Here is a 55,902-nt window from a genome sequence, read left to right as displayed (position 1 = left end):
CTGGCCGAGCCGCATCAGCACCGCATCGACGGGGAACTCGGCGTCCGCGAGCCGTGATTCCGCTTCGAGCAGGTCAATCGCCTCCGCGTACTCCCCGGCCTGCAGATGCGCTTCGGCTCGTCCGAGACGGGCCATGCGCGCGTAGATGCCATCGCCGGCGACCTCGATCAGGCGTTGGTACTGCGCGGCCGCTTCGGTGGTGCGGCCCAGGGCGCCGAGCGCAACCGCCGCCTGATAGCGGGCCACGATGCCCTGCTGCAGGCTCGGATACGCGTCAGCCGCCGCCAGCAGCCGGGGCACCGCGGTCTCGAGCTTGGCCGCCTCCGACGGGTACGCGTCCGCTCCGGCGGCCGCCTGTCCGTCCGCAGGAACGACCGGGGCATCCACCACCGCCATCGCGGACGCCAGCATCTCGCTGGCGCGCGAGGTGCGCCACTGCTGCCAACCGAATACCGACGCACCGGCAACCAGCACGCCGAGGACGCTAACCGCGCCGACGGCCCACCGGCCTCTCCGCATGGACTCCAGCAGGGGCTGCAGCCCGGCGGCCAGTGGGTCGGCCTTGAGATGGTGTCTCTCCGCTCTCTTCATGGTGTCATCATCGAGGGATCCTGGAATTCTAACAAAAGAGCACGCCCGCCGGGGCCGGCGGGGGCCTGACGCTGCGACCGATGTGGTAGAGTAGCGCGGCGTCGCGGTCGGGAAGCGCATCAGTCCCAGCGGTTGCGCTGAATCTCTCGACGCGCCGACGCGGGCACCTCGGCCCGGACTACCTGTTGACGTGATGAGTCACGACTCGCAAGAGCCGTCGAGACGCCAGTTCTTGCGTGCCGCGGGACTCGCGCTAGCCGGCCACGCGGCGCAGGCGCCTGCCCTGCTTCGCGGGCAGGAAGGCCCGACGCTGCTGCCGCCGTACGTCGCCGACGTCGACGGCAGCGGCACGATCAACGCCTCCGACCGGGAGATCGTCAGCACTGCCCTGTACGCGCAGCGGGGATTCGGTCTCACGCCGCGGCCGGGGTTCGACTACCGGGCCGACGTGTTCGGACGCGCAGTCGTCGAGCCCCTGGTCGTCGATTCCGTCACGCATACCATTCAACGCTACGGTGAATCGACCATGCCGACGTCCCGCCGGCCGATCACCATCGCCTGGCACTATGGCTGGTACAACACCCTCGACCGGCCTCCCGGCTCACAGACCGTCCGGTTCAAGGGGGGCAACTATCTTTCGGCCGATCCGGAAGTCGAAACGACCTTCCATGACTTGAAGAACGAGTTCGGCGTCACGGTGGACGCCTTGAGCTGGATCCCGCGGCGCTTGACGACCGGTAACAATCGCAACTACTTCCGTGGATTCCTGCAGGCGCCGAACGTCGCCACCCGCCATGTCTGCCTGCTCTACGAGGACACGCTGGTGCTGCCCACCACGGGTGGGCGCATCAGCTTTCTCGCGCCGACCGTGCAGTCCAGTTTCCGCGACGACTTCGTCGCGATGGCCCGCTTTCTGAAAGACGTGCTCCGCGTCAGTCCCGCGCGCATCTTCGCTCTGGACGGACGTCCGGTGGTCTTCATCTTCGGCACGCACACCTGGGGACAGTTGCCTCTGAGCCCGAACGAAGCGTCCGCGATGCAGACGACGATCGCGGGCGCAAGACAGGACTTCGCCGACGTCTACGGGGAGTTCCCATACCTCGTCGGCGAGGAGATACAACTGTCCTCGACCGGACAGTTCTCGGCCGACCGTCGCACGCGCAGCCATTTCTTCGACGCCCTCTATATCTATCACCACGCAGCCAACATCAAGCAGGGCAGCGAGCAGCGGCTGCGGCTGTCGCCCTTGTACGTCCAGAACCAGATCAACACCCTCCGCACCACGTATGCCGTCGCCGCAGGAATCCGCAACCACTTCACCGGGCGCCACCCTCTGGTCATCCCCAATCTGGCTCCCGGCTTCGCCAAACCAGGGCATCCGACGCTGGAGATCACGCGCGGCGAATACGCCGACTTCATGAAGCTCCTCAAAGGCTTGCACACGGAGGAGCACATCCGGCCGTACTGGTCCGACAAGCTCGGACTGGACGCGCTGCCGGCGCCGGTCTACATCGTCGGGTCCTGGAACGAGGAGTACGAAGGGCACTGCATATGGCCCTTCGATTTCAACCTGTCGGTGCCGGCCGAATCGGTCGAGCAGCACGGCTTCGACATCTCCATGGCGCTCAAGGAGGTCTTCGGCTGGAATCACTACGCGTTTCGGGACATAGGCCCCGCCACACCGGCCGGACCGGTCTTCTGACGCTATGGGACTCCACGTGCCGGAACCACGGGCCCGCGATGGAAGGCGCCGCGGGGCCCGCGGCTGGAGACTTCCGGGGTGACGTCGGAGGTCCCTCGTCTGCCGCCTTCATGTTCTAGGCGCTGAGCGACGAGCGATGCGCACACAAATCCTGGCGACGATCATCGTCGGCGTCACCGAGTGGCTGGCAGAGCGGTCCATCCGCGTCCGCCGACTGTTGACGGTCGTCTATGACCGGCTGTACGCCACGGAGTGGATGAACCGGCCGCCGGCCGCCCATTCGCGGTTCACGCCCGAACAGATCGTCGCCCGGACCGACATCTTCAACGCCGCCGCCGACCGCTACTTCGCCGAGCAGACGGATCAACGGTTCCTGCTGGGCAAGCCGTACACCGATGTCGACAACTTCGCGCGACGCTTCTTCGACATCGGCGTCGTCGCGCACTGGCTCCGCCTCGCGCCCGGCGACGTCGTGATGGAACTCGGCGCCGGCACCTGCTGGCTGCTGCATTTTCTGAACCGGTACGGCTGCCCCACCATCGCCGTCGACGTGTCCCCCGCGGCGCTGGAGATGGGGCGCCAACTGTTCGAGCGCGATCCGCTGACCAACTGGGATCTCGATCCGCAGTTCCTCCCTTATGACGGGCACCGGATCCCGTTGCCTGACGGGCACGTCGACAAGATCCTCCTGTACGATGCCTTTCATCACGTCCCGAATCAGGACGAGGTCCTGCGAGAGATGGCGCGCGTGCTCAGGACCGGCGGTGTGGTGGCGATGTGCGAACCGGCCCCGGGACACAGCCACACCCAGGCGAGCCTGGACGAAATGGACGACTGGGACGTGCTGGAGAACGACATCGACGTCGAGGCACTGGAGTCGCGCGCCCTCGCGTGCGGATTCGACCGGATGACGGTGGTCCCGATCGGTCTGCCGCTGTCGGTGGAGGTGCCGGTCAGCGGCCTGCGCGACTTCCTCCTGGGCCGCGAGCTGCGCCACTACTGGGAACTGCTCACCACGGCGATGCTCACATCGACCTATATCGTGCTCTACAAGGGGAGCTTCCTGGCGACGACGCGCAACCCCGACAACCTGCAGGCCCGCATCGAGCCGGCCGTTGACCGCGGCCGGGTGACCGCCGGCGCCCACATCAGACTCCACGTGCGCGTGAGCAACACCGGCGATACGCTCTGGCTGAGCGGCACTCCGGACCAGCGCGGCACGACCCAGCTCGCCGCCGATCTCTACCGCGTCGATCCGGACACCTGCATCGACGCCAGGTGGTCGCGAACCCTGCTGCCGCGCGATGTCCCGCCTGGCGACGACGTGTTGTTGCACGTCGAGCTGCCGACCATCGAGACGCCGGGCGAATACCGGATCGTGTTCGATGTTGTTGCCGAGCATGTCGGTGCGTTCGCCGAACGCGGATCTCCGACCACCGACCTGCCCATGACCATTATCTGAGCCGGGATCCGCCGGGATGGCGCGCGTGCCAGGATTCGAACCTGGGGCCTGCCGCTTAGGAGGCGGCCGCTCTATCCAACTGAGCTACACGCGCAATGGAGGCCACGGGCGCCGGGCCGAAGGCCGGCACCTTGCGCAGCTTACACCGTCGCCCGGTCAGGACGGGGTCTCGCCCCCCGACGCCCGTTCGCGGAGCGCCGCCAGTCCGTTGCCGATACGGACGTACTCCTCGTAGCGCTCCTGGTAGGCCTGCAGCTTCTCGTCGTCGAGCGCGGACAGCCGCGCCCGTACCCCGGCCGGGGTATCCCCCGCCGCCCGCAGCTCGGCCTCGAGCGCGTTCGCCCGCTGCTTGAAGTCGGCGTCGTGCCGGCGCTCCCACGCCAGCCATTCCGCCGTCCAGCGCGCGTGCGCGTCGTCCACTACCGCGTGTGGAAACGGGAACGCCTCGCCGGTCTGCCGCTCGATGGCGCCGACCGCTTCCGGAAACAGGCGCCGGGCGGTATCGGCGGCGCCGCGCCACGCCAGCAGGTCGCGCGGCTCGCCGCGCGCCGCGGCAGGGGACAGGCTCGTGAGCAGGATGGCGGCCAGACGCTCGCGATGCTGCCGTCCACGATCCCGGCGTGCGCGCTCCGCGACGAAGAGCACGACACAAATCAGTGCAACGATGAGAGCCTCGGTCATGCCGTCCCCACGAGGCCGCGTCCGGCGGGGAACTAGTAGTGCAGCGCCGCGAAGACGTCGTGGCCAGACAGCCGGTCGCGGCCGCGCAGGGCGTCGAGCTCGACGAGAAACGCAAGCGCGTGCACCTCGGCGCCGCGCCCGGCGACGAGGTCGGCCGCCGCGCGCGCCGTGCCGCCGGTCGCCAGTAGATCGTCGACGATCAGAACCCGCTGCCCGCTGCCCAGCGCGTCCTCGTGGAGCTCCAAGGTGTCGGTGCCGTACTCGAGAGCGTACTCGACACGGACCGTACGCGCCGGCAGCTTCCCCGGCTTGCGCGCCGGCACGAATCCCGCGCCGAGACGCTCCGCCACCGCCGCGCCGAAGATGAAGCCCCGACTCTCGATCCCCACCACCTTGTCGATTGCAGCTTCCTGAAACGGCTCGACGAGGCACGCGATGGCCCGGCGCAGTCCCCCGGGGTCGCCGAGAAGCGTCGTTATGTCCTTGAACAGGATGCCCGGCTTCGGAAAGTCCGGCACCTCGCGGATCAGGCTCTTCAGCTCTTGCATCTCTCGGGTCGCGGCTCCGTCAGGTGCGAACCACGAATCCTCCGGTCGCGTCCAGCGGCGCAACGTCTTCGACGGTGATGCCGAGCACCTTCGACAGCCGGGAACCCCGGTGCAGGGCGCGCTCGAACCGGTCCATCGCTTCGCGGTCGCCCTCGCCGACCGCCTCCACCCGCCCGTCGGCCAGATTGCGCACGAAGCCGCGCACGCCTTCCCGCCGAGCCGCCCCGGCTGCGAACGCACGGAACCCGACGCGCTGTACGCGGCCGCTCACGAGCAGACGTCTGGTCACCGTCATCGTCGGGATTGCCCGCCGGGCGCCGTGATTATAGCCGACCGGCGCGGTGTGCTTCGCCGCGGTCGGGAATCCGGTCGTCCGGGCCGGCGCATATGCTAACCTGCCGTGCTATGGAGGTTCCCATGAGATCCGTAATCTGTCTGTTGGCTGCCCTGTTGCTGGCCACTCCCGCCGGTGCGCAGTTCACCGAGGTCGGTTCGCTCGACTTCCCGACCTCCGCGCGTTCCGAAGAAGCGCAACGCCATTTCCTGCGGGGCGTGGCCATTCTCCACAGCTTCGGCTGGAAGCAGGCCATCGAGCAGTTCCAGGCGGCGCAGGCCATCGAGCCGGACTTCGCACTGGCCTACTGGGGCGAAACGCTGAGCTACAACCATCCGCTCTTCGGCGGCGGCCCCAACCTCGACGAGGCCAATCCCCGGGCGGTGCTCGCACGCCTGGGCCCGACCCGCGCGGCACGCGCCGCCAAGGCGCCGACCGACCGGGAGAAGGGCTTTCTCGAAGCGGTCGAGGTGTTGTGGAGCGATGAGGGCGCCTACAACGAGCGACGCGTCGGCTACATGGAGGCGATGGGCCGGCTCTACGACCGCCATCCCGACGACCACGAGGTGGCCACCTTCTACGCGCTGTCGATGCTGGCCGGTTCACGGGCGCTCGGCGATCAGTCGTTGCGGCTCGAGGTCCGGGCGGGCAACATCGCGATGAAGGTCTTCCACGCCAATCCGGACCATCCGGGAGCGCCGCACTACACGATTCACGCCTTCGACGACCCGATCCACGCGCCCCTGGCGCTCGACGCCGCACGCCGTTACGCCGAGATCGCGCCGGCCGTCTCGCACGCGCGCCACATGCCCACCCACATCTTCATCCAGCACGGCATGTGGGATCTCGTTTCGAACCACAACCAGTCGGCCCACGACGCGGCCCGCGCCCTGTGGGAGCCGGGCGACAGCGTCGGCGACGCCGTCCACTCGCTCGACTGGGGCCAGTACGGCGATCTGCAGCGCGGCGACTACGACAAGGCGCAAGTCTGGATCGAGCGCCTGGAGCAGCTCATCGACGAGAGCGAGGGACAGGCCCGCGCGGTCAGCACCCTGCCCCTGGTGAACGCCCGGTACGTGGTCGAGACCGAGCGGTGGCGCACCGAGCCGATCACCGAGGACTCGTCCATGCACGAGCTGCTGGCCACCGGACTCAGCGCCGTGCGCAAGGGTGATCTGACGCTGGCGCGCCAGGCCGAGGCGGCGCTCGCGGCGCGGGCCGCTGACGGCGGGACGCAGGACCGGATCGCCCACAAGGAAGTCGCGGCGTCGATTCTGGCAGCGGAAGGCGACCAGGACGGGGCGACGGCGCTGATGGACGAGGCGATTGCCGTCGTCGAAACGCTGCGACTGCCCAACGGCGCAGCCAGCCCGGTCAAGCCTCCCTACGAGCTGTACGGAGAGATCCTGCTTCAGCTCGGCCGCCCCGCTGACGCGCTGGCAAAGTTCGATACGTCGCTGCTGCGGATGCCGAATCGCATGCGCTCGCTGCTGGGAGCCGCCCGCTCGGCCGCCGCGAGTGGAGACCGGGTCACGGCCCGGGAGCGCTACGGCGCGCTTGTCGATTTCTGGGTGGGTGCGGCCGACGAGGCGGGCTACGCCGAGGCGCGCCAGTTCCTGGCGGCGACGAACGAGAACTGATGCAAGCGCCGTGGCCGACCGTTGCCGGTCCTGCGCACCCGATGCACACGGCCGGCAACGGGCGGCGGCGCATCTCGTTGCCGTCCGTCAGGCGGCGGCGTGACCTTGTCGCTACCGAAGATCAGCGCGAAAGCGGGAAGGAAGTGGTCGGGGCGAGAGGATTTGAACCTCCGACCCCTCGGTCCCGAACCGAGTGCTCTACCAGGCTGAGCCACGCCCCGACACAGAACGTCATTGTAACACCACTGGCATCAGCGCGTAGCGATGCCGTACGGCCGGGCGCGGTCCAGGCCCAGCGTGTCACCGGCCCGGCGGTGCTCGCAGACCACGATTCTCCGCCATGCCCTGGAACGCCTGTCCCTTCGATGCCGTGCTGCTGATCAGCTTCGGCGGGCCGCTGCGCCGCGCCGACATCCGGCCGTTCCTGCAGAACGTGCTCCGGGGACGAAGAGTACCGCCGGCCCGCCTCGAGGCGGTGGTGCAACACTACGAGCTGTTCGACGGCGTGTCGCCGCTCACCGCGATCACCCGGCGGCAGGCGGAGGGGTTGCGCGCACGTCTCGCCGCGACCGGCCCGAAGCTGCCGGTCTTCGTCGGCATGCGCAACTGGCACCCGTTTCTCGACGACACCCTGGAGGAGATGGCGGCGGCGGGAATCGAACGGGCGCTCGGCATCGTCCTGGCTGCGCACCACAGCTACTCGAGCTGCGGGCAGTACCGCCAGAACGTCGCGCAGGCCCGGCAGGAGCTGCGGGCGCGCGCGGCGGCCGACGTCGAGGTGCTGTTCGCGCCCGGCTGGCACACGCACCGCGGGTTCGTCGAAGCCAACGCCCGACGAATCGCTGCCGCCCGACGCCAGCTTCCCGACGCCGTGCGGCAGGCCGCCCGCATCGTCTTCACCGCACACAGCATCCCGACGGCGATGGCGGCGGCGTCTCGCTACGAGACGGACCTGCGGGAGACGGCCGAACGCGTGGCCGCCCGCCTGGAGACCGACGACTGGGTGTTGGCGTACCAGAGCCGGAGTGGACGGCCCGAGGACCCCTGGCTGGAGCCGGACGTCTGCGAGTATCTCCGCGCCGCGCACGACCGCGGCCTGCGGGCGGCGGTCATCGCTCCCATCGGGTTCGTGGCCGATCACATCGAGGTGCTGTACGACCTCGACACGGAAGCGGCCGAGGTCTGCCGCGACCTCGGCCTGCCGATGCGCCGCGCGGCCGCGGTCAACGACCACCCCGCCTTCATCGACACGCTGGCCGACGTGACGCAACGCGCCTGCGAGCAAGCCCGCTGCCGGCGGCCGTTGCCGATCGTGCCCGCGTCGCCGCCCGCCCGCCTCGAGCCTCCACCGCCGGCCCGCTGACGGAACGGGCAGCGCGGCCTCACCGTCGCTGCGCGGTCCGGTCTCTACGCGACGGCCGCCGGCGCACAGTGCTTGTCGAACGCGGCGGTCAGATCCCGGGCGATGACATCGGCCTCCCGGTTCTCGATCTGGTGCCGCTCCATCATGTAGATCAGCTTGCCGTCCCGCAGGAGGGCAACGGCGGGCGAGGACGGCGGATAACCGGTGAGGTACTCCCGCGCGCGCTGCGTCGCCTCGACGTCGGCGCCGGCGAACACGGTGGCGACCACGTCCGGCCGGGTCCCGTGCTGCAGCGCCAGCGCCACACCCGGGCGTGCCCTGCCGGCCGCGCAGCCGCAGACGGAGTTGACCACCAGCATCAGGGTGCCGGACTGTCCGGCCACCGCGTCGTCCACGTCCTTGGCGGTCCGCAGCTCCTTGACGCCGAGCCGGGTCAATTCCTCGCGCATCGGGGCGATGAAGAACTCTGGATACACGTTCGGTCTCCTTTCGCATTACGCGCGCCTGCAGGGGACGCGCGATTCGTCATCAACCCACAAGCGTAGCACGGTCCGCCGCGCTCCGCTCGGCGAGGCGGCGGTTGAACGCCCAGAGAACTGCCAGTGCGATGCCCCACTGCGCCACGCAGGTGCCGACGCTGTATACCCGCAGGGGATTCCACCAGCCCTCCGGGTCGTACACCGTCGCTGCCTGATACATCCACCAGCCGAACATCACCGCGAACTCCACCGGCACCAGATACTTCAGGATCCACGCCCAGACCGCACCGACCCGGCGCCCCGACGAATGGGTGTTGACGAGCTCGTCGCGGAAGCGGTCGACCCCGTAGCGCAGGGTCGCAATGGCGATGAACACGCCGCTGACCATCAGCGCCAGTCCCCAGACCCAGTCCTGGTTCTCGAAGACCGCGAGGCTGACCGCCGACGGCAGGCCGCAGACGACGGCCGCGCCGACCACGAGCGGCACGGCGCGAGACCGGGCGGCCCCCGCGTCGATGAGCACGCGCGTCCCGAGCTCCACCATCGCGATCAGCGACGAGAGTGCGGCGCAGAACATGGCCAGGAAGAAGAGCGGCAGGAACAGTCCGCCGGCCGGCATGCGGGCGAACACCTGCGGAATCCAGATGAACGTGAGTCCGGTGTTTCCCGCGGCCAGCGCCTCGCCCGCCTCGCCCGCCGGCAGGATGGCGAAGGCGGCCGGCAGGATCGCCATCGCGGCGAGCAGCGACGCCACGTTGTTGCCCAGACCGATCGTCGCGGCGTTGGTGACGACGTCGTCGCTCTCGCGCACGTATATGGCGTAGCAGAGAATGAGCCCCCACCCGGCGCCGGTCGACCACGCCGACTGGGTCAATGCCTCCAGCCAGGTCCGGTAATTCGTCAGGGCGCTCAGATCCGGCGTGAACAGATAGGCCAGTCCCTCGCCGGCCCCCGGCAGCGTGACCGCCCGCGCCACGGCGAACAGCAGCAGCACGAACAGTAGCGGGATGAGTATCCGGTTCGCCCGCTCGATGCCGCCGATCACGCCGCGCGCCACGACGAAACCCGCACCGGCCACCGCCAGCACGTGAAACAGCACCGGCTGCCACACCGACGTGCTGTACGCATCCCAGTAGGCCGCGGCGTCGACGCCGGCGAGTTCGCCCGTCGATGCCGCGACCGCGTACTTCAGCATCCACCCGGTGACGACCGAGTAGTAGAACATGATCATCACGCTCGTCACTGCGACGAAGCCGCCCATCCATGCGGTCCGCCCCCCGGTCAGCTTCGCGAACGCGCCGATCGGCCCCCGGCGCGCGCCCCGGCCGAGCCCGAACTCGGCGATCAGCAGCGGAATGGACCAGGTGAACAGGAACAGCAGCCACGGAATGAGGAACGCGCCGCCGCCGTTCTCGGCCGCGATACGCGGAAAGCGCCACAGGTTGCCGGTGCCGACGGCCATTCCGAGACCGGCCAGGATGATGCCCCAGCGCGAGGAGAAGAAATCGGACGTCTTCATCGAATGCTCCTGATGCGTTGCAGCTACAGTGTAGGCGGAACCGCCGCCGCCACGCCGGCGGTTCCGCATCCGGCTCGACTGTGGTATCTAGTGCACTCATGTCCACGCGAGACTGCGTGCGCTTGTTCGCACGGTTGCTCGCGTGCGCGGCGGCCGCGGGGATTCTCCACGCTGCATCCCCGCAGGCGCAGCCGCCGCGCGATCGCGTGCTCCGTTCGGCGGCCGAACGGGTCGCGATTCGCGGGCAGGTCATCGCGGCGGACACGGGCGCCCCGCTCACGCGGGCCCGGGTGAGGGCGTTCCCGCGTCCCGGCTCCCCCGGCGGCAACGCGACGACGGACGCGAGCGGCCGCTACGAGCTGCTCGTGCCGCCGGGGCTCTACACGATCCAGGCGAGCAAGCCGGCCTACATGACGCTCAGCTATGGCCAGCGGCGGGCCTTCGAGCGGGGCACCCTCGTCGAGGTCCGCGCCGGAGACGCGTTGGACGACGTCAGCTTCGTGCTGCCGCGCGGTGCCGTCATCACCGGCGCCATCTTCGAGCCGTTCGGGGAGCCCGCCGTCAACGTGGGCGTCCGGGTCCTGCGCTACGAGTTCAGGGACGGCGGCTGGCGTCTCGAGCAGGCCGGCGGCGGATTCGGCATGCGCACCGACGACCGCGGCACGTTCCGCGTCTACGGTCTCCCGCCCGGCGCCTACTATGTCGAGGCGTCGCCGTTCACGTTTTTCTCGGGTCGACTCGGCGAGCGCGAGTACGCACCGACGTTCTACCCGGGGACGACGAGCATCGAGGCCGCGCAACTCGTCGAGGTCGACGCCGGGGAGGAAGCCACCATCGACTTTCCTCTCACGACGGTGTTGACTGCCACGGTGTCGGGTCACGTCGTCGACGAGTACGGCCGGCCGGTGACCGGCGTGCCCTCGGTCAGCCTGATTCGGGACGGAACGTCCGGCGCGGCCGGCAGCCGCTCCTCCGGCCGCCTGGAGGCCGACGGCCGCTTCGTCATCGATACGGTAGCGCCCGGCCGCTACATCGCCTACGCCTCGGAGACCGGGGAGCCCGGCCGCACCCGCTTCGCCACCGCCGAGGTGTCGGTCTCCGGCGAGCGGGTCGACGGCGTCTGGTTGACGCTGACGTCCGGCGCCTCGGCCCGCGGACAGATCTTCTTCGAGTCGCAGGTTGCGCCGGACTTCACGCCGGATACGCTCCAGCCGTTCACCATGCCGCGCGGCAGCGGCCTGCAGCTTCCGGTAGGCCGCGGCATCGGCCACGTCAACGACGACTGGAGCTTCGAGATTCGCGGCATGGCGGGAGCGCAACTGGTCCGGCTGGCCGGACTGCCCCAAGGCTGGAGGTTGCGCACCGTGGCGCTCGCCGGCCGGGACATCACCGACACGCCGATCGTGTTCTCCCGGCAGATGCCGACGACGGGGCTGCAGATTCTGCTGACCGACCGGTCGAGCACGCTGACCGGCGTCGCTCTCGACGCCCTGGGGCGAGCCACCACGGACTACACGGTGGTAATCTTTCCCGAAGACATCAATCTCCGCGTTTTTCCTTCCCGCTTCGTACGCTCCGCGCGCCCGAACCAGGAGGGCGCGTTCGAGATTTCCGGCCTGCCGCCGTCCCGCTATCTCGCCTACGCGGCGCAGGCCATCCCGCGGAGCGCCTGGACGAACCTGGAGTATCTCGCCGGGATCGCACCGGCCGCGGAGCCCTTCTCGCTCGGCGACGGCGAGACCCGCCGCATCTCCCTCGCGTTGCGCGCGGCGCCGTAGCAGCCCGCGGCGACAGCCTGCCGCGGCGCGCCGGAACACCGCGCTAACTTTATACGTCTCATATCAATGTATATAGTCGAGGCGACGCATCATGAGCGAAATCCTCTTCATCAGCACCGCCTCGCGCCTGCTGGGCATGCATCCGCAGACGCTCCGCAAGTACGAGCGTCTGGGACTGGTGCGCCCCGACCGCACCGTCGGCAGCATGCGGCTCTACTCGACGGAACAGATCGAGCGCCTGCGCTTCATCAAGCATCTGGTCGACGAGCGCGGGATCAATCTCGCCGGCGTGCGGCATCTGCTCGCGGTGGCCGACGCGGTGCAGCGGCTCCGGCCGCTCGCCGGCGGCGATGCGCTGAGCAGACGCGGCGGGCATCGCCGCCTCCTGCGGGAGCTGCAGCATCTGAGCGAGCTGGTCGGGTTGCCGTGAGCGCGGAAGGACGCATGCGGTCGACGCCTCGAGGACCATTGCCATGAACATCAATCGATTGACCGAAAAAGCCCAGGAGGCCGTCGTCGCGGCCCAGCAGCTCGCCGAGCGGGCGGGCCATCCGCAAATCGAGCCGGAGCACCTGCTGCTGACCCTGATCGAGCAGCATGAAGGCGTCGTGCCCGCGCTGCTGCGGAAGCTGGCGGTCGATCCGGCGTCCCTGGCCGCCGCCGCCCGCGCCGGCCTGGATCGGCTGCCTGCGGCGACCGGCGGCGCGCCCCCGGCGCCCTCCGCCGGCCTCCGCAGCGTGCTGACCACCGCGAGCAGCGAGGCGGAGCGCCTGACCGACGAGTACGTCAGCACGGAGCACCTCTTCCTGGCCCTGGCGACCGAGCAGGGCGCCGCCCCGGCAGCCGGCCTGCTGTCCGAGCACGGGGTCGGCAAGGACCGGCTCTACGAGGCGCTGACCGCGGTCCGCGGCTCCCACCGGGTGACCGACCAGCATCCCGAAGGGAAGTACCAGGCGCTCGAACGCTACGCCCGCGATCTGACCGCGCTGGCCCGCGGCGCCAGGCTCGATCCCGTCATCGGCCGGGACGAGGAGATCCGGCGGGTCATCCAGGTGCTTTCGCGCCGGACCAAGAACAACCCGGTCCTCATCGGCGAGCCGGGCGTCGGCAAGACCGCGATCGTGGAAGGCCTGGCCCAGCGCATCGTGCGCGGAGACGTGCCCGAGGGACTCGACGACAAGCGTCTGGTCGCCCTCGACATGGGGGCCCTCATCGCCGGCGCCAAGTACCGCGGCGAGTTCGAGGAGCGCCTCAAGGCGGTGCTCAAGGAGATCACCGACGCCGACGGCCGCATCGTGCTCTTCATCGACGAGTTGCACACGGTGGTCGGCGCGGGCGCGTCCGAGGGCGCGATCGACGCCTCGAACATGCTCAAGCCGCTGCTCGCCCGGGGCGAGCTGCACACCATCGGGGCGACGACCCTCGACGAGTACCGCAAGTACATCGAGAAGGACGCGGCGCTCGAGCGTCGCTTCCAGCCCGTGCTCGTCGCCGAGCCGACGGTCGAGGACACCATCAGCGTGCTGCGCGGCCTGCGCGAGCGGTACGAGATCCACCACGGGGTGAAGTTCAAGGACGCCGCCCTGGTCGCCGCCGCGGTGCTCTCGAACCGCTACATCAGCGACCGCTTTCTGCCGGACAAGGCCATCGACCTGATCGACGAGGCGGCCTCGAAGCTGCGCACCGAGATCGACTCGCTGCCGGTGGAGCTCGACGAGGTCGAACGCCGCATCATGCAACTGGAGATCGAGCGCGAGGCGCTGCGCAAGGAGACCGACGACGCCTCGCGCGGCCGCCTCGGGCGCCTGGAGAAGGAGCTGGCCGATCTGCAGGAGGAACGCCATCGCCTGCGCACGCAGTGGGAGCACGAAAAGGCGGAGATTCAGGGCGCGCGCGGCATCCAGGGCGAGCTCGAGACCCTGCGGCACGAAGTGGAACGGGCGCAGCGAGAGGGCAACTACGCCCGCGCGTCCGAGTTGCAGTACGGACGGCTTCCGGAGCTCGAGCGGCAGTTGCAGCGGCGCCGCGACACGGCCGCATCCGGCTCACGCATGTTGAAGGAAGAGGTGGACGAGCAGGACATCGCCGCCGTCGTGAGCAAGTGGACGCACATTCCGGTCAGCCGGCTCGTGGAGGGCGAGATCGAGAAGCTCGTCCGGATGGAGGATCGGCTCCGGAAGCGCGTGATCGGCCAGGACGACGCCGTCACGGCGGTATCCAACGCGGTACGCCGCGCCCGCGCGGGCCTGCAGGACCCGGACCGCCCGCTCGGCAGCTTCATCTTCCTCGGGCCGACCGGCGTCGGAAAGACGGAGCTTGCGCGGGCCCTGGCCGAGTTCCTCTTCGACGACGAACGGTCCATGGTGCGCATCGACATGTCGGAGTATCAGGAGAAGCACTCCATTTCGCGGCTGGTCGGCGCCCCGCCCGGCTACGTCGGCCATGACGAGGCGGGCCAGCTCACCGAGGCCGTGCGGCGGCGTCCCTACTCGGTGGTGCTGTTCGACGAGATCGAGAAGGCCCACCCGGACGTGCTCAACGTCATGCTGCAGCTTCTGGACGACGGCCGCCTGACCGACGGCAAGGGGCGGACGGTCGATTTCCGGAACGTCGTCGTCATCATGACCTCGAACCTGGGCAGCGAGTTCATCGCCGCCCGCGCCACCGACGGCTCCGACCTGGACGAGGATACGCGGCGGCGGATCGACGACGTGGTGCGACGGCACTTCCGGCCCGAGTTTCTCAACCGCGTCGACGAGATCATCGTCTTTCACGCCCTCGCACGGGGCCATCTGGCGGACATCGCGGCCATCCAGCTCGCCCATCTCGGACGGCGGCTGGCCGAGCGCCGGATCACGATCGAGGCGACCGACGGCGCATTGCGTTGCTTGATCGACGAGGGATACGACCCCGCGTACGGGGCGCGGCCGTTGCGCCGGACGATCCAGCGCCGCGTGCTCGACCCGCTGGCGATGGACCTGCTCCGGGGCGACTTCGCGGACGGCGATACCGTGGTCGTCGACCACGGCGCGGACGGGCTGACGTTCACGCGCCCGCGCGGGTAGCCGCCTCGAAGCCCTCCCGGTTGTGGGAACCGTCGCAGAACGGCTTGTTCCCGGAGTGTCCGCAGCGGCACAGCGTAAACGGCCGGCGCGTGATCGGAAACTCGTTGCCGTCGGCGTCCACCACCCGCACGTCGTCGCCGTCGACCAGGCAGGGACCGTTGTCTCGAATTCGAATCGTCGCCATCGTCATCCCATCTTCTGCATCGACGCCAGGAAGTCGGCGTTCGATCGCGTCTTGCCCATCTTGTCCAGCAGCAGCTCCATCGCCTCCACCGACGACAGCGGATTGAGGACCTTCCGCAGGACCCATACGCGGTTGAGGTCCTCCTTGCCGAGCAGCAGCTCTTCCTTGCGGGTGCCGCTCTTCTGGATGTCGATGGCGGGAAAGACCCGCTTGTCCACCAGCTTCCGGTCGAGGTGGATCTCCATGTTGCCGGTGCCCTTGAACTCTTCGAAGATCACGTCGTCCATGCGCGACCCCGTGTCCACGAGCGCCGTCGCCATGATGGTCAGCGAACCGCCTTCCTCGATGTTGCGGGCCGCCCCGAAAAACCGCTTCGGCTTCTGCAGCGCATTCGAATCCAGACCGCCGGAGAGCACCTTGCCGGACGGCGGAATCACGGTGTTGTAGGCGCGTGCGAGACGGGTTATCGAGTCGAGGAGAATGAAGACGTCCTTGCGGTGCTCCACCAGGCGCTTGGCCTTTTCGATGACCATCTCCGCCACCTGCACGTGCCGCTGGGCCGGCTCGTCGAAGGTCGACGAAATGACTTCGCCGTCCACCGAACGCTGCATGTCGGTCACCTCTTCCGGGCGCTCGTCGATGAGCAGGACGATGAGGTAGACCTCGGCGTGGTTGCGCGCGATGGACTGCGCGATGTTCTGCAGGAGCATCGTCTTGCCCGTGCGCGGGGCCGCCACGATGAGACCGCGCTGGCCCTTGCCGATCGGCGTCATCAGATCCATGACGCGAGCCGACAGGTTGTCCGGCGCGGTCTCGAGCTGTGCCCGGTCCTGGGGGTACAAGGGCGTCAGGTTCTCGAAGAAGATCTTGTCGCGGGCCTGATCGGGCGACTCGAAGTTGACCGCCTCGACCTTGATGAGCGCGAAGTAGCGCTCCCCTTCCTTCGGCGGCCGGATCTGGCCGGACACCGTGTCGCCCGTCTGCAGGTCGAACTTGCGGATCTGCGACGGCGACACGTAGATGTCGTCGGGACCCGGCAGGTAGTTGTAGTCGGGCGCGCGCAGGAAGCCGAAACCGTCGGGCAGGACCTCGAGCACGCCTTCCGAGAAGATGAATCCGCTCTGCTCGGTCTGCGCCTTGAGGATCTGGAAGATCAGCTCCTGCTTGCGCATGCCGGTCGCGCCGGCGACGTTCAGGTCCTTCGCCACCTGGGTGAGCGCACCGATGCTCATTTCCTTCAGCTCGCCGATGTTGAGCGTGTCCTTGCCGCGGCGGGTGGGCCGGGACGCCTCGGCGGGCGCTGCTTCCGTGGCGGTGGCGCCCTGGGGGGGGCGCGAGGATGAGCGTTTGTTGTTGGTCGGCATGTCTTGGCTAGAACTCTCGGTTACGGGTTGACGTCGGGGCCGTGACGGCCAGGTTGAGGATGGGAGGGGCGGTTCTCCGGGACGCGTCCCGGAGCAGGGTCACAGGTTTCCGGTATCCGTTCTCGTCGCGTCCCGACTCGGGCTCGTCCCGTCCGGCTCGACCGGACGCAACGCTCTCATGGCAGATTGCTGAAACACCGGGCCGTCTGAATGCTCACGCGTCGACGAGATGCAACGGTCGGCTTGGAGGATGCGTTCAACGCCGTGCTGAGGAGTAGCATAGAAAGCTGGCTGGAAGCTGTCAACCCCGGCGGTGCCGTGGCACCCTCCCCCGTTGTGTCAGTAGAGCGCGGGCGACTCGTCGACGGCCAGGATGCTGCACTGCAGGCGGGTGTCGAGCCCGAGAGCCCTTGCCCGCACCAGCAGCGAGTCGCTCTCGGCGCCCGGGTTCACCCAGAGCTCGGCAATCCCCTTGGCGGCGATCTCCGGCAGCACCTCCTCGCCCACCGCCGGGTGGACGTAGAGCGTCGCCACGTCCAGGGGACCCGGTACGTCGGCCACCGAGCCGTACGCCGGCAAGCCTTCGATCCGGCGCGCGGCGCGGGCGCAACGGGGATTGATCGGCACCACCTCGTGTCCGGCGTGCCGGAGCGCCCGGACCGCCTTGTTCCCGAACTTGGCGCGATCCTCGGAGGCGCCGATGACTGCGACCCGCATGGTTTCAGTGTCGCAGGTCCCGTGCGCCGCGGCAACCCAGGCACGGATCGGCACCGGGCGGGATGTACAATCCGCCGCGGTGTCACGCCACGCGGTGATTCTCGCCGGCGTCTGCATCCTGACGTTCTTCGTCGGGCTCGGGCGGCCGGCCCTGACCGACTCCGACGAAGCCTTCTACGCCGAGAGCGCCCGCGAGATGATCGAGCGGGGCGACTGGCTCACGCCCTACTACAACGGCCAGCCGCGCTTCGAGAAGCCGGTGCTCTACTACTGGCTGGTTGCCGTTACCTACGTGGCGGCGGGACCCTCCCCCGGCGCGGCGCGGTTTCCCGCCGCGCTGGCCGGGGTCGGCCTGGTGCTGGTCACCTTCGCCTGCGCGCGGCGCTGGTACGACGCGCCGACCGCCCTGCTGGCCGGCCTCATCGGGGCGACCAGCGCGGGCATCGTCGCAATGGCCCGTCAGGCGCTGCCCGATCTGCCCCTCGCCTTCTTCGTGACGCTGTCCGTCTGGGCGGCGCTCGTCGCCCTGCTCGAGGATCCGCCAGGGTCGCCCGGACCTCGCCCGCGCCGCGCCTGGCTGCTCCTGGCCGCGCTGGCCGCAGGCGCCGCGTGTCTCGTGAAGGGCCCTGTCGGTCCGGCACTCGCCGCACTGGTCGTGCTACCCCTCGCCGCACTGGACTGGCGGCGCCACGGCCTGCCGTCCCGGGCGACGCGGATCGACTTGGCGCTTGCCGCCGCGCTCTTTCTGCTCGTGACCGCGCCCTGGTACGCCGCGATGGCGATCGAGCACGGCGCCGGGTATCTGGAGCGGTTCTTCCTTGCCGAGAATCTCGAGCGTTACGCCTCGGATCGCTACAACGCGCCGCGGCCGGCGTGGTACTACCTGCCCATAATCGCCGGCGGCCTGCTTCCGTGGTCCCCGTTCATGCTTCTGTGGGCGCCGGCGGCACGAGAGAGCTGGCGCCGCCGGATCCTCGACCAGCGCGTGCTGCGGCTGGCGGTCTGGGCGGCGGCGCCGCTGGCCTTCTACACGCTGTCCGTCGGCAAGCAGCCGCGTTACATCCTGCCGCTTCTGGCGCCCCTGGCCATCCTCCTCGCGCGCGCAGTGACGCGGTCCCTGGAGGGGACACCCGCCAGGCGGCGTGCTCTGGCAACTCTCGGCGCCGCGACGGGCGTCGTGGTCATGGTCATCGGCGGGCTCGTGTACCGCGCCCGGCCGCTTCTGGTCGAATGGAACGAACCGGCCACCCTGAGCGTGGCGCTCGCGGTCTTCCTGGCCGGCGGGGCCGTTGCCGCGTTCTCGGTGGGCGCGTGGCGGCAGGGGCCGGACGCAACGGCGCGGGCCGGGGTGATTCCGACGCTCGTCGCCGCCGCCGCGGTGGTCATGGCCGTCGGGGCGCACCTGGTCGTGCTGGCGTCCCCCGGTCCGTCCCCCGTCGAGCGCATGGCCGCCATGCTCGCGGTCGAGCGCAACGCCGGCGAGCCCTACGGGCGCCACCGGGTGTTCGACCGCAACCTCGTGTACTACATGCGCACGGCGCACGTGGAGCTGCCCGTGCTGCCGGCGGCGTACGATTTCCTGCGTTCACCCGGGCGGGTGCTGTGCGTGCTGCGGGCAGAGGATGCCGCGCGGCTCCGACAGGACGGCCTGCGGCTGCAGCGCCTGGGAGAGGTGCGCTATCTGAACACCGGCAACCTCAACCTGCGCACCCTGCTCGACCCCGACCCGCAACGCTACCTGCAGCGTGTGGTGCTGGTCGCCAACCGCCAGGAGTCTGCGCCGTAGGAAACGGTGCGGATTATCGGGCCACGAGTCAGACGTTCAGGCCCGGGGCGCGCGCGCCGGCCTTCTGGCGGAGGCGCGTCTCCACCACTTCCGGCACCAGTCCGTCCAACGAGCCCCCCAGGGCGAAGACTTCCTTGGCGAGTCGGGAGCTGAGATAGGTGTACCTCTCGTCCGGCATCATGAAGACCGTTTCTATCGACTGGCTGAGCCGCCGGTTCATGAGCGCCATCTGCATCTCGAATTCAAAGTCGGAGATCGCCCGCAGCCCGCGAACGATCACGTCCGCCCCGCGGCGCTCCGCATAGTGCACGAGCAGGCCGTTGAACACCTCCACCTCGACGTTGGCATCCTGCCGGAACACCTGGCGCGCGATCTCGACCCGCTCCTCCACCGAGAACAGCGGGGACTTGTCCATGTTGACCAGGATCGCGATGACGATCCGGTCGAACAGCAGCGCGCCGCGACGGATGATGTCGACGTGGCCGTTGGTCAACGGGTCGAACGACCCCGGATAGACGGCCAGCCTACTCCTTGGCTCTGACATGGAAATCGAGGACGCTGTCGCCGGCCCGCACCCGACGCGTATGCCGCAACGGTTCCACGGTCACCCTCCCGGCCCGCCGCGTCCGCTCCACGACTACCTGACCGCCGGCGGCGGTGTGCCGGCCGGCAGCGGACAGTATGGCACCTATCGCGCGGTCATCATACTCGTACGGCGGATCCAGCAGCACCAGATCGAAGGTGATGGCGGCGTCCAGCCTCTCCAGCGCGCCTGGCAGCGTGCCGCGCACCACCCGGCTCCGGGCGGCGACGCCGCAGCGTTCCAGATTGGTTTCGATCAGCGCGACGGCCCGCGCGTCGCGGTCGACGAACGTGACGCCGGCGGCGCCGCGGCTGAGTGCTTCCAACCCGAGCGCGCCGGTTCCCGCGCAGCCGTCCAGGACCAGCGCGCCGGCGACGTCGCCTGCGAGGATGTTGAACAGGGTCTCACGCAACCGGTCCGACGTCGGTCGCAGGCCGGACCAGGTCGGAGACGGCAGGCGACGCCCCTTCAGCTCCCCGCCGATGATGCGCATCCTGTCTCAGGCCACCCCGGCCAGCCCGAAGCGGCGGGTCCAGGCGCCGCGCACGGCGTCGAGTCGCGGACCGGTCGCTTCCGCGCCGCCGATCCACGCGGCCGCCGCGCGTCGAGCCTCCTCCATCAGCCGGTGATCGCGCAACAGATCGCCGACCCGGAACAACGGGACGCCGGACTGCCTGGTGCCGAAGAAGTCGCCCGGGCCGCGCAGCTCCAGATCGCGCTCCGCGATCTCGAATCCGTCGGTCGTCCCCGCCAGCGCCCGCAGCCGGGCCTCGGCCGCATCGGAGAGCCGCGCGGCGTGCATCAGGACGCAGCAGGCCCGGGCCGCGCCACGCCCCACGCGGCCGCGCAACTGGTGCAGCTGGGCCAGCCCGAAACGCTCGGCCTGCTCTATCACCATCACGGTCGCGTTCGGCACGTCGATGCCCACCTCGATCACCGTCGTCGCAACCAGCACATCGATCCGCCCGGCCGCGAACGCCGCCATCGTCCGCTCGCGCTCGCCGGTCGCAATGCGGCCGTGGACCAGGCCGACCCGGGCGTCCGGGAACACGCGCGCCTGCAGCTCCGCGGCCATCTCCGTCGCCGCTCTCAGGTCCAGTTTCTCCGATTCCTCGACGAGCGGGTAGACGACGAACGCCTGCCGTCCCGCGCGCAGCTCCGTGCGAACGAGGTCGTAGGTCTCGGTGCGGCGCGCCTCGCTGCGTATCAGCGTCTTCACCGGATGCCGGCCGGGAAGGCGCTCCCTGATCTCGGAAACGTCCAGGTCGCCGTACGCGGTCAGGGCCAGGGTCCGTGGAATCGGCGTGGCCGTCATCACGAGCACGTCCGGATCGAGGCCCTTGTCGCGCAGGATCGCACGCTGAACGACGCCGAAGCGGTGCTGCTCGTCGACGATCGCGAGGCCCAGGGCCCTGAACCGGACGTCGCCCTGCACGAGCGCGTGGGTGCCCACGACGAGCTGCGACGCGCCGTTGGCGATGCGGCTGCCGGCCTCGCGCCGCGTCCGCGCCGGGAGCGTGCCGGTCAGCAGAGCGGCGGCGAAACGCGACTGCGACAGCACGCGGCTGATGCTCGCGTAGTGCTGCTCGGCGAGGATCTCGGTCGGCGCCATGAACGCCACCTGCAGTCCGTTTTCCATGGCGACGAGCGCCGCGAGCAGCGCGACTATGGTCTTGCCCGAGCCGACGTCGCCCTGCAGCAGGCGGTTCATCGACCGCGGGCGCTGCAGGTCCTCGACGATCTCCTTCAGGGCCTGCCGCTGATGCCCCGTCAGGCGGAACGGGAGCAGGTCCCGGGCAGCCTGCCGGATCCGGTCGTCGACGACGATTCGCCGCGGCTTGACGCGGGTGTCCGACTCGCGCCGCCGCAACAGCAGGCCGACCTGGAAGAAGAAGAACTCCTCGAAGACCAGACGCTGCTGCGCGGGCGTCCCGAAGCGGTCGAGTGCCTCGATGGAGGTCCCGGGCGGCGGAAAGTGCGCATCGGCAAGCGCCTGCCGGCGCGGCGGCGCGCCGAGCGAGCGGCGGACGCCGTCGGGCAGCGGGTCGTCCACCTCCGCCGGCAGGCGCTGGAGTGCGTCGTGGACGACGCGACGAAGCGACTTCGGCGTCAGCGACCCGACCTTCTCGTAGACGGGCACGATGCGCCCGGTGTGGATCGGCTCGCCCCTTGCGTCGTCCTCCTCGTCGGACACGATTTCATGGTCCGGATTGGTGATCTGCAGGCCCCCGGTCGGACGCCGGTCGACCCGGCCGTGCAGCACGACCTGCTGCCGCGCCGCGAAGACGTCCTTGAGGAACGCCTGGTTCAGGAAGGCGACGCGCACGCGGCCGGATGCGTCCTGAACGAGCATCTCGAAGATGCGGAACCCCGGCCGGCGCGTCGTACGCAGACCGCAGCTCAGCACCGTGCCGCTGATCGTGGTCGCTTCGCCGGGGCGCAGGTCGCGGATCGATTGCAGGATCGCCCGGTCCTCGTAGCGGCGAGGCAGGGTCAGGAGCAGATCCTCGACGGTCTGCACGCCGACTGAAGCGAGGTCCGCGGCGCGCCGCGGACCGACGCCCTTCAGGTACTGGACAGGCGTCTGCAGCGCGTCAGCGGCGGCGGCAGACCGCATCGCTCACTGGACGACCACGGTCCGCCGCGACTCGACGCGCACGGCGTCGATGCCGCTCGGAAGCGGAATCGGTTCGCTCACGTCGATCCCGTCGGGATACTGATCCGACCGGGTGTAGACCTGCACCAGTTCGGCCACGAGGGTCGCCGGCACCGGAAGCGCTCCGACCCGCGCCGATTCGATCCGGATCGTCAGCGTACGGCGGGACGACTGCACGATGCCGATCGCCGTGACGGGCACGCTTCCGCTCAGGAAGCGGAGGGGATTGAGCGGCCCCGGCGACTGCTGCTCGCGCACCGCATCCAGATCGACGGTGGCGGTGACCGTCAGGCGTCCGCCCGCCTCCATGCGCAACTCCGGATCGGCCAGTCCCGGCGGCAGGCTGTCAGCGGCCTGAAATCGCAGAAAGCCGGCCACCGCCCGTTCGGTGATGATTACCTCGCGGGGCTCGCCGCGACGCGGCGTGGCGGCATTGAGCAGAATGCGGCCCAGCGCCGATTCGAACTCGCGGCCGTCGGCGGCGGTCGGAGGCCCGCCCTGCGGAGCCGGCGCCGCCGCCCCGAGCATCACCATCGCGGCAACTATCCAGTTCACCCCGAAACTGTAGCATGCGGCGCGGATCCCGCGGCGGCGCCGCCGCCTTGATGTTCGCCTTTTGTTTGCTGTAAAGTAGTGAGTCCGACGCCCGTGTCGACACGCCATGAGGAGGCACCGTGCAACCGCTCACGAGGCGACAGCGAGAGATCCTCGATTACCTCACCGAGTTCATCCAGCACCACGGCTACAGTCCGAGCCTGGAGGAGATCGGCCGGCGTTTCGGGCTCTCCTCGCTCGCCACCGTGCACAAGCACCTGACGAATCTGCAGGAGAAGGGTTTCATCAAGCGCGCCTGGAACCGCAGCCGCTCCGTGGAGCTGGTGCCGACGGGTATCGGCGGACGCGCGATCGAGCTCCCGTTGCAGGGCTACGTCGCCGCCGGCGATCCCATCGAGGCGGTGGTCTCTCCGGAGACCGTCGCGGTCCCCGAGAATCTCACGGGCATGCGCGCCACGTATGCGCTCCGGGTGCGTGGCCAGTCCATGATCGACGAGCAGATCCGCGACGGCGACATCGTGATCGTCGAAGATCGCCGGACCGCGGAGAACGGCGAGATGGTGATTGCCCTGCTCGACGCGTCCGAGGCGACGCTCAAGACCTTCTACCGGGAGGAAGGGCGCATCCGCCTGCAACCGGCGAATCCCGCCATGCAGCCGCTCGTGGTGGACGCCGGGCGGGTACAGATACAGGGCGTCGTCGTCGGCCTCATGAGAAGATACTGACCGCGCCCGCCGATCTCCGCGGGGCGTCATCGGCGCCCGGCCGGACGTCGAAGCGCATCAACCGAGGACGAGACAAATGCCCGAACGCAAGCAGATCAATTTCACGATAGTGCCGGACGAACCGAGCGACGTCGCACGCACGTACGCGAACTTCTGCGCCATCTCGCACACGCCCTTCGATTTCACCCTGACCTTCTGCGAGGTGCTGCCGCCCTCCGAAACCGAGGTGCGGGAGGCCGACGGCGACGAACGGCAGTCGGACGGGCCTCGTCAGCTCCGGGCGCCGGTCCGCGCCCGGATCGTCGTGCCGGCAGCGTTCATCCCGAGCCTGATCACCGCGCTGCAGGAGCACGCGCGCGCCTTCAGCGAGGCGCCTCCGAAGGTTGCCTCGCCGAGGGACGCGGTGCACTAGTCGAGGCCATGACCGACGAGCGGTTCGAGGAACTGGTGGCGGAAGCCTTCGAGCTGATTCCGCAACAGTTTCGCGAAGCGATGCGGAACGTCGCCCTGGTGATCGAGGACGAGCCCTCCCCGGAATTGCTCGCCGAACTGGGCATGGCCCCCCCGGAAACGCTGTACGGGCTCTATCAGGGGGTTTCCCTGGTGGAACGCGAGTGGGGTCAGTTGGCCGAGCTTCCAGACCAGGTCATCATCTTCCGCGATCCGATCCTGGAAGACGCCGAGGACGAGGACGATGTAGTACGCGCCGTCGGCGAGACGGTCATTCACGAGTTCGGCCACCATTTCGGGCTCAGCGAGGAGGAGATCGACGAGGCCGAAGCGATCTGGGCCGAAGAGACGTTCGGCGACCAGCGATGACCCGACGGGCATGGCGCGGCAACTCAAGCCTCGGCGACGGCTGGGGCAACACTTCCTGGAGCCGGCCTGGGTACGGAAGGTCGTGGACGTCGTCGCGCCGACGACGGAACAGGTCCTCCTCGAGATCGGGCCGGGCCGCGGAGCGCTCACCTTCGCGCTCGCGAACCGTGCAGGCCGGCTGCTGGCGGTCGAGCTGGACGAGAATCTCGTACAGCGGCTGAAGACCGGCGCTCCCGCCAACGTCGAAATCCGTCACGCCGACTTCCTGCAACTGGACCTGCACGAGGCGACGGCGAGCTTGCGCCGCGGCGCCGGCGGGCGGCCGGCGGACTCGGTGCGAGTCGTCGGGAATCTGCCGTACGGGGTCTCAGCCCCGATTCTGCTGCGTCTGCTCCACGACGCGCTCGCGGCGGGAATACGCGACGCGGTGGTCATGCTGCAGCGCGAGGTGGCCGAACGTGTCGTTGCCGGCGTCGGATCGCGGGCGTACGGTCCGCTGGCGGTCATGGCGTCCCTGCACGCCGACACCCGCTGGATGCTCGACGTGCCGCCCGGAGCATTCCGCCCGGCGCCGAAGGTCCGATCGGCGCTCGTCTCCCTGCGCTTTCGCGATCCGGTCCGCGCGCCCGTCGACGCGGCGGGCTTCGAGCTGCTGGTCCGTCGTCTGTTTACCCGACGCCGCAAGCAGGTGGTGAATGCCCTCGCCGCGTTCAACTCCTCCCCGGCGTTCGATCCGCTGTCGGTCTGCCGCGCCGCGGGTCTGTGCCCGACCCGTCGGCCGGGCACCCTCGACCTGCCGGAACTCATTGACCTGTCTGATGTTCTGGCCGCCATGCCAGACTGATCCCTGTGCTATACTGCGGTCCGTCTCTCCTGCCACTCGCGGGTTCCCCAGCAGCCCGCACATGGACCGTGGCGCCGGGCAGTCCCGTCCGGTTGCGCGCTCGACTTCGTCCCTTTCGGCGCGTCCGCCCCGGCCGTTGATGCGTTGATCGAGAGGTACCGCGGCTCCCGCGAGAGATCCGAGATGACCCGCGATTCCGGGCGCACGCCGCTGGTCGAGGTGCTGCTCCTCGGCGGCGTCGGCGAGTTCGGCATGAACATGATGGCCGTCCGCTGCGGGCCGGACAGCCTTCTGATCGACGCCGGGGTGATGTTCCCAGGCCCCGAGCACTTCGGCGTGGACCTCGTCATTCCCGACGTGCGCTCCCTCGCGGGAGAGCTCGGGCGGTTGTCGGCGCTGGTGCTGACGCACGGCCACGAGGACCATATCGGCGCCGTTCCCTACATCTGGGATCTGATCGACGGGCCCACGTACGGCACCCGGCTCACCCTCGCCCTGCTGGAGCGCAAGCTCGCCGAGCACGGCTGCGATACCGCCGGCCGCCTGGTGACGGTCGAGCCGTCGGAGACCGTGACCGCCGCCGGGCTCGACGTGGAGTTCGTGCAGGTCGCCCACAGCATTCCCGATTCCGTGGCGGTGGCCATCCACACGCCAGCCGGCACGCTGCTGCACAGCGGGGACTTCAAGTTCGATCAGACGCCTCTCGACGGCCGTCCCACCGATACCCATCGTCTGGCCGACCTGGGCCGGCGCGGCGTGCTGGCTCTTTTCGGGGACAGCACGAACGCGGCGCAGCCGGGCCACTCGGGATCCGAGCGGCACGTGGAGCCGGCGCTCGAGGAAGTATTCGCCGGCGCACCCCGGCGGCTCGTCGTGACCACCTTCTCGTCCAGCCTCCACCGGCTGCAGTTGCTCGTCGATCTTGCCGACCGTTTCGGCCGCCAGGTCGCGTTCGTCGGCCGGGGGGTCGTGGAGAATGCGGAGCTCGCCGCCAGGCTCGGCTATCTGCGCCTGCCCGCGGGCCTGCAGATCGCCGAGGCCGACGTCGCGCGCCTGCCGCCGGAGAGGGTGCTCTGCATCGTCACCGGCTCACAGGGCGAGCCGTTCTCCGCCCTTGCGCGGATGGCCGTCGGCGCCCATCGCCACGTTCGCCTGGAGGCGGGCGACGTCGTGGTCTTCTCCGCCCGCGCGATACCCGGCAACCGGCACGCCATCGATCGGTTGGTGAATCACATCGCCCGACGGGGCGCGCGGGTCGTCGACGAGCCGTCCAAACGGGTTCATGTCTCCGGGCACGGCAGCGAGGAGGACCTCAAGCTGCTGCTCTCGCTGATCAGCCCGCGCTGCTTCGTGCCGATACATGGAGAGTACCGCCATCTGGCGCACCATGCCCGGCTCGCCGAGCAGGTGTGCGGCGAGAGCGTGACGGTGCTGTTGGCCGAGAACAGCGATCGCATCTGCTTCGACGAATCGGGCGGTTGGATTGGCGAGCCGGTTCGTGCGGGGCGTGTGCTCATCGACGGAACGCGCAGCGGTCAGGTGGCCGACGAGGTTCTGCGCGACCGCCGGCACCTCGCCGTCGACGGAGTCGTAGTCGCCGTCCTGGCGGTGAACGCGCACGGCGGCGGCATCGAGCAGGCCACCGAGCTGATCACACGCGGGTTCGTCCTCGACGGGCCGACCGAGGCGCTGCTCGACGCCGCGACGGGCACGCTGCGGGCACTCGCCGCCGAGGCGAGCGTCGAGGAGCGCACGGACCAGGGGGTCATGGGCGAGCGGGTGCGGGTCGAGTTGCAGCGTTTCTTTCGCAAGCGGTGCGGCCGGCGGCCATTGGTGCTGCCGGTCATCCTGGAGATCTGAACTGTGGTAGCCACGACCCTGTCCCGTCGCGCAAGCGAGATATTCGGCGTCACCTTCTTCGCCAGCGCTCTCGTCTGGTTCGTGTCACTGGCGACCTACAATGCCGCCGACGCCGTCTGGTTCTTCTATCCCGGCGGAGCGACGCCGCCGATGAACCTGGTCGGCCAGGTCGGAGCCTTCCTGGCCGAGCTCTCCTACCAGGCTCTGGGGTTGACGGCGTTTCTGATTCCGGTGCAACTCGTCGTGCTCGGCTGGCACGCCTTCTGGTGCCGGCCTGTCGGTGGCGCCTACGCGAAGCTGCTCGGCCTCGGCGTGATCGTGGGGTGCAGCGCCGGGTTCCTGAGTCTTGCGGTGGGACACCTCGTGGAGTCGCCCCGCCCCATCGATGCAGGCGGATATCTTGGCGCGGTACTGACAGGCCTGCTGGCCGAGTATTTCAACCCGATCGGATCGAGCATCGTCATCCTGACCGCCCTGTTTCTGGCGGTGATGTTGTCGACCCAGTTCTCCCTGGGGCAGCTCTTTTCGGCCGTCTGGCGCGGTCTGGGCAGCCTCTCGCAGGCGGTGCGCGGGACGATCGGGAGCTGGTGGACGCGACGCCAGCGCGCGCGGCAGCGGCGGGACGTCGTCAACAAGCATCTGGCGAAGACCGGCTCGTCGTCCGCGCGCACCGAGATTCTGGCTCGCAGCCACGCTCCGGAACGTCCGCGGCGCACGCCGCGGAAGGCGACAACCGAACCGCGAGAGCCCGAGCCGGCACCGTCGGCCGGGGACCCGGCCGGGAACGTGGCTCTCGATTCGGAGCCGCCGCCCCCACCGGCTCCGCTGCCCGCGTCCGCGCCCCCGATATCGTCACCGCCCGAGCCACTCGAGCCCGTGCCCGCGCCTACGCCCGATCTGTCGATGCAGGAGCGGCGCAGCCGCTACACCTCGCCTCCGATCTCCCTGCTCGACTCGCCGCGAGCGATGCAGACCTTCGACGAACGCCAGCTCATGGACCGGGCCCATCTGCTCGAGGAGAAGTGCCGTGAGTTCTCCGTCGAGGGCTCCGTGGTGCAGATCCATCCAGGTCCGGTGGTCACGACCTTCGAGTTCAAGCCGGACGCCGGCGTCAAGTACAGTCGCGTCACCGGCCTCGCCGACGACCTGTGCCTGGCGATGCAGGCCGAGTCGGTGCTCATCGAGCGCATCCCCGGCAAGTCGACCGTGGGCATGCAGATCCCCAACGCGGAACGCGATCAGATCTCGCTGCGGGAGCTGCTGCAATCCGAACCGTACACGCAGTCGTCGTCGAAGCTGACGCTCGCGCTCGGCAAGACCATCCATGGCGAACCGGTCGTCGCCGATCTCGCCACCATGCCCCATCTGCTGATTGCCGGCGCCACCGGCACGGGCAAGTCCGTCGGCCTGAACGCGATGCTGACCAGCATCCTGTACCGGGCGACACCCGACGAGGTGCGGCTGATCATGATCGACCCGAAGCGCCTGGAGCTCGGGATGTACGCGGACATCCCTCACCTCCTGACGCCGGTCGTGGTCGATCCCAAGCAGGCCAACAATGCGCTCCGCTGGGCGGTTCGCGAGATGGAGGAACGGTACAAGCAGCTCGCCGCCGAGGGTGTGCGCAATATCGGCCAGTACAACCGGAACGTGCGCCGGCAGATCGAGGCGGGCGCCGGCGCCGCCCACACCGGTGGGGAAGGCGGCGAAGGTGCCGAGATGCCGACGCCCCTGCCCTACGTGATTCTCGCCATCGACGAGCTCGCCGACCTGATGATGGTGGCGAGCAAGGACGTCGAGGAATCGATAGCGCGTCTGGCCCAGATGGCGCGGGCGGTCGGGATTCACCTCATCCTGGCGACGCAGCGGCCGTCGGTCGACGTAATCACCGGACTGATCAAGGCGAATCTGCCCTCGCGCATCGCGTTCCGCGTGTCCTCGAAGGTCGACTCGCGCACCATTATCGACGGCAACGGCGCCGAGCAGCTTCTCGGAAAGGGAGACATGCTGTACCTGCCGCCGGCGTCGTCCCGTTGCGTCCGGCTGCACGGTCCGTACATATCGGAGCGCGAGACCGCACGTCTGTGCAGCTTCCTGCGCAAACAGGGCGCGCCCGGCTACGACGAGTCGATCACCGCCGACGAGAAGGCGCCGGAAGCGGCTCCGGTAGAGCACGACGACCTCTACGACCAGGCCGCGCGCATCATCGTCGGCAGCGGCCAGGCCTCCATCTCGTTTCTACAGCGGCGCCTCCGCATCGGTTTCAGCCGCGCTGCGCGCCTCGTCGACATGATGGAGGCGGACGGTCTGGTCTCCGCAGGAACCTCGGGCAAGCCGCGGGAGGTCCTGGTCAAGCCCGACTACTTCGATCAGGTCGATCTGCAGCTCCACTAGGAATCTGCGCCGCAGAAGCGGTGCAGCCCCCTGGGCAGCCGCGGTTGGGCGGGCAATCGGAAGCCGTAGCGCGGCAGGAGCGGTCGCGTCCGGCGACGGTTGTCGGGGCTGCCGAAAGGCGGAGCAGGCGATCAGCGGCCGGAGGCTCCCAGACCGAGACGGGTTGCGCCTCCGCCGGCGGTTCCATCGATGTCCCGGCCGCGCAGCTTCCGCATGCCGATAAGGAGGCCGGCCAGGGATACGCCGAGCAGGACGGCGACGAGGCCGAGCACGCCCACGACCGAGAACGCGCCGAGCACCACGTCGATGACGGTCGTCTGCTCGGTGGTGGCGTCTACCATCTCGTAAACGAGCGGCGTCACCGGCTCGGGCTGAACGACCATGAAGACAGCCTACCAATTCCAGTCGTCGGTCGCCAACCTGGTCAGCGTGCGCACCATGACGCCGGTGGCCCCGGCGGCGGCGTCCTCCCGGGGCTTCTCGATCCAGGCGGTACCGGCGATGTCCATGTGGGCCCAGGGCAGCCCCCCGGTGAACGCATCGAGAAACGCCGCCGCGGTGCACGCCCCGCCTTCGCGCCCGCCGATGTTCTTCAGATCGGCCAGCTCCGATCGCAATTGCTCCCGGTACTCCTCGTAGAGAGGCAGTGGCCACACCCGCTCGCCCGCCCGGGCGCCGGCCGCCTGCAGCGCCTCGCTCCATGCGGCCGGGCGGGCGAAGAGCCCGCTGGCGGCTCCGCCCAGCGCAATCACGCAGGCCCCGGTCAGCGTCGCCACGTCGACCAGATGGGTGGCTCCGCATTCCCGGGCGTACCAGAGCGCGTCGCCGAGGATCAAGCGGCCCTCTGCGTCCGTGTTCAGGACCTCTACCGTGGTGCCGCCGGCGCCGGTCAGAATGTCGCCCGGCCGCGTGGCGCGGCCGCCGGGCATGTTCTCGGCCATCGGGACGATGCCCAGAACGCGGCGGGGAACTCCCAACGCCCCGATCGCGCGCATCGCGCCGACGACCGCGGCGCCGCCCGCCATGTCGCTCTTCATCCACTCCATGCCGGCCGCCGGCTTGATCGAAATCCCGCCGGTGTCGAAGGTCACGCCCTTGCCGACCAGCGCCAGCACCGGCTCGGTGGGCGCTTCGGACGGCTCGTGACGCATGATCAGCAGACGCGGCGGCGCCGCGCTGCCCTGGCCGACACCCAGGAGCAACCCCATGCCGAGCTCGCGGATGGCGGCCTCGTCCAGAACCTGGGTGGCCACTCCTGCTTCGGCCACAGCTTCGACCGCCCGTTCCGCGAACACGGCCGGAGGCAACAGGTTGGACGGCTGGTTCGCGAGTTCGCGGGCCAGGTTGGTCGCCGCGCCGATGGTGACGCCCCGGGCGACGGCCTCCGTCGTACCGGCGACGCCCTTCCCGTCGGGCCAGACGACGTCGCACGCCGGGGCCTGGCCGTCCGTTTCGGGCTCGCTCTTGTAGCGGGTGTCGACGAACCCGCCGGTGACGACGCCCTCCCCTACCGCCTGGGCCAACTCCGCCGGTTCCCCGTCGCTCCGGCAGACGAAGGCGAAACGCTCGACACGGCGGCCACGCGCCACCCGGCTGGCCACCGCCGCCGCTTCGCGCAGGCGAGCGGCCGGTCCTTCCGGTCCGGGCGGTGCACCGACCAGGAGCAATCGCGACGCGCGCCAGCCGGCGCCGGTCAGCGCGGTCTCGAACGTCTCGCGGCGTTTCCCCCGAAACGCACCCGAAGACCGGGCCTGTGCGAGCACACCGCCGGTAGCGGCGTCGAGACCGGGAAGGTCGTCCAGCGTGTCGGCTGCGGCGTCGCCCAGCACGGGGACGGCGAGAAGCGGCGCGTCGGCCGCCGCCGCCGGGGCGCCGCTCGCGCCGGCGGTGGCGGAAGTCGTTGTCGGCATCGCGCGATTATATCGGGCTACAATGAGGAAATTCCTGTCTGAGAGGTCAGCCCATGGCTCGTTCATCATCCCGGCGGCGCGGCGCGTTCCTCGGTTTCTCGGTCGGCGTGCTGTCGGTCATCCTCGCCGCCGGCCAGATGTCCGACGGATACGCTGCGTTCCAGCGGCGGGGGCCCGACGACGACCCCCGGCTCCGGCTGCGCGCTACGCCGCGCGTGGGGCTCGCTCCCGCGAGCATTCTGTTCGTCGGAACCCTCGACGGTGGTCCGGACGACAACGAGGAGCTCTACTGCACGACCATCGAGTGGGACTGGGGCGACGACACGTTGTCGGAGAGCACGCCGGACTGCAATCCGTTCGAGCCGGGCCGGACGGAGATCCGCCGCCGCTTCTCGGTCCGCCATACCTTCGACTACGCCGGCCGCTACGAGGTGCGCCTCAATCTGAAGCGCCGGGACGACATCCTCATCTCGGCCCGCACGCGCATCGAGGTGCGCGGCAACCGTTTCCGGTAGTCATTCCCCCTGGGGGGCGCGGCGGCGGGCCGCGAGCGCGGCCCTCCACCGGGAAGCCGAGTCGAAGATCCGGTCCACCGCCTTGCCGTCGGCGAGATGGTCTCGAGCCGCCTGAAGCTCCCGGATCAGCTCGTCGAGCGCGGTCCCGATCTCGTCCGCGTTCGTGGCGCAGATGTCCCGCCAGATGTCCGCGGGGCTCGACGCCAGCCGCGTGGTGTCCGCCAGACCCCGCCCGCTCAGCGCCAACCCGTCCTCGCCGATGGCATCGCCGACGACGTGCATGAGCACGCTGGCGGTGAGTTGCGGCACGTGGCTGAGAAAGGCGAGCAGGCGATCGTGGGCGTCGGGGGCCAGCACGTGAGGCACGGCGCCGAAGCCGGCGACGAACCGGCGCAGCTTCTCGAGCGCTGCGCCATGGTGGTCGCCGGACGGCGTGAAGAGCCACGGCCGGTCCCGGAACAGGTCCGGACGCGCGTGGTCGATGCCGCTGCGCGGCGCGCCTCCGAGCGGATGTCCGCCGACGAAGGTCAGCCGGGACGGCAGCGCGCGCGCCGCTGCGACCAGGTCGCGTTTCGTGCTGCCGACGTCGGTGACGATCGCCGCGCCCCGCACGTGCTCTTCGAGGTCGGCAAGCAGGGCCAGATTGGTACGGACGGGAGCGGCCAGCACCACGAGATCGGCGTCCGCCATCACGACCGGATCGTCCGCGGCGACGTCGATGGCGTGGCGCACCATCGCGCGCTCGAGCACCGGCTTGTCGTCGACGCCGATCACCATTCCGGTCGGCCAGGTCTCCCGAACGGCGAGGGCCAGGGACCCGCCAATCAGGCCGAGCCCGACGATCGCCACCCGATCGAACACCGGCGGGGCCGACGGTGCCGTTCCCGGCTGTATGACCGGCAGCATGCGAGGTGTGTCCGCCATGGCTGTTGCCCCGGCTCAGACGTGCGAGGCCGCCACCCGGCGGGCCACCGGCTCCACGCAGATGCTCCGGCTGATCGCCGGGGCGATGATGCGCAGCTCGGACATCAGGCGCTCGAACTGCTCCGGGAACATCGACTGCGCGCCGTCGCTCCGGGCGTGGTCCGGGTCGGGATGCACCTCTATCAGCAGTCCGTCCGCGCCCGCCGCCACCGCCGCCCGAGCCATCGGGGCCACCTTGTCGCGCAGTCCGGTTCCGTGGCTCGGGTCGACGATGATGGGCAGATGGCTCAGCTTGTGAATAACCGGGATCGCCGAGATGTCCAGCGTATTCCGGGTGTACGGCTCGAACGTGCGGATGCCCCGCTCGCAGAGGACCACGTTGCCGTTGCCGCCGGCCAGCACGTACTCCGACGAGAGCAGCCACTCCTCGATCGTCGCCGAGATGCCGCGCTTGAGCAGAATGGGCGTCCGCGACCGCCCCAGCTCGCGCAGGAGGCTGTAGTTCTGCATGTTGCGGGCGCCCACCTGCAGCATGTCGGCGTACCTGCCTACCAGCTCGATCTGGCTGACGTCCATCACCTCGGTCACCAGCTTCAGCCGATGCCGGTCGCAGGCGGCGCGCAGCATTTGCAGGCCCGCCTCGCCGAGGCCCTGGAAGCTGTAGGGCGAGCTGCGCGGCTTGAACGCCCCGCCGCGCAGCATCTTGGCGCCGGCCCCGGCTACCGTGGCGGCGGCGGAATCGACCTGCTGCTCCGTCTCGGCGGAGCAGGGCCCCGCCATGACGATCACCTCGTCGCCGCCGATCCGGAACCCTCCCAGCGAAACGACGGTGGAGGTCGGCCTGAAGGTGCGGCTGGCCAGCTTGTAGGGCTCGGTGATGCGCAGCACCTGCTGCACGCCGTCCATGACCTCGATCACGCCGGTGTCGAATTCCCGGTTCCCGCCGACCGCCCCGAGCACGGTCTTGAGCGCGCCGGTCGAGCGATGCACGTCGAAGTTCCGCTCGACGAGCGTGGCGATGACGTGCTGAATCTGGTCCTCCGACGCGCGTTCCTGCATGACGACCACCATCGCACTCTACTCCCTGCGCCCGGCGCGTCCGGCCGGGCTACCCGTTCCCGGGCTCTCCTGCATCCCGCAGCCGTTCCAGACGGCGCGACTCGTCGATGATCCGCTCGAACAGGCGGATTATCGCGACGTCCGCCAGGGGACCCGCGTTGACCCGCCGCACGTGATCGAGCACGGTCCGTTCCCGGCCCGGCTGGTAGACTTCCATTCCCACCTGCTCCTTGAGCCGCCCGATCTCGTTCGCGCAGGTCGCACGGGCGTTCAGGAGACGCACGATTTCCTCGTCCAACCGATCGATCCGACGCCGGTACGCATCGAGCTGCTCCGCGATGTTCGCGGGCGCCGGCGGATCACCCTGGGACCTGCCTTCCGGCATCTCACTGCTCTCCCGCGCCCACGGACGCGGCGCGGCCCGCGGGAGTGTCGACCTCGCCGCGCAGCCACCGCACGTACCGCTCCACGTCACCCAGCACGCGGTCCGGCGCGGCCCGGGCGATGACGTCGATCAACGCGCTGCCGACGACCGCGGCGTCGGCCCAGCGTCCCACTTCCGCCACGTGTTCTGGGCGCGAGATGCCGAAGCCGAGCGCGACCGGCAGATCGGTAGCCCGCCGAATGCGGCCGACCAGCGCCTCGGCGCCGTCGGCAATCGCGCTGCGGGCGCCGGTCACCCCCAGCCGCGATATGCCGTAGAGGAACCCGCGCCCCAGCGCCGCCGCACGGCGGATGCGCGCGTCGGTCGTGGTGGGGCTGAGCAGGAAGATCGGGTCGATTCCGGTGCCCAGCGTCGCGTCGCGAAACCGGTCGGCCTCCTCGATCGGGAGATCGAGTGCGAGCACGCCGTCGACGCCGGCCGCCGCGGCCCGGTCGACGAACCGGGTCGTGCCCATGCGCACGACCGGGTTGGCATAGGTGAACAGCACGATTCCGGCCGAGATGTCCGGTCGCACCTCGGCCACGAGGTCCAGCACCCGGGCGAGCGTGGCGCCGGCGCGCAGCGCCCGTTCCGACGCCCGCTGAATCACCGGTCCGTCGGCGAGCGGGTCGGAGAACGGCACGCCGACTTCCAGGACGTCGGCGCCGGCCCGGTCCAGCACCTGCAGGATCTCGGCGGAACGCTCCAGATCCGGATCGCCCGCCGTCGTGAACGTCACGAGGCCGTGCCGGCCGCGGCGCCGCAAGGTCTCGAACGTACGCTCCAGACGCGACATGCTCTTGCTATCCCTCCGCCGGCTCGCGTTCCCTGATCGCGTCCACATCCTTGTCGCCCCGCCCTGACAGGTTCACGGCGATGATGCGTTCGCGGCCCAAGCGCTGCGCGAGGCGGCTTGCGTGCGACACCGCGTGGGCCGACTCGAGGGCCGGCAGAATCCCTTCGGTGCGGGCGAGCAGCCGGAACGCGGCGAGCGCCTCCTCATCGGACGCCGAGGCGTACTCCGCGCGGCCGAGATCGCGGAGCCACGCGTGCTCGGGCCCCACGGCGGCGTAGTCGAGCCCGGCCGACACCGAGTGCGTGGGCTCGATGTTGCCGTCGAGGTCCTGCAGGAGATAGCTGCGCGTGCCTTGCAGCACGCCGGCCACCCCGGTCGCGAATCGCGCCGCGTGACGCCCCGCCACCAGCGCCTCGCCCCCAGCCTCGACGCCGACCAGCCGCACCTCGGCGTTCTCGACGAAGCCGTCGAAGATGCCCAGGGCGTTGCTGCCTCCCCCCACGCAGGCGACCACGACGTCCGGAGCGCGACCCGCCAGCTCGTCCATCTGCGTACGCGCCTCGCGGCCGATCACCGACTGGAACTCGCGCACCATCAGCGGATACGGGTGCGGGCCCAGCACCGAGCCGAGCAGGTAGTAGGTGTCCTCGACGTTCGTCACCCAGTCCCGCATCGCCTCGTTGATGGCGTCCTTCAATGTCCGGCTCCCGGAGTCGACCTGCGAGACGGTCGCCCCGAGCAGGCGCATCCGATAGACGTTGAGCGCCTGCCGCCGCATGTCGTCGGCGCCCATGTAGACCTCGCACGCGAGCCCGAGCAGCGCGCAGGCGGTGGCCGTGGCCACGCCGTGCTGTCCGGCGCCGGTCTCCGCCACGACCCGCCGCTTGCCCATCCTGACCGCGAGCAGCGCCTGGCCCAGCGCGTTGTTGATCTTGTGGGCGCCGGTATGGGCCAGGTCCTCCCGCTTCAGGAAGATCCGCGCCACGCCGCCCGATCCCGCGCCGGCTTCCAGCGCGGCCCGCAGGCGTGTCGCCTCGTAGACGGGCGTGGGCCGGCCGACGTAATGCCGCAGCAGCGCCTCGAGATCGGCGGAAAACGCCGGGTCCCGGCGGGCCTCGCGATAGGCCTGCTCCAGCTCCTCCACCGGTGCGACCAGCGTTTCGGGAACGAAGCGGCCCCCGTACTCCCCGAAGTACCCGCGCGAGTCCGGATCGCGCCGCCCGAAGCTCGGAGCCGTCATGCGCGTGCCACCTCCTCGAAGAACTCGCGCAGCCGGCCGGCGTCCTTGCGGCCCGGCTGCTCCTCGACACCGCTCGATACGTCGATCCCGTACGGCCGGACGGTGCTCAGCGCGGCGCCCACGTTCTCCGGCGCAAGGCCGCCGGCGAGGAAGATCCGGCGGCGGGCGGCCACGCCGGCCGCCACGCGCCAGTCGACGGTTCGTCCGGTCCCTCCCCGGCGTACCGGATCGCGGGCGTCGAGCAGCACGGTGATGTGGCCGGGCACCCGGCCGGCGGCGTCGCGGGTGGTGGTCTCGCCCGCCACCGCCACCGCCTTCAGCACGCGATACGGCAACCCGTCGCACAGCGTGGCCGGCTCGTCTCCGTGAAGCTGGACCGCGGCCAGGCCCACCAGCTCGGCGATGCGGCGCACATCGCTCACCGCGGGATCGACGAAGACCCCGACCGGCGCGACGTCGGCCGGCAGCTCGCGGGCGAATGCCGCCGCCGTCTCGGGCTCGACGTAGCGCGGGCTCCGCGGCCAGAAGACGAAGCCGACGGCCGACGCCCCGAGATCGGCCGCGCGCAGGGCGTCGTCCCGTCGCGTGATGCCGCAGACCTTCACTTTCGCACGAGCCATGTTCTCGATCTCAGGCAGTGACGCCGCCGCGGGCGCCCCGCGGCGCCGGCTCGACCGCGGCGAGCATCCCTGCGAGGGCGGCGCCGGGGTCCGACCGGCTCATGAGCGACTCGCCCATCAGGAACGCGTCGTACCCCGCGTCCCGCAGCGCCTGCAGGTCGGCCGCGCTGCGCAGCCCGCTCTCCGCCACCGCGACGACCCCTTCCGGAATCGCTTCGATCAAGGTCCGGGACGCCTCGAGATCGACGGCGAGCGTCCGGAGGTTGCGGTTGTTGACGCCGACCACCGCCGCTCCCGCGCCGAGCACCCTGTCGAGCTCGCGCCGATTGTGGACCTCGGCCAGCACGGCAAGCTCCAGACCGGCGGCCTCCGCGGCAAGTCTGCGGAGCGTCCGGTCGTCGAGCGCAGCCGCGATCAGGAGAGCCGCGTCGGCGCCGGCCGCCCGCCCCTCGATCAGCTGGTACTCGGAGACGATGAAGTCCTTCTGCAGCAACGGCACGTCCACCCGCTCGCGCACCGCGCGGAGATGATCGCGATCGCCGTCGAAGAAGGCGGGCTCGGTCAGGACGGAGACCGCCGCCGCGCCGGCCGCCGCGTAGCCGGCCGCGATCTGCGTGGGTTCGTAGTCGGCGCGGATCACGCCGCGCGATGGCGAGCGGCGCTTGCATTCCGCGATCACGCTGCAGCGATCCGGATCGGCCAGCGCGGCCGCGAAGCGGTTCCCCCGTGGTCGCCGGCGCGCCGCGGCGCGCTCGACTTCGCGCAGCGGGCAACGCGCCCGCCGCTCCTCCACCGCGCGGCGTGCGGCTTCGACGATGGTCTCCAGCAGGTCGGCCGGCGTCGTCTGCACGGCGGCGGTCATCCTTCCGGCTCCGGGGCCTGCGAGCACTGTGCCATGCGCTCCACGGTCGCCGCCGCACGGCCGCTCCGCAGTGCGTCGAGCCCCATCTGCATGCCATCCTCCAACGAGTCGACGCAGCCGGCCACCAGCAGCCCGGCCGCGGCGTTGGCGAGCACGAAGTCGCGCGGCGGGCCCGACTCGCCACCCAGCACGGCACGTGCGATGCGGACGCTGTCGTCCAGCCCGTCGACACGCAGCCGGTCCAGGGTCGTCGGCGTCAGACCGAAGTCGGACGGGTGCACGTGGAGCGTCGAGACGGTGCCGGCGCGCACCTCGCAGACCTTCGTGTGCCCCACCGCCGAGACTTCGTCCAGTCCCTCCGCGCCGTGCACCACCCAGGCGCGCTCGGAGCCCAGCTCGGCCAGCGCGCGGGCGACCAGCTCGGCCAGCTCCGGCCGCGGCACCCCGACCACCTGGCGGCGTGCGCCGGCGGGATTGGTGAGTGGGCCGAGCAGGTTGAACGCCGTGCGGATGCCGAGCTCCCGCCGGACCGGGCCGGCGTGCCGCATGGACGGATGAAAGGCCGGCGCGAAGAAGAACGCGATGCCAGCCTCGTCGAGACAGCGCTCGACCACCGCGGGCGGCGCGGCCAGGTTCACCCCGAGTGCCTCGAACAGGTCGGCGCTTCCGCAGCGGCTCGACACCGAGCGGTTGCCGTGCTTGGCCACCTCGACGCCGCAGGCGGCGAGGACGATGGCGGAGAGCGACGAGACGTTGAACGTATGCGACCGGTCGCCGCCGGTGCCGCAGGTGTCGAAGCTCGATGCGCGGGGCCGCGACAGAGCCACCGCATGCGCCCGCATGGCGCGGGCGAGACCGACGATCTCCCGCGGGCGCTCCCCCTTCATGGCCAGGGCGACGAGGAAGCCGGCGATCTGCGCGGGCGTGGCGGCGCCCTGCATCACCTGGTCCATCGCGTCCGCGGCCTGCGCCTCGGTCAGGTCCTCGCGCCGGAGCAGCGTATCGAGTGTCTCACGCATGACTCTCAGGGAACCTGGCAGGCGAGGAAGTTGCCCAGGACGCGTCGACCCTCGCCGGTCAGCACCGATTCAGGATGGAACTGCACGCCGTGGACCGGCCAGCGGCGATGGCGGACCGCCATGATGGTCCCGTCCTCGCGCGCCGTCGCCGCCACCTCGAGGTCGTCGGGCACCGTAGCTCGATCGACGGCGAGCGAATGATATCTTCCGGCGGGGAACGGCTCGGTGAGCCCGTCGAACACGCCCCGCCCGTCGTGCTCGACCGTGGACGTCTTTCCGTGCAGCAGGGCCGGCGCGGCCACCACCGCACTGCCGAACGCGATACCGATCGCCTGGTGCCCGAGGCAGACGCCGAGAATCGGAACCCGCGGCGCGTACGCGCGGATGAGGTCGACCGTGATTCCGGCCTGCTCCGGCCGGCCCGGCCCCGGCGAGATCACGATGCGCTCCACGTCGAGCCGGTCGACGTCGGCCACGGCGAGGGCGTCGTTGCGGACCACGCGCAGCACGGCGCCCAGCTCTCCCAAGTACTGCACCAGGTTGTAGGTGAACGAGTCGTAGTTGTCGATCACGAGCACCATCACCGATTCCTTGCTCCGCTGGCCGACGGCCCGCGCCCGCTCTCGGCCATGTGCAGCGCACCGAAGAGCGCCGACGCCTTGGCCCGCGTCTCCTCGTACTCGGCCGTCGGATCCGAATCGGCGACGATGCCGGCCCCGGCCTGCACCCACGCGCGTCCGTCGCGAATCACGATGGTGCGGATCGTAATGCAGCAATCCAGATGCCCGGCGAAGTCGACGTAGCCGACCGCGCCGGCATAGATGCCGCGACGTGTCGGCTCGAGCTCGTCGATGATCTCCATCGCGCGGATCTTCGGGGCCCCGGACACCGTGCCCGCCGGAAAGCACGCCGCGAGGGCGTCGAGCCGGTCATGGTCGTCGGTCAGCTCGCCGACGACCCTCGAGACCAGGTGCATCACGTGCGAGTACCGCTCCAGCGCCATGTACTGCGGCACCTGCACGGAGCCGTAGGCGGATACCCTCCCGAGATCGTTGCGGCCGAGGTCGACCAGCATCACGTGCTCGGCCCGCTCCTTCTCGTTCGCCCGCAGCTCGTCGGCCAGCCTCGCGTCCGCCTCGGCGGTCACCCCTCGCGGCCGCGTGCCGGCGATCGGGTGCGTCTCGGCGCGCCGGCCCTCGACGCGCACGAGCATCTCGGGTGACGACCCGACGATGGAAACCCCTCCCAGGCGGATGAAGTACATGTAGGGGGACGGATTCACGTACCGCAGCGCCCGATAGACGGTGAACGGATCGCTCTCGATCTCGGTCTCGAACCGCTGCGAGAGCACGACCTGGAAGATGTCGCCGGCCGTGATGTAGTCCTTGGCGCGGCGCACGGCATCCTCGAAAGCCGCCTGCGTCGTGTTCGAGCGAAACGATACGGCCCCCCCCGAGGCGGGCGGCGGCTCCGAGAGCTGGCGCCGCAGCTCGGCCTCCAGAAAGCCGATCCGGGCCAGCGCGAGCGCGTAGCACGCCTCGAGATCGCAACCCTCCTCCACCTCGGCGTTGGCGATGATCAGGATGCGGTGCTTGACGTGGTCGAAGGCCATGACGGTGTCGAACAGCATGAACGCCGCGTCGTCGCCCGCTTCGGCCGGCTTCGGATGCGCGGCGCGCGCCCGCTCCAGCGTCGGCTCGAACCACTTGGCGGTGTCGTACCCGAGAAATCCGACCGCCCCGCCCGCGAAGCGGGGCAGGCCGGGCACCCGCGGTGCGCGGTAGCGAGCCAGCAGTCCTCGCAACGCTCCCAGGAACGGTTCGGCCAGCTCCTCCGTGCGCCCTCCCTGCTGCCGGATCGTCCTGCCCTCCGCCGACCGCAGGACGAGGAACGGATCCTTGCCGAGAAACGAGTACCTGGCGAGATGCTCGCCCCCGGCCACGCTCTCGAACAAAAACGCGTGGTCGGCGGTCTCGGCCACCTTGAGGAAGGCCGAGACCGGGGTCAGCAGGTCGGCCAGCACCTCCCGGCAGACCGGCACGAACGTGGCGCCGCGGGCCAGCTCTCGGAACTCGTCGAACGTCGTTGCGGTCATCGTGTCCATGACGGCGTTTCCGTCACGCGGGCTGCGCGGCGGCCCCCGAGACCCCTTGCGCCTGCCGGGCGAGATCCTGCTCGGCCGCCTGCTGGAACCGATCGGCGGACGGGGTCTCGCCCGTCCACCACGCGAACTGGCGGACGGCCTGGGCCACTAGCATGTCGAGCCCCCCGATGGTGTCGCACCCCGCACGCGCCGCGTCCGCCATCAGGCGGGTCTCCGGCGGGTTGTACACGAGGTCGTACACCAGGCGTCCATCGAACGGCCCGTCCGGCAGCGGGCTCCGTCCGGCAGCGGGCCACGTCCCCAGCGGCGTGGTGTTGATCAGCAGATCCCAGGAGGCCGGTCGCGGCGGCAGCGGCGCCGTACGGGTGCCGGGCGCCACGTCCGCGACGGCGGCGGCCCGTTCCGGACGCCGCGCGCAAACGGTAACGTCCGCGCCCGCGCCGCGCAGCGCGAACGCCGCGGCCCGGGCCACCCCGCCCGATCCCAGCACGGTCGCCCGCGCACCGGCCAGCGCCATGCGGCCGGCCAGCGGCGCCAGCAGTCCGGGCACGTCGGTGTTGAGGCCCTCCCAGACCCCGCCGGCCAGAGGGCGCACCGTGTTTACCGCGCCGATCGCGTTGCCGATGGCGTCCTGCTCGGCCACGTGCGGCACGATCGCTTCCTTGAAGGGCGCGGTGACGCTGGCGCCCCGCAGTCCGACGGCGTCGGCGAAGGCCAGGAAGTCCTCCACGTCGGCGGCTTCGAGAGGCAGGTAGACCGCGTCGATGCCGTGCGCCCGAAAGCCGGCGTTGTGCATCGCCGGGGAGAGCGAGTGACCGATGGGCGACCCGAGCACGCCGTAGACGGCGGTACTCTCCGCAATCTCCCGGAACCGAAACTGCTCCCGCATCCGCACCAGGTCGATCTGCCCGGGCGCGATTCCGTCACCCGCGTAGGTCCAGCACGAACCGAACCGGCCGGCCAGGACGCGCGACGGGATCCCCGCCACCCCCATGCCGATCAGGACCCGGGGTTCGTCGTCGCTCCCAAGCCTCGCCACCCGCAGAGCCTCCGTAAGCCTGCCCGCCGTCGACGCGATCTTCACCACTTCGGCCCCGGTGGCCCGCATCGACCGATACCGGGCCTCCAGATCCGCCGGTACGCCGTCGAAGTCGTGGAACGACAGGACCACCCCGCGGCCGCCGCGGGCAGCGAGGACCTCATCCGCGAATCCGGCCCGCTGCTCCACGTCGACGTACTCGGCGCCGAGGCGGCAGGCCTCCAGCAGAATGCGGCGGCGCTCGGCCTCGCTGCCCGCGAACGCGCCTCCCTCCCAGGTCGGCCGGCAGGTGGCCACCACCGGGCGTCGGCGGTCCGCGAGCGCGCCGCCGACGTCGGGATCGGCTACGCTGTCCAGACGCAACTCCACGAGGTCCGCCCCCTCCTGCGCGTCGCGCCGCGCACGCAACTCGGACGTCGTTTCCGCCGTCACCGTCGCGCACAACCGGGTCCTGCCGTCGCCCATTCGTCTCCGCTGCCCACAAAAAAAGCCTCTTCACCCTGGGGGTTGAAGAGGCTGGGTTGTCCTGTCCAGTGACGTCGGCCTGTCAGCCAGCCCCTCCCTGCGAGGCGATAAACGTGCGGCGCCACCAACAGGGCCGACTTTCCGCCGCCTCACCAGGATTGCGCATCGTTCTGACCGTGGGAAACATCGCCTTTGCCGCCGCTTGTCCCACCGCGCGGGCCAAGTTCTGACGGTAGCAGAGGTGGATCGGAGTGTCAATTGCAGTCGCCGGGAACCGCTTGACGGTATGATGGTTCTCGACGGAAGGAAGCCCGGTCGCCATGAGACTCACGCCAAGCCGCTTTTCGGCCGTTGCCGCGGGTATCGCGCTCGCGGCCGCGACGCTGGTCCCGTTGCCGGCGGTCACCTCCCGAATGCCGGTGGACGAGATCGAGGTCGGGATGCGGGGCTTCGGCGTCACGGTATTCGGCGGAGCGACCCGCGACCGGTTCGACGTACAGGTGCTCGGCGTGCTCACCAACGTGCTCGGTCCCCGGCGCTCGCTCATCGTCGCCAGGCTCGAAGGCGGTCCGCTGGCGCAGACCGGGGTCATCCAGGGCATGAGCGGCAGCCCGGTCTACATCGACGATCGTCTGGTGGGCGCCGTCTCCTACGCGCTCGGGTCGTTCTCCCGCGAAGCGATCGCGGGCATCACCCCGATCGAGGAGATGGCCGCGACGGACTCGACCCCGCTGCTTGCCGCTCGGCGGTGGTCCATACCGCTTCCGCCGGCGCGCGACGTCACACGCGACACCCTGGTCGACGTCGTCGCGCGCGCCCTGCCACCCGCCGAGCCCTTCGCCCGGCGCCCCGGCGACGTCCGCGCCGCCGGCCTGCCGGCGGTCGCCGCAGGAAGGCTCGGCGCGTTGCTGCGGCCGATTGCGACACCGCTGGTGCTGAGCGGGTTCACGCCCGAGATCCATGACCTCTGGAACGCCGCGTTCGGCGCCGGCGGTCTCGTTCCCACCGTCGGAGGCCAACGCGGGGGGCCGTCTTCCGGCGTTGACGACGGGCCGCCCCTGCAACCGGGAGACCCGATAGGCGCCAGCCTGATCCAGGGCGACCTGGCCATGGCGGGAACCGGCACGGTCACCCTGGTCGAGGACGGCCGGGTGTATGCCTTCGGCCACCCGTTCTACAACCTCGGACGGGCCCAGTTGCCGATGACCCGGGCCCACGTCACCACGCTGCTGCCGAGTCTCGCGATCTCGTCGCGGCTGGCCACCATCGGCCCCGTGCTCGGGACGATCGACCAGGACCGATCGACCGGCATCTACGGGAGTCTCGGGAACGGACCCGAGCTGATTCCGGTCACGCTGTCGATCTCGGCCGCCGACCGCCGCCTGCGCGAACGGTTCACGTTCGAGATCATCGACGACCCCTTGTTCACGCCGATCCTGACGCTGACCGGTGTGCTCAACACGTTCCTCTCATGGAACCGCGACGTCGCCCCGAGCAGCACCTACGAAGTGTCGGGAATCGCCGCCCTGGGAGGCGGGTACGGCAACCTGGCGTTCGGCAACGTCTTCACGGGGCAATCGGCCGCCTTCAGCGCGGCGCTCTCGGCGACGACGCCGTTGATGTCTCTTCTCGGCAACCGATTCGGACCGGTCGAGGTGGAACGCATCGATATCGATATCAACACCTACGAACGCCCCCGTACGGCCACGCTGGAGCAGGTCCGCATCGACGCGGACCGCATCCGGCCCGGTGATACGGTTCCGATCGGGGTGGTCGTCCGCACGGTCGAAGGCGTCGCGATAGCGCATACGGTCGACGTCGAGCTGCCTCGCGACGTGACCGGCTCCGTGCAACTTCTGGTGGCCGACGCGGCGACGCTCGACCGGCGCGAGGTGCGGGCCGGGCGGCAGCCGCAGCAGGCCCGCTCGCTGCCGCAGTTGATCCGGGCCCTCAGCACGGGACGGCAGCAGGACCGCCTGTACGTGCAGTTGCTGGCCTCGCGACCCGGCGCCGTGGTGCGCGGGCAGCCGCGGGCGGGGTTGCCCCCGTCGGTGCTCGCGGTGCTCGACGGTGACCGCGCCGGCGGCGACGTGACCCGCTTGCGCGAAGCGACGCTGGGCGAATGGGAGGTTCCGATCGGCTACGTCACCTCCGGCTCCCGCCAACTCTCCTTTGCGGTCGAGGCCGAATGACGTCTCTCGCGCGCCGGCGCCTCACGGGAATTGTCGCCGCCGCGCTCGCCGCGGCCGCTGCAATCGTCGTGGTGTCCGCGGCCAGCCCTGTCTTCTGGCGCGTCTCCACGCAGGCGGAGTTCCTGCGCGGCAGGGCGGACAACGTCTCCATCGACGCCGGCGGGCGGCTGTTGCTGGGGCCGAACGCCGAGCGGGTGCATGCCACGGGGCTGCCGTTTCTCTGGTCGCTCGCGCGGGCCGGCGGGGCGCTTTGGGTCGGCGGCGGCCCTCCCGGCGCCGTCTACCGCGTGTCTCCCGCCGGTGAAGCGAGCACCGTCCTCGCTGGCGCCTCCGGCGACGTGCAGGCGCTGGCGGTCGGGACGGGCGGGACCGTGTACGCCGCGCTGTCGCCCGGCGGACTGATCGCCGCCCTCGACGCCCGCGGCACGCGGCGCGACGTGTTCGACGCGGAGGAACCGTACGTCTGGGCGCTCGCAACGGGCTCCGACGGATCGCTGTACGCGGGCACCGGCAATCCCGGGCGGATCTACCGCATCCCGCCGGACGGCAGCGCGGCACTGCTGTACGACACGGGCGCCGCGCACGTCCGGTCGCTCGCCGTGGACGCGCAAGGCCGCCTCGTCGCCGGTACCGGCTCGCCCGGCCGCGTGCTGCGGCTCGACGCGGCGGGGCGCGCGTTCGTGCTGCTCGATACGCAGCACGACGAGATCACGTCGATCCGCCTCGCCCGCGACGGCGCGGTCCTGGCGCTGGCCGCCGGCGGCGCCGCGGCGCCTATCTCGGCGGGCCCCGCCGCCCCCGCCGCGGCTGCTTCCGCTACTCCGGTGGTGACCACCAGCGTGTCGGTGACGGTGACGGCCAGCGCGCCGGCCACGCCGGCGGCGGCCCCGTCCGCGCCGAGCACGGGCGCCGCCGCGCCCTCGACCGCACTGGGCGGCGCCGTGTACCGCATCGCGCCGGACGGCATCTGGGACGTGGTGTGGCAGTCGACCGCGGACACGCCCTATGACGCCGTGATCGACGCCGAGGGCGCCGTCATCGTCGGCACCGGTCCGGAAGGAAAGATCTTCCGCGTGCAGGGCCGGCCGCGGACGACGGTGCTCCTCACCCGCGCCGCCGCCGGGCAGGTCACCCGCTTCGTCGACGGACCGGACGGCCAGACCTACTTCACCACGGCGAACCCGGGCAACCTGCACCGTCTCGCCTCGAGCCGGGCCGGCAGCGGCACCTACGTTTCCGATGTGCACGATGCGCGTACGGTGGCGACATGGGGCACGATTCGCTGGCGCGCGAGCACGCCGGGCAACAGCTCCGTCCGCCTGCATACCCGCGCGGGCAACACCGCGGTTCCCGGCGAGACCTGGAGTCCCTGGTCCGAGGCGTACACCGTTCCGGCCGGCACGGCCATCAGCAGTCCCAAGGCGCGCTACCTGCAGTGGAAGGCGGAGTTCGAGGGGGCCGGCGTCGCACCGGCGCTCTTCTCGGTCACCGCGGCCTACCTGCCCCGCAATCTCGCCCCCGAGGTCACGCAGGTCACGGTTCATCCTCCCGGACGGGTCAACCTGCAGGCGTTTCCGACCGACCCGCCGATCGCCGGACTGGACGCCGTGCGCGATCCCGCGGCCCCGCCGCCGGCGCCCGGCGCGGCGCAGACGCCGACCCTGGGCCGGCAGGTCTATCGCAAGGGCCTCCAATCCTTCGCCTGGGAGGCGCGCGATCCCAACGACGACCCGCTGCGGTTCGAGATCCGCTACCGCGAGGAGACCGCCGCCGAATGGCGGGTGCTGCAGCGGGACCTGACGACGCGCCTCTTCACCTGGGACACGACGTCGACGCCGGACGGCACCTACGTCGTACGCATCGTCGCCACCGACGCCGGAGCGAACGCACCGGGCCAGGCACTGACGGCCCTGCGCGACACCGCGCCCTTCGACGTCGACAACACGCCGCCCCGCATCGTCGTCGAGAGCGTGACCCCGTCCGGAAACCAGGCTCGCGTACGCCTGCTGGTCTCCGACGCCCAATCGACGCTCGACCGCGTGGAGTACAGGGTGGACCCCGATCTCTGGCAGGCGGCCTATCCGGCGGACGGCATCGCCGACGAGCGTGAGGAGCGCTTCGAGCTGGCCGTGCCGGCCGCGGACCTCGACCGGCTGGTGCTGCGCGTCACGGACGCCATGCGGAATACCGCGACGGCCTCCGCTCGCTGATCTCTCTCGGGGCCGGACCCCGGCTACGCGGTAGGCGCGAAGGCGACGTCGCGGCCGTCGGACATGGACGCGTCGGCCAGGATCGTCACCTGCTCGACCACCCAGACCATGTTGACCGCCACCGGCGCGCCGCGGTACTCGGCCGGCAGGAACCGCGAGCCGTATGCCGAGTCGACCAGTTCGTGCCAGCTCAGCGGGTCCGGCCCGCTCGACCCGAGCACCTCGATTCCCGAGACCGTTCCCTCGCGCGTGACGACGACCGCGAACGTCACCCCGGTCGGGCGGCCGGGCAGCGGCATCGGCTCGGGCAGGGTCAGGAGCACTGCTTCGGGGCTCAACTGCGGTGCGACCATTCCGGTCCGAAGCTGCACGGGATTCTCGTTCGAACCCGGATTCGACAGAGCCTCCATCATCGCCGCCAGCGAATCAGGGCTCTGCACGGTACTGACGGCGCTGGCCGCGACCAACGCGCAGACGACGGTCACCGCACAGGCGGCGCCGGCCAGCCAGACTCTGTGCAGATTGTCCGCCAGCCCGCGCATGCCGGTCGTACGGGCCACTTCCCGCTCGGCGGCGATACGGCTCAGCACCATGCCCCCGACCACGCGCAGGCGCTCGACGATGTCGTCGTCCAGCCGATCTCCCGCCACCAGCCGCACCGTGCGGCTCAGCTCCCGCTCCTCGTCCGCTAGACGAACGCAGGCCGGGCATTCGGCGAGGTGCGCGTCGACGGCAATCCGCTTGCCCACGGAGAGCTCGTCGTCGATATAGGCGGCCAGATGCCGCCGCGTCCATCTGCAGGTCACCTTGGCCAGAGCTCCTTCAGCGATTCGCGGAGCGCGGCGCGCCCGCGCGCGAGTCTAGACTTGACCGTACCCACCGTCACGCCGAGCGAGAAGGCGATCTCCTGGTACCGCATGCCGTGGAACTCCCGCAGCACCAGGGCCGACCGCTGTTCGAACGGCAGCGCGCCGATGGCCGCCCGCATGCGCTTCGCGAGCTGTCGCCGCTCGAGCCGTACGTCGGCTCCCGGTTGATTCGTGGCCCGCGGCTCGCCGTGGGCGGACGCGTAGTCCTCCAGCGAGACCTGCGCATCCCGCCGACGCCGCGTCCAGGACCGCTGCCGGTTACGCGCCTGATTGACGACGATGCGGTAGATCCAGGTCCTGAGCGTCGCGTCCCCGCGGAACCTCGCCAAGGTCCGGAACACACGCAGAAAGACGTCCTGCGAGACGTCGAGCGCCTCCTCGCGATCACCCAGCAGCGCGAGTGCGAGCTGGAACACCATCGCCTGGTGCGTTTCGACCAGCCGGCGGCACGCCTCCTCGTCCCCTTCGACGCACCGGTCGATCAGCGAGGTGTCGGCCGCGGGGAGCGCCGACCATTCGACAGCCGATGCAGATCTCAAGAGCCCCACCAGAGGCCGCGTTCGCGGCCTTCGCCGTCCCGCCAAGGTTCGCGTACCACCGTACCTTATGCAAGGAGGCCGCCGACCTTGCGGTCGCGAGCGCCTCCGAGCCACTGTACGTTTGGACACCGGCGACGTCCGAAGGTTCCATCACGGTTCCTGCTACGATCGGCTCCGGTCGCCCGGTAGCCCGGCCTGCCCAATGCTGAACGGTCTTTTCGTCTCGGTTGCGCTCGCCTCGGTGCTCCTGGCCGCGGCCACGGGCCGCATGGAGGATCTCACCGGAGCGATCCTTTCGTCGGCGCGCAACGCCGTCGACCTCGCGATCGGGCTCGTCGGCGTCATGGCCTTCTTTCTGGGGTTGATGCGCGTCGCCGAGAACGGCGGGCTGATGGCCACCATCGCCCGCGCGGTCCGCCCCGTCATGCGTCGGCTCTTCCCGGACGTGCCGGACGACAGCCCGGCGATCAGCGCGATGATCCTCAACATCGCCGCCAACATGATGGGCCTCGGCAACGCCGCCACGCCGTTCGGCATCAAGGCGATCCAGGAGCTCGACAAGCTGAACAGCCGCCCGGGCACCGCCACCAACGCGATGGCGCTGTTCCTCGCCATCAATACGGCGGGTCTGGCCGTGCTGCCCAGCGGCATGATCGGCGTGCGCGCCGCGCTCGGGTCGGAGGACGCGGCCGGGATCTTCTTCCCGACGTGGTTCGCCAGCGGGTCGGCGACGATTGTCGGCGTCACCGCGGCGCTACTGCTATCGCGCCTCGGCCGCTACCGCAGGACGGCGCCTCCCTCCATCGAAGCCCCGACGACCGCAACGACGGCGGAGCCCGAACCGACGGAAGTCCCGGCCGGAGCCCCGGCCGGCCCGGAGGCGGCGCCGGAACCTCTCGCCGGGCGACTCTGGATCGCCCGAGCGTTCTGGATCGCCCTGCTGGCGCTGGCCGCCCGCGACTTTCTCACCCGGCTCGGTGCGGAAGCCCCGGTGGACGCGTTCCGCGGGATGACCTCGTTCTGGATGCTCCCGGCCCTGGTTTCGGCGCTCGTGCTGTATGGCTGGGTGCGTGGGGTGCGGGTATACGATTCGCTGGTCGAAGGCGCGAAGCAGGGCTTCGACGTCGCCTTGCGCATAATCCCCTTCCTGGTCGCGATTCTCGTGGCCATCGGCATGTTCCGCGCCGCCGGCGGCATCGATGCCCTCGTAGCCGCGCTGGGACCGATTACCACCCTCATCGGCATGCCCGCCGAAGTGCTGCCGGTGGCGGTGCTTCGTCCTCTGTCCGGCTCCGGCTCGCTCGGCGTGGCCGCCGAGATCATTCAGACCCATGGCCCCGATTCCGTGATCGGCTATCTGGCCAGCACGGTCTACGGCAGCACCGAGACCACCTTCTACACGCTGGCGGTCTACTTCGGGGCCGTCGGCATCCGCAACACCCGCCATACGCTGCCCGCTTGCCTCTCGGCCGACGTCGCCGGCATCCTCGCGGCGACGTTCATCGTGAACCTGCTGTTCGGGTAGGCGACCGAGGTGCACGGAACGGTGCAGTCGCACGCGCCGCCGGACGTCTGCGCGACCTTGGGCGGTGCAGCCCTCGGACAAAGGCAGGGGTATGAGAACGGCCTGGCCCGGAATGGGGGAAAGGAACTCAGGGATCGAAGGGAATCGCGTTCAGCGCTTCCTCGTCTTCGGGAAGCGCCGTCTCGCCGGGCGGCAGGCGGTTGCCGCGGAGGATGTGCGCCATGATCTCGGCCGTCTGGGCGGGGCTGAGCGTGCCCGGTGCGTCCTGCGGCATCGTCTCCTGGATGTACCCGAACATTTCGCCGAGCGAACGACCGCGCCAGAAATTCCGAAAGGTGTGATCGCCGAGCAGGGCCGCCATCCCGGGAACGAACTGGCGGATGGCGCCGTGGCACACGGCGCACCGGTCGTCGTACAGGACCTCGCCGCGATCCGCCTGCTCCACCGTGTAGACACCATCGCGCACGGAGGGAGCAGCCACCTCCACGCCCGGAGCGGCGACGACGACCCCGGCCACCAGGACCGGAGCCGCCGCGCCGGCAAGACGAAGAACAGCGCGCATCCCTACTGATCGAGTATCAGCGTGGCGTTGCGCTTCGGAACGTTGCCGCCCGTCACGATCTCGGTGACCTTCTTCACCGATTCGATCTCCACCACGGCGACGCTGCTGGTGTCCGCCAACGAAACGTAGGCGTACTTGCTGTCCGGCGTAATCGTGATCCAGTTCGGCGACTCGCCGACGACGACGCCGCCGACCAGCTCCAACTCCGGCAGCGCGTAGACGTAGACGCTGCTGTTCAGGCTGCTGTTGGCGACCAGGTACTTGTTGTCCGGGGTCACGCCGATGCCGTGCGCGGTGTTGCCGCTGTGACCGGGCAACTGCTCATCCTCGGGAACCGCGGGGTACTCGATGCGCCGCACTTCCTTGCGCGTCGAGAAATCGATGACGCCGAAGCCGTTGAAGTTGGAGAGCTGCGCGTAGACGTGACGCGTCGAGCCGTCCTCGTGGCGGTCGAACGCCATCGGGCGGATGCCGCGATCGAAGTAGGTGGTCCACACCGGCTGGTCGGTCGCGGTGTCCACGACGGTGAGGTTGCGCGCGCCGATCATGCCGGCGACGGCGTACTTGCCGTCGGGCGTGACGTAGGTATTGTGCACGCCGCCGTGGACCGAGATCGTCGCGATGATCTCCTCGGACTCGGTGTCGAGCACGTCGAGGGCCCCGGGGGCCTCGGCGATCGCCGTGTAGACCTTCTTGCCGTCCGGCGTGATCGCGATGTTGTTGGGATGTCCGCTGAGCGGGACCTTCTTGATCACCTTCAGCGCCTTCACGTCGACGATGTCGATGGTGTTGTCGGACTCGTTGGCGATGTACACCTTGCTCCCGTCGGGAGCCGGCGCGGCGCCGTGGGCCAACGAGATGCCGTCGATCTCGGCGACCACCTCGTTGGTGGCGGGATCGATGAAGTGCAGGTTGTCGCCGCGGCTGTTGGTCTGGACGATCCAGAACTTGTCCTGCGCCGCCGCCGTGACGGGCAGCACGAGCATCACCGCCGCCACCAGATAGCAGACCGACCAGTGTTTCGTCGCCATCCTTCGAACTCCTGTCTTGTTGCCGTACCGTTGAACCTGCTTGCGCGCCTGTCCGGCGATTCTACCACCGCCGGTCGGTCCCGAACGGATAGAATGCTGTCGACTTCGGCGCGAAGAACCCAGGAGGTGCAGCGATGACTCTCTCTCGACGCAAGGCGCTCTCCGTCTCCGGCTCCGCCCTGGCCGGCCTGTCCCTCGGCGTCGTCCGCCCCGGCAACGCCGCACCAGTCGCGACCCGGGCGCAAGAGGACTGGCCGGACAGCCTCGTCGAGAGGCCGCTCCGCGAGGGATTCCCGGCGCCGCTGCCCCTCAATGCCGACGGGTCGGCCCCCGAGCACCCGGAGAGCGCGGCCGGCGGGATCACCGATCCGCTGATGTGGCGCACGCAAGGGCGGCGGACGCCGGAGATCGAGTTCGACTACCGGCGGATGGCGATCCGGGTCGACACCCGCGGCATGGCCCGGCTTTCCGGCACGCTGCGCTTCTCGGACCTGGAGCAGCTTCCGGTCGTCTCCGGCACCTGGCTGCTGCAGTGCGGCGCGCCGAACCCGCGGGGCATCGTCAAGTGGACCGGCGTCCGCTTCAGCGACTTCGCCGACATGCTCGGCGTCATCCCCGAGGTCCACTACTGCCGCTTCGTCGGCTCCGACCGCTTCTACGCGGACGAGCCGATGACGACGCTCCGGCGCCCGCAGGTCCTGCTGGCGTGGCTGATGAACGACGAGCCGATCCCGCCGCGGCACGGCGCGCCGCTACGGCTGATCGTGCCGTTCCGCTACGGGAACCGCAGTGTGAAGGCGATCACCGAGATGACGTTCAGCACGCCGGGCCCGCGGATGCCGCCGCTGCCGGGTTAGTTCACGCGCGTGAACTTCTGGTTCCGTCGCCCGCCGACCGTCTCGGCGGCGTAGAGGTTCCCCTGCGAGTCGATCACGATGGTATGGGGAAAAGTGAACTCCCCCGCCATGTGACCGGACCCGCCGATGCTGCCGACGATGTCGCCGCTCTCGCGCTCCAGGATCCAGATGCGGTTGCTGCCGAGGTCCACGACGAACAGGTGGCGCTGCTCCGGGTCGCGCGAGAGCTCGATGTCGGTGGCCCGCAGCGTCGCCTGACCGTACGCGGCCGGGTCGACCGGGATGATGCGCCGCAGGTTCCCCTCCCGGTCGAACACCTGGATGCGGTTCTGCCCGCGGTCGCAGGCGTAGACCAGACCGTCGTTGCCGAGGACCACGCAGTGCGGGTGTCCCCCGCCGCCCTCGACGAACTGCCCCTCGCCGCTGCCGGCCGATCCCCACTGGCGCAGGTAGTTGCCCTCGCGGTCGAAGACCACGATACGGTGATTGCCGTAGCCGTCGGCGATGTACACCGAGCCGCGCTCGCCGGTCACCGGGTCCGGGTTCGGATCCACGGCGATGTCGGCCGGGGCGTTGAGCAGCGTCCGGCTGCGGTTGTAGCCCGGCTCGCCGCAGGTCGGATGCGGAGACCCCGGGTTCAGCGTGGGCGGACCGTCGCAGACGCCCTTGGCGCCGATCTGCAGCAGCATCCGCGACCCGTCGTGGGTCCATTTCTGGACCACGCCGTCCGAATTCCCCGCGATCCAGATGTTGTCCATCTCGTCCACGAAGCAACCGTGGATGCCGTGCGGCAGCACCGCGGCCGCCCCGTCCTCGGTGAGCGTCGTATCGCCCCAGCTCGCGGCGACGCTTCCGGCCGGGTCGTAGAGGATCACCGGCGGCGACGGGATCGACTGAGAGCCCTCCTGGGGCAGCAGCCCGTTGGGCAGGAAGCCCCGGTTGACGGTGACGACGCGGTCCTGCGAGTCGATGCAGCTCGCCCCCACCATCCCGGTCACCCACTGCCGCGCCAGCCCGTTCTCGTCCGTCATGGTCGGCAGGGGCTGGGGCCAGAACGGATCGACCCGATACATCGGGGCTTCCGCCGCGTCCTGCGCCGCGGGCAGCGCCAGCCAGAACGCGCCGCCGAGCAGGGCCGCAAGCAGCACGCCCGCGTGAGTGCGCCGGCCGGTGAACCGGGTAGCGGCAGGTAGTTGCTTCATGGTCGTTCCTTATATCACCTGCACCGGTCGATTGCAGCGGAGCCCTTTGCCGCGGCCTGCCGGAAGTCCGCGCCGCAGGGCGGTGCAGACTCCCGGAAAGGACCGGGCGGGCGGGCGGCCGAGTCCCAGGGCAACGGTTTCCGGGCTACAGTAGGGCACGCGCGCGACCTCGCGGTCGCGGCGCGACCCTGCTGGTCGCGTTAGGGCGTTTCGCTGCGGCGAAACCCTGTGGAGCGAATCCCCAGGAGTCGGACACACGCGGATGAGGAGGTTTCGATGAGCACGACGTACGCAGCACGTGGCACCGCCTTGCGGCGGGCGCGCTGGATCGCCGGGGGGGTCGCCGCCGCCCTGGCCGTTGCCGGCGGTTTCGCACCGAACGACGCCCAGGCGCAGGAGCGGACCCGCCTGAACAAGGTCATCGAGGCGATCGAGGAAGGCAGGCCAGCCATCGCCAACCAGGACTGGCGCTTCGTCGACATGGAGCACTCGCCTTTTTCGGCCCAGGGCATCGTGGAGGCCTTCGCCGAGGCCGATCAGGACCGCGACGAGCAGGGGCGCATGCGGCTGACGCCGATGGTGCGCATCCCGCAGGAGGGCGACGAGGACTTCAAGTGGGCCATCAAGCAGGTCCTCGACCTCGGCGGTCTCGGCGTCATCGTGCCGCACGTCGATACCGGCGAGGAGGCCGTGCGCCTGGTGCAGGCCGCGCGCTATCCGCCGGCGCGGGACGACGCGCAACCCGAGCCGCGCGGCGAGCGGGGCTGGGGTCCCGGCCGGGCGACCCGCCTGTGGGGCGTGGACACCGCCGAGTACCACGCCCGGGCCGACGTGTGGCCGCTCGACCCGGACGGCGAGCTCTTCGTGGTGGCCATGGTCGAATCGGCCGAGGCGGTCGCGAACATCGACGCCATCCTGGCCGCGCCGGTCAGCGCGATCATGGTCGTTCCGGGCGACATGAGCATCGACCTCGGTCTCGGACCGGCGCCCGGGCCGGAGAACCATCCGGAAGTCGACGCCATGTACGACAAGGTCCTCGCGGCTTGTCAGGCCCAGGATCGCGTGATCTGCGGCTGCGGGGACGGCGCGGTCCGGCTGCAGCAGCGCATCGACGAGGGCTGGCAGTTCATCCTGCCACTGGGCGGATAGCGCTTCATCGGAAGGGGGGCCGGAGGACTTGACACCAATCTCCTCCGGCGCCGAAACCGGCGGGGCCACCGACGCGCGTCGGTGGCCCCGCTATCAGCTCTAGGAACAGCTGGATCCGGTTCGCTCCCCGCGAACCCACCCGGCCAGCATCTGCCACTCCGGGTCGTCCCGACTCTGCCAGCGTCGCGGACCGTTGTGCGTGTAAGCGCCGCCGCCGTCGGGATGAAGGGGCTTCAGCAGAAGCCGACTCTGCTCCGGGTTGCCCGGCGTGATCACGCGGGTGATCAGCTGATAGGCGCGCTGGGCCTCTTCGTCGCTCCACTCGTCGCCACGTCCGGGAGCCGGCGCGAAGCCGATGAGCCCCGTGGAATGGCAGTTGCTGCAGCGGAGCTGCCCTTCGCGCGGATTCGCGAAGACGGGCTGAACGCACGCGCGGAAGAACTCGAAGTCGATCTCGGGCTCCGGCGGCGGGACGAAGGCGTCATCCGCCATGCTTCGAATCCAATCGAGCAGCGCAACGTACTGTGGGTCGTCAGCGGAGGTCCAGTAGGTCCCCCCGGTGTGAGTCAGTCCGCCCGCATCGGGTGACAGGGGCTTCAAGAGCAGCCGGCTGCTCTCGGGATCGGCCGTGTTGATGAGCTGGCTCACCACCTCGAAGTTGCGCATCGACTGCTCGCTGCTCCAGCCGGCATTGGAGTTCGGGGTCTCCAGACTGAAGCGCACGCTCGTCTGCCACGTGTGACACATCACGCACGACGCATAGCCTCCAATCGTGCCCCCGCGGTCTTCCATGAAGACGCTCTCGACGGTGCCGCGATACGTCTCCAACTCGCCGGTGCTCAGGGTCTGAGCGGCGACCGGCGCGACAATGCCCGGCGGTGGCGCCACGACCGCCACCGCAGCCAGACAGCAGATCAGCCCCAGGCCGAGTCTCGTCATCATGACGCCTACTCCTCCTCCGACCGCATGTTGGTGCCCTTGGGATTCACGCGGTCGGGGGGCAGGATGACCGTGCTGATGCGGGCCGGCCGCGCGCCGGTCGTGATGGTGGCGACCACCTCGAGCTTCTCCAGATCGATCGCCAACGTCTGGTCGGTCCCGGACACCGCGACATACATGTACTTGCTGTCGGGTGTCGAC

The 55,902-nt window shown here is 70.1% G+C and carries 52 protein-coding genes and 2 tRNA genes (1 of these 54 only partly in view); 20 read left to right on the top strand and 34 right to left on the bottom strand.

Annotated elements, in window-relative coordinates:
* Window positions 1-711 carry the 5' portion of a tetratricopeptide repeat protein gene (locus F4X11_22695; protein MYN67801.1) on the bottom strand. The gene continues 129 nt to the left of window position 1, outside the view, so the window shows 711 of its 840 coding nt (coding positions 1-711); it begins with the start codon at window positions 709-711; the stop codon falls past the left edge of the window.
* Window positions 712-823: 112 nt separating this feature from the next.
* Here F4X11_22695 and F4X11_22690 point away from each other — a divergent pair, with 112 nt between their 5' ends.
* Entirely contained in the window at window positions 824-2,293 is a 1,470-nt protein-coding gene (locus tag F4X11_22690; GenBank protein ID MYN67800.1) for a hypothetical protein, read from the top strand.
* Window positions 2,294-2,429: 136 nt separating this feature from the next.
* Entirely contained in the window at window positions 2,430-3,755 is a 1,326-nt protein-coding gene (locus F4X11_22685; GenBank protein ID MYN67799.1) for a class I SAM-dependent methyltransferase, read from the top strand.
* Between the two features lie 17 nt (window positions 3,756-3,772).
* On the opposite strand, the gene F4X11_22680 is transcribed toward F4X11_22685, so the two are convergent.
* The 4 genes from F4X11_22680 to F4X11_22665 form a co-directional block, all read right to left on the bottom strand.
* Window positions 3,773-3,849 (bottom strand) — tRNA-Arg (locus tag F4X11_22680).
* A gap of 62 nt (window positions 3,850-3,911) precedes the next feature.
* Window positions 3,912-4,436 carry a hypothetical protein gene (locus F4X11_22675; GenBank protein ID MYN67798.1) on the bottom strand — a complete coding sequence of 175 codons (525 nt, stop codon included), beginning with the start codon at window positions 4,434-4,436 and terminating at the stop codon, window positions 3,912-3,914.
* A 32-nt stretch (window positions 4,437-4,468) separates the two neighbouring features.
* The gene (locus F4X11_22670; protein MYN67797.1) at window positions 4,469-4,984 is read right to left on the bottom strand and encodes an adenine phosphoribosyltransferase; all 516 of its coding nucleotides are present in this window, start codon (window positions 4,982-4,984) and stop codon (window positions 4,469-4,471) included.
* A gap of 19 nt (window positions 4,985-5,003) precedes the next feature.
* On the bottom strand, window positions 5,004-5,279 hold the full coding sequence (locus tag F4X11_22665; GenBank protein MYN67796.1) for an acylphosphatase: 276 nt from the start codon (window positions 5,277-5,279) through the stop codon (window positions 5,004-5,006).
* Between the two features lie 122 nt (window positions 5,280-5,401).
* Between F4X11_22665 and F4X11_22660 the strand changes: the two genes are divergently transcribed.
* Entirely contained in the window at window positions 5,402-6,958 is a 1,557-nt protein-coding gene (locus F4X11_22660; GenBank protein ID MYN67795.1) for a hypothetical protein, read from the top strand.
* A gap of 144 nt (window positions 6,959-7,102) precedes the next feature.
* On the opposite strand, the gene F4X11_22655 is transcribed toward F4X11_22660, so the two are convergent.
* Window positions 7,103-7,179 (bottom strand) — tRNA-Pro (locus F4X11_22655).
* A 119-nt stretch (window positions 7,180-7,298) separates the two neighbouring features.
* Between F4X11_22655 and hemH the strand changes: the two genes are divergently transcribed.
* Complete coding sequence (hemH, locus tag F4X11_22650; protein ID MYN67794.1) at window positions 7,299-8,321, top strand: ferrochelatase; 1,023 nt, start codon at window positions 7,299-7,301, stop codon at window positions 8,319-8,321.
* 44 nt (window positions 8,322-8,365) lie between these two features.
* Here hemH and F4X11_22645 read toward each other — a convergent pair whose 3' ends face one another.
* The gene (locus tag F4X11_22645) at window positions 8,366-8,797 is read right to left on the bottom strand and encodes a BrxA/BrxB family bacilliredoxin (GenBank protein MYN67793.1); all 432 of its coding nucleotides are present in this window, start codon (window positions 8,795-8,797) and stop codon (window positions 8,366-8,368) included.
* A gap of 52 nt (window positions 8,798-8,849) precedes the next feature.
* Complete coding sequence (locus F4X11_22640; protein MYN67792.1) at window positions 8,850-10,319, bottom strand: sodium-dependent transporter; 1,470 nt, start codon at window positions 10,317-10,319, stop codon at window positions 8,850-8,852.
* A gap of 98 nt (window positions 10,320-10,417) precedes the next feature.
* Between F4X11_22640 and F4X11_22635 the strand changes: the two genes are divergently transcribed.
* From F4X11_22635 to clpB, 3 genes are all read left to right on the top strand, one after another.
* Window positions 10,418-12,097 (top strand): carboxypeptidase regulatory-like domain-containing protein, encoded by a 1,680-nt coding sequence (locus F4X11_22635; GenBank protein MYN67791.1) that lies wholly within the window; start codon window positions 10,418-10,420, stop codon window positions 12,095-12,097.
* Window positions 12,098-12,188: 91 nt separating this feature from the next.
* On the top strand, window positions 12,189-12,527 hold the full coding sequence (locus F4X11_22630; protein MYN67790.1) for a MerR family transcriptional regulator: 339 nt from the start codon (window positions 12,189-12,191) through the stop codon (window positions 12,525-12,527).
* Window positions 12,528-12,570: 43 nt separating this feature from the next.
* A complete protein-coding gene (gene clpB / locus F4X11_22625; protein MYN67789.1) occupies window positions 12,571-15,162 on the top strand; it encodes an ATP-dependent chaperone ClpB in 2,592 nt (863 codons plus the stop codon).
* On the opposite strand, the gene F4X11_22620 is transcribed toward clpB, so the two are convergent.
* The 3 genes from F4X11_22620 to F4X11_22610 form a co-directional block, all read right to left on the bottom strand.
* Complete coding sequence (locus F4X11_22620; GenBank protein MYN67788.1) at window positions 15,143-15,352, bottom strand: CDGSH iron-sulfur domain-containing protein; 210 nt, start codon at window positions 15,350-15,352, stop codon at window positions 15,143-15,145. The genes clpB and F4X11_22620 overlap by 20 nt on opposite strands.
* Window positions 15,349-16,710, bottom strand: a complete 1,362-nt coding sequence (gene rho / locus F4X11_22615) for a transcription termination factor Rho (protein ID MYN67787.1) — start codon at window positions 16,708-16,710, stop codon at window positions 15,349-15,351. The genes F4X11_22620 and rho overlap by 4 nt, the downstream gene beginning before the upstream one ends.
* A gap of 339 nt (window positions 16,711-17,049) precedes the next feature.
* The gene (locus F4X11_22610) at window positions 17,050-17,427 is read right to left on the bottom strand and encodes a CoA-binding protein (protein ID MYN67786.1); all 378 of its coding nucleotides are present in this window, start codon (window positions 17,425-17,427) and stop codon (window positions 17,050-17,052) included.
* Here F4X11_22610 and F4X11_22605 point away from each other — a divergent pair.
* Entirely contained in the window at window positions 17,411-19,213 is a 1,803-nt protein-coding gene (locus F4X11_22605; GenBank protein ID MYN67785.1) for a glycosyltransferase family 39 protein, read from the top strand. The two genes, F4X11_22610 and F4X11_22605, sit on opposite strands and share 17 nt — an antisense overlap.
* Window positions 19,214-19,241: 28 nt before the next feature.
* On the opposite strand, the gene coaD is transcribed toward F4X11_22605, so the two are convergent.
* The 4 genes from coaD to F4X11_22585 are packed head-to-tail and all read right to left on the bottom strand — an operon-like array spanning window position 19,242 to window position 23,007.
* Entirely contained in the window at window positions 19,242-19,757 is a 516-nt protein-coding gene (gene coaD / locus F4X11_22600; protein MYN67784.1) for a pantetheine-phosphate adenylyltransferase, read from the bottom strand.
* Entirely contained in the window at window positions 19,738-20,289 is a 552-nt protein-coding gene (rsmD, locus tag F4X11_22595; GenBank protein ID MYN67783.1) for a 16S rRNA (guanine(966)-N(2))-methyltransferase RsmD, read from the bottom strand. The genes coaD and rsmD overlap by 20 nt, the downstream gene beginning before the upstream one ends.
* A 6-nt stretch (window positions 20,290-20,295) precedes the next feature.
* Window positions 20,296-22,413: an ATP-dependent DNA helicase RecG gene (gene recG, locus F4X11_22590; GenBank protein ID MYN67782.1), complete on the bottom strand. Its 2,118-nt coding sequence runs from the start codon at window positions 22,411-22,413 to the stop codon at window positions 20,296-20,298.
* 3 nt (window positions 22,414-22,416) lie between these two features.
* On the bottom strand, window positions 22,417-23,007 hold the full coding sequence (locus F4X11_22585; protein MYN67781.1) for a hypothetical protein: 591 nt from the start codon (window positions 23,005-23,007) through the stop codon (window positions 22,417-22,419).
* Between the two features lie 119 nt (window positions 23,008-23,126).
* Between F4X11_22585 and lexA the strand changes: the two genes are divergently transcribed.
* The 6 genes from lexA to F4X11_22555 all read left to right on the top strand — a co-directional run bounded on the left by lexA (window position 23,127) and on the right by F4X11_22555 (window position 29,649).
* A complete protein-coding gene (gene lexA, locus F4X11_22580; protein ID MYN67780.1) occupies window positions 23,127-23,732 on the top strand; it encodes a transcriptional repressor LexA in 606 nt (201 codons plus the stop codon).
* A 76-nt stretch (window positions 23,733-23,808) separates the two neighbouring features.
* Window positions 23,809-24,144 (top strand): DUF3467 domain-containing protein, encoded by a 336-nt coding sequence (locus tag F4X11_22575; protein MYN67779.1) that lies wholly within the window; start codon window positions 23,809-23,811, stop codon window positions 24,142-24,144.
* 8 nt (window positions 24,145-24,152) lie between these two features.
* Complete coding sequence (locus F4X11_22570) at window positions 24,153-24,551, top strand: metallopeptidase family protein (protein MYN67778.1); 399 nt, start codon at window positions 24,153-24,155, stop codon at window positions 24,549-24,551.
* A gap of 10 nt (window positions 24,552-24,561) precedes the next feature.
* Complete coding sequence (gene rsmA, locus F4X11_22565; GenBank protein ID MYN67777.1) at window positions 24,562-25,395, top strand: ribosomal RNA small subunit methyltransferase A; 834 nt, start codon at window positions 24,562-24,564, stop codon at window positions 25,393-25,395.
* 183 nt (window positions 25,396-25,578) lie between these two features.
* On the top strand, window positions 25,579-27,255 hold the full coding sequence (locus tag F4X11_22560) for a ribonuclease J (GenBank protein ID MYN67776.1): 1,677 nt from the start codon (window positions 25,579-25,581) through the stop codon (window positions 27,253-27,255).
* A 3-nt stretch (window positions 27,256-27,258) separates the two neighbouring features.
* The gene (locus F4X11_22555) at window positions 27,259-29,649 is read left to right on the top strand and encodes a DNA translocase FtsK (protein MYN67775.1); all 2,391 of its coding nucleotides are present in this window, start codon (window positions 27,259-27,261) and stop codon (window positions 29,647-29,649) included.
* Window positions 29,650-29,780: 131 nt separating this feature from the next.
* Here the strand turns inward: F4X11_22555 and F4X11_22550 are convergent, their stop codons facing one another.
* Complete coding sequence (locus F4X11_22550) at window positions 29,781-30,032, bottom strand: hypothetical protein (protein ID MYN67774.1); 252 nt, start codon at window positions 30,030-30,032, stop codon at window positions 29,781-29,783.
* A 9-nt stretch (window positions 30,033-30,041) separates the two neighbouring features.
* Window positions 30,042-31,628 (bottom strand): leucyl aminopeptidase, encoded by a 1,587-nt coding sequence (locus F4X11_22545; protein MYN67773.1) that lies wholly within the window; start codon window positions 31,626-31,628, stop codon window positions 30,042-30,044.
* On the opposite strand from F4X11_22545, the gene F4X11_22540 reads away from it, so the two are divergent.
* Window positions 31,613-32,074 carry a hypothetical protein gene (locus F4X11_22540; GenBank protein ID MYN67772.1) on the top strand — a complete coding sequence of 154 codons (462 nt, stop codon included), beginning with the start codon at window positions 31,613-31,615 and terminating at the stop codon, window positions 32,072-32,074. The genes F4X11_22545 and F4X11_22540 overlap by 16 nt on opposite strands.
* Here F4X11_22540 and F4X11_22535 read toward each other — a convergent pair whose 3' ends face one another.
* The 11 genes from F4X11_22535 to F4X11_22485 are packed head-to-tail and all read right to left on the bottom strand — an operon-like array spanning window position 32,075 to window position 42,626.
* Entirely contained in the window at window positions 32,075-32,998 is a 924-nt protein-coding gene (locus F4X11_22535; GenBank protein MYN67771.1) for a prephenate dehydrogenase/arogenate dehydrogenase family protein, read from the bottom strand.
* 15 nt (window positions 32,999-33,013) lie between these two features.
* Window positions 33,014-34,069: a 3-deoxy-7-phosphoheptulonate synthase gene (aroF, locus tag F4X11_22530; protein MYN67770.1), complete on the bottom strand. Its 1,056-nt coding sequence runs from the start codon at window positions 34,067-34,069 to the stop codon at window positions 33,014-33,016.
* A gap of 37 nt (window positions 34,070-34,106) precedes the next feature.
* Complete coding sequence (gene pheA, locus F4X11_22525) at window positions 34,107-34,442, bottom strand: chorismate mutase (protein ID MYN67769.1); 336 nt, start codon at window positions 34,440-34,442, stop codon at window positions 34,107-34,109.
* A gap of 1 nt (window position 34,443) precedes the next feature.
* Window positions 34,444-35,277 (bottom strand): tryptophan synthase subunit alpha, encoded by an 834-nt coding sequence (locus F4X11_22520; GenBank protein MYN67768.1) that lies wholly within the window; start codon window positions 35,275-35,277, stop codon window positions 34,444-34,446.
* Between the two features lie 7 nt (window positions 35,278-35,284).
* Window positions 35,285-36,517 (bottom strand): tryptophan synthase subunit beta, encoded by a 1,233-nt coding sequence (gene trpB / locus F4X11_22515; protein MYN67767.1) that lies wholly within the window; start codon window positions 36,515-36,517, stop codon window positions 35,285-35,287.
* Window positions 36,514-37,137, bottom strand: coding sequence for a phosphoribosylanthranilate isomerase (locus F4X11_22510; GenBank protein MYN67766.1), 624 nt, complete (start codon window positions 37,135-37,137; stop codon window positions 36,514-36,516). The genes trpB and F4X11_22510 overlap by 4 nt, the downstream gene beginning before the upstream one ends.
* A gap of 10 nt (window positions 37,138-37,147) precedes the next feature.
* On the bottom strand, window positions 37,148-37,999 hold the full coding sequence (gene trpC, locus F4X11_22505; protein ID MYN67765.1) for an indole-3-glycerol phosphate synthase TrpC: 852 nt from the start codon (window positions 37,997-37,999) through the stop codon (window positions 37,148-37,150).
* A complete protein-coding gene (trpD, locus tag F4X11_22500) occupies window positions 37,996-39,018 on the bottom strand; it encodes an anthranilate phosphoribosyltransferase (protein ID MYN67764.1) in 1,023 nt (340 codons plus the stop codon). Before trpD ends, trpC begins: the two co-directional genes overlap by 4 nt.
* 5 nt (window positions 39,019-39,023) lie before the next feature.
* Window positions 39,024-39,599: an aminodeoxychorismate/anthranilate synthase component II gene (locus F4X11_22495; protein MYN67763.1), complete on the bottom strand. Its 576-nt coding sequence runs from the start codon at window positions 39,597-39,599 to the stop codon at window positions 39,024-39,026.
* Window positions 39,599-41,113 (bottom strand): anthranilate synthase component I, encoded by a 1,515-nt coding sequence (trpE, locus tag F4X11_22490; GenBank protein ID MYN67762.1) that lies wholly within the window; start codon window positions 41,111-41,113, stop codon window positions 39,599-39,601. The genes F4X11_22495 and trpE overlap by 1 nt, the downstream gene beginning before the upstream one ends.
* Before the next feature lie 22 nt (window positions 41,114-41,135).
* Window positions 41,136-42,626, bottom strand: a complete 1,491-nt coding sequence (locus F4X11_22485) for a type I 3-dehydroquinate dehydratase (protein MYN67761.1) — start codon at window positions 42,624-42,626, stop codon at window positions 41,136-41,138.
* Between the two features lie 320 nt (window positions 42,627-42,946).
* Between F4X11_22485 and F4X11_22480 the strand changes: the two genes are divergently transcribed.
* Both F4X11_22480 and F4X11_22475 read left to right on the top strand, forming a co-directional pair.
* Window positions 42,947-44,818, top strand: a complete 1,872-nt coding sequence (locus F4X11_22480) for a hypothetical protein (protein MYN67760.1) — start codon at window positions 42,947-42,949, stop codon at window positions 44,816-44,818.
* Window positions 44,815-47,028, top strand: coding sequence for a hypothetical protein (locus tag F4X11_22475; protein MYN67759.1), 2,214 nt, complete (start codon window positions 44,815-44,817; stop codon window positions 47,026-47,028). The genes F4X11_22480 and F4X11_22475 overlap by 4 nt, the downstream gene beginning before the upstream one ends.
* 23 nt (window positions 47,029-47,051) lie before the next feature.
* On the opposite strand, the gene F4X11_22470 is transcribed toward F4X11_22475, so the two are convergent.
* Both F4X11_22470 and F4X11_22465 read right to left on the bottom strand, forming a co-directional pair.
* The gene (locus F4X11_22470; protein ID MYN67758.1) at window positions 47,052-47,858 is read right to left on the bottom strand and encodes a hypothetical protein; all 807 of its coding nucleotides are present in this window, start codon (window positions 47,856-47,858) and stop codon (window positions 47,052-47,054) included.
* A complete protein-coding gene (locus F4X11_22465; protein ID MYN67757.1) occupies window positions 47,831-48,565 on the bottom strand; it encodes a sigma-70 family RNA polymerase sigma factor in 735 nt (244 codons plus the stop codon). Before F4X11_22465 ends, F4X11_22470 begins: the two co-directional genes overlap by 28 nt.
* A gap of 76 nt (window positions 48,566-48,641) precedes the next feature.
* Here F4X11_22465 and F4X11_22460 point away from each other — a divergent pair, with 76 nt between their 5' ends.
* Window positions 48,642-49,961, top strand: coding sequence for a spore maturation protein (locus F4X11_22460; protein ID MYN67756.1), 1,320 nt, complete (start codon window positions 48,642-48,644; stop codon window positions 49,959-49,961).
* 127 nt (window positions 49,962-50,088) lie between these two features.
* On the opposite strand, the gene F4X11_22455 is transcribed toward F4X11_22460, so the two are convergent.
* Window positions 50,089-50,523: a cytochrome c gene (locus F4X11_22455; GenBank protein ID MYN67755.1), complete on the bottom strand. Its 435-nt coding sequence runs from the start codon at window positions 50,521-50,523 to the stop codon at window positions 50,089-50,091.
* Between the two features lie 2 nt (window positions 50,524-50,525).
* The gene (locus F4X11_22450) at window positions 50,526-51,554 is read right to left on the bottom strand and encodes a beta-propeller fold lactonase family protein (protein ID MYN67754.1); all 1,029 of its coding nucleotides are present in this window, start codon (window positions 51,552-51,554) and stop codon (window positions 50,526-50,528) included.
* Window positions 51,555-51,688: 134 nt separating this feature from the next.
* Between F4X11_22450 and F4X11_22445 the strand changes: the two genes are divergently transcribed.
* Window positions 51,689-52,411 (top strand): molybdopterin-dependent oxidoreductase, encoded by a 723-nt coding sequence (locus F4X11_22445; protein ID MYN67753.1) that lies wholly within the window; start codon window positions 51,689-51,691, stop codon window positions 52,409-52,411.
* Here F4X11_22445 and F4X11_22440 read toward each other — a convergent pair.
* Window positions 52,408-53,613 (bottom strand): hypothetical protein, encoded by a 1,206-nt coding sequence (locus F4X11_22440; GenBank protein MYN67752.1) that lies wholly within the window; start codon window positions 53,611-53,613, stop codon window positions 52,408-52,410. The genes F4X11_22445 and F4X11_22440 overlap by 4 nt on opposite strands.
* 276 nt (window positions 53,614-53,889) lie before the next feature.
* Here F4X11_22440 and F4X11_22435 point away from each other — a divergent pair, with 276 nt between their 5' ends.
* The gene (locus tag F4X11_22435; GenBank protein MYN67751.1) at window positions 53,890-54,762 is read left to right on the top strand and encodes an aldolase; all 873 of its coding nucleotides are present in this window, start codon (window positions 53,890-53,892) and stop codon (window positions 54,760-54,762) included.
* 99 nt (window positions 54,763-54,861) lie between these two features.
* On the opposite strand, the gene F4X11_22430 is transcribed toward F4X11_22435, so the two are convergent.
* The gene (locus F4X11_22430; protein ID MYN67750.1) at window positions 54,862-55,704 is read right to left on the bottom strand and encodes a hypothetical protein; all 843 of its coding nucleotides are present in this window, start codon (window positions 55,702-55,704) and stop codon (window positions 54,862-54,864) included.
* Window positions 55,705-55,902 lie beyond the last annotated feature (198 nt).

Source organism: Acidobacteriota bacterium, assembly GCA_009861545.1.
Lineage (GTDB): Bacteria > Acidobacteriota > Vicinamibacteria > Vicinamibacterales > UBA8438 > WTFV01.
The sequence above is the reverse complement of the archived record's forward strand: the minus strand, read 5'-3'. Positions and strand labels throughout refer to the sequence as shown.

What these genes read in the sequence shown, in the direction of transcription:
- F4X11_22605 (MYN67785.1), top strand. Translation starts at nt 17,411, where the DNA reads ATGACTGCGACCCGCATGGTTTCAGTGTCGCAGGTCCCGTGCGCCGCG.
- F4X11_22535 (MYN67771.1), bottom strand. Translation starts at nt 32,998, where the DNA reads ATGGCGGACACACCTCGCATGCTGCCGGTCATACAGCCGGGAACGGCA.
- F4X11_22520 (MYN67768.1), bottom strand. Translation starts at nt 35,277, where the DNA reads ATGTCGCGTCTGGAGCGTACGTTCGAGACCTTGCGGCGCCGCGGCCGG.
- trpE (MYN67762.1), bottom strand. Translation starts at nt 41,113, where the DNA reads ATGACCGCAACGACGTTCGACGAGTTCCGAGAGCTGGCCCGCGGCGCC.
- aroF (MYN67770.1), bottom strand. Translation starts at nt 34,069, where the DNA reads ATGGTGGTCGTCATGCAGGAACGCGCGTCGGAGGACCAGATTCAGCAC.
- rho (MYN67787.1), bottom strand. Translation starts at nt 16,710, where the DNA reads ATGCCGACCAACAACAAACGCTCATCCTCGCGCCCCCCCCAGGGCGCC.
- F4X11_22675 (MYN67798.1), bottom strand. Translation starts at nt 4,436, where the DNA reads ATGACCGAGGCTCTCATCGTTGCACTGATTTGTGTCGTGCTCTTCGTC.
- F4X11_22575 (MYN67779.1), top strand. Translation starts at nt 23,809, where the DNA reads ATGCCCGAACGCAAGCAGATCAATTTCACGATAGTGCCGGACGAACCG.
- coaD (MYN67784.1), bottom strand. Translation starts at nt 19,757, where the DNA reads ATGTCAGAGCCAAGGAGTAGGCTGGCCGTCTATCCGGGGTCGTTCGAC.
- F4X11_22610 (MYN67786.1), bottom strand. Translation starts at nt 17,427, where the DNA reads ATGCGGGTCGCAGTCATCGGCGCCTCCGAGGATCGCGCCAAGTTCGGG.
- F4X11_22455 (MYN67755.1), bottom strand. Translation starts at nt 50,523, where the DNA reads ATGCGCGCTGTTCTTCGTCTTGCCGGCGCGGCGGCTCCGGTCCTGGTG.
- F4X11_22670 (MYN67797.1), bottom strand. Translation starts at nt 4,984, where the DNA reads ATGCAAGAGCTGAAGAGCCTGATCCGCGAGGTGCCGGACTTTCCGAAG.
- F4X11_22620 (MYN67788.1), bottom strand. Translation starts at nt 15,352, where the DNA reads ATGACGATGGCGACGATTCGAATTCGAGACAACGGTCCCTGCCTGGTC.
- F4X11_22545 (MYN67773.1), bottom strand. Translation starts at nt 31,628, where the DNA reads ATGATGAACGAGCCATGGGCTGACCTCTCAGACAGGAATTTCCTCATT.
- F4X11_22475 (MYN67759.1), top strand. Translation starts at nt 44,815, where the DNA reads ATGACGTCTCTCGCGCGCCGGCGCCTCACGGGAATTGTCGCCGCCGCG.
- F4X11_22540 (MYN67772.1), top strand. Translation starts at nt 31,613, where the DNA reads ATGGCTCGTTCATCATCCCGGCGGCGCGGCGCGTTCCTCGGTTTCTCG.
- F4X11_22550 (MYN67774.1), bottom strand. Translation starts at nt 30,032, where the DNA reads ATGGTCGTTCAGCCCGAGCCGGTGACGCCGCTCGTTTACGAGATGGTA.
- clpB (MYN67789.1), top strand. Translation starts at nt 12,571, where the DNA reads ATGAACATCAATCGATTGACCGAAAAAGCCCAGGAGGCCGTCGTCGCG.
- F4X11_22450 (MYN67754.1), bottom strand. Translation starts at nt 51,554, where the DNA reads ATGGCGACGAAACACTGGTCGGTCTGCTATCTGGTGGCGGCGGTGATG.
- trpD (MYN67764.1), bottom strand. Translation starts at nt 39,018, where the DNA reads ATGCGTGAGACACTCGATACGCTGCTCCGGCGCGAGGACCTGACCGAG.
- trpC (MYN67765.1), bottom strand. Translation starts at nt 37,999, where the DNA reads ATGACCGCCGCCGTGCAGACGACGCCGGCCGACCTGCTGGAGACCATC.
- F4X11_22430 (MYN67750.1), bottom strand. Translation starts at nt 55,704, where the DNA reads ATGATGACGAGACTCGGCCTGGGGCTGATCTGCTGTCTGGCTGCGGTG.
- F4X11_22480 (MYN67760.1), top strand. Translation starts at nt 42,947, where the DNA reads ATGAGACTCACGCCAAGCCGCTTTTCGGCCGTTGCCGCGGGTATCGCG.
- F4X11_22665 (MYN67796.1), bottom strand. Translation starts at nt 5,279, where the DNA reads ATGACGGTGACCAGACGTCTGCTCGTGAGCGGCCGCGTACAGCGCGTC.
- F4X11_22560 (MYN67776.1), top strand. Translation starts at nt 25,579, where the DNA reads ATGACCCGCGATTCCGGGCGCACGCCGCTGGTCGAGGTGCTGCTCCTC.
- rsmD (MYN67783.1), bottom strand. Translation starts at nt 20,289, where the DNA reads ATGCGCATCATCGGCGGGGAGCTGAAGGGGCGTCGCCTGCCGTCTCCG.
- rsmA (MYN67777.1), top strand. Translation starts at nt 24,562, where the DNA reads ATGGCGCGGCAACTCAAGCCTCGGCGACGGCTGGGGCAACACTTCCTG.
- F4X11_22485 (MYN67761.1), bottom strand. Translation starts at nt 42,626, where the DNA reads ATGGGCGACGGCAGGACCCGGTTGTGCGCGACGGTGACGGCGGAAACG.
- F4X11_22495 (MYN67763.1), bottom strand. Translation starts at nt 39,599, where the DNA reads ATGGTGCTCGTGATCGACAACTACGACTCGTTCACCTACAACCTGGTG.
- F4X11_22445 (MYN67753.1), top strand. Translation starts at nt 51,689, where the DNA reads ATGACTCTCTCTCGACGCAAGGCGCTCTCCGTCTCCGGCTCCGCCCTG.
- F4X11_22435 (MYN67751.1), top strand. Translation starts at nt 53,890, where the DNA reads ATGAGCACGACGTACGCAGCACGTGGCACCGCCTTGCGGCGGGCGCGC.
- recG (MYN67782.1), bottom strand. Translation starts at nt 22,413, where the DNA reads ATGCGGTCTGCCGCCGCCGCTGACGCGCTGCAGACGCCTGTCCAGTAC.
- F4X11_22440 (MYN67752.1), bottom strand. Translation starts at nt 53,613, where the DNA reads ATGAAGCAACTACCTGCCGCTACCCGGTTCACCGGCCGGCGCACTCAC.
- pheA (MYN67769.1), bottom strand. Translation starts at nt 34,442, where the DNA reads ATGCCGGAAGGCAGGTCCCAGGGTGATCCGCCGGCGCCCGCGAACATC.
- F4X11_22510 (MYN67766.1), bottom strand. Translation starts at nt 37,137, where the DNA reads ATGGCTCGTGCGAAAGTGAAGGTCTGCGGCATCACGCGACGGGACGAC.
- F4X11_22630 (MYN67790.1), top strand. Translation starts at nt 12,189, where the DNA reads ATGAGCGAAATCCTCTTCATCAGCACCGCCTCGCGCCTGCTGGGCATG.
- F4X11_22685 (MYN67799.1), top strand. Translation starts at nt 2,430, where the DNA reads ATGCGCACACAAATCCTGGCGACGATCATCGTCGGCGTCACCGAGTGG.
- trpB (MYN67767.1), bottom strand. Translation starts at nt 36,517, where the DNA reads ATGACGGCTCCGAGCTTCGGGCGGCGCGATCCGGACTCGCGCGGGTAC.
- F4X11_22640 (MYN67792.1), bottom strand. Translation starts at nt 10,319, where the DNA reads ATGAAGACGTCCGATTTCTTCTCCTCGCGCTGGGGCATCATCCTGGCC.
- F4X11_22635 (MYN67791.1), top strand. Translation starts at nt 10,418, where the DNA reads ATGTCCACGCGAGACTGCGTGCGCTTGTTCGCACGGTTGCTCGCGTGC.
- F4X11_22660 (MYN67795.1), top strand. Translation starts at nt 5,402, where the DNA reads ATGAGATCCGTAATCTGTCTGTTGGCTGCCCTGTTGCTGGCCACTCCC.
- hemH (MYN67794.1), top strand. Translation starts at nt 7,299, where the DNA reads ATGCCCTGGAACGCCTGTCCCTTCGATGCCGTGCTGCTGATCAGCTTC.
- F4X11_22570 (MYN67778.1), top strand. Translation starts at nt 24,153, where the DNA reads ATGACCGACGAGCGGTTCGAGGAACTGGTGGCGGAAGCCTTCGAGCTG.